The sequence below is a fragment of the Acinetobacter sp. WCHAc060042 genome (assembly GCF_003231195.1).
GTDB lineage: Bacteria > Pseudomonadota > Gammaproteobacteria > Pseudomonadales > Moraxellaceae > Acinetobacter.
Genome location: NZ_QKVN01000011.1, coordinates 57,672 through 100,014, shown reverse-complemented (window position 1 = coordinate 100,014; position 42,343 = coordinate 57,672). Strand labels below are relative to the sequence as shown.

44 protein-coding genes (1 of these 44 running past the window's edge) are annotated in these 42,343 nt (G+C 40.6%); 28 read left to right on the top strand and 16 right to left on the bottom strand.

The annotated features are described in order from the left end of the window. Positions 1-95 precede the first annotated feature (95 nt). Complete coding sequence (locus tag DPG01_RS06875; protein ID WP_110974589.1) at positions 96-1,298, top strand: outer membrane protein transport protein; 1,203 nt, start codon at positions 96-98, stop codon at positions 1,296-1,298. A gap of 61 nt (positions 1,299-1,359) precedes the next feature. Here the strand turns inward: DPG01_RS06875 and carO are convergent, their stop codons facing one another. After that, complete coding sequence (gene carO / locus DPG01_RS06870; RefSeq protein WP_110974593.1) at positions 1,360-2,106, bottom strand: ornithine uptake porin CarO; 747 nt, start codon at positions 2,104-2,106, stop codon at positions 1,360-1,362. A gap of 303 nt (positions 2,107-2,409) precedes the next feature. Here carO and dapD point away from each other — a divergent pair, with 303 nt between their 5' ends. From dapD to DPG01_RS06840, 6 genes are all read left to right on the top strand, one after another. Next, positions 2,410-3,231, top strand: coding sequence for a 2,3,4,5-tetrahydropyridine-2,6-dicarboxylate N-succinyltransferase (gene dapD / locus DPG01_RS06865; protein WP_110974588.1), 822 nt, complete (start codon positions 2,410-2,412; stop codon positions 3,229-3,231). Between the two features lie 99 nt (positions 3,232-3,330). Continuing rightward, positions 3,331-4,041, top strand: a complete 711-nt coding sequence (gene queE, locus DPG01_RS06860) for a 7-carboxy-7-deazaguanine synthase QueE (protein WP_086208265.1) — start codon at positions 3,331-3,333, stop codon at positions 4,039-4,041. Between the two features lie 43 nt (positions 4,042-4,084). Then, complete coding sequence (gene queC / locus DPG01_RS06855; protein ID WP_086208266.1) at positions 4,085-4,753, top strand: 7-cyano-7-deazaguanine synthase QueC; 669 nt, start codon at positions 4,085-4,087, stop codon at positions 4,751-4,753. A 16-nt stretch (positions 4,754-4,769) separates the two neighbouring features. Further along, positions 4,770-5,177: a hypothetical protein gene (locus DPG01_RS06850; RefSeq protein WP_086208267.1), complete on the top strand. Its 408-nt coding sequence runs from the start codon at positions 4,770-4,772 to the stop codon at positions 5,175-5,177. A 71-nt stretch (positions 5,178-5,248) separates the two neighbouring features. After that, positions 5,249-5,941, top strand: coding sequence for a diphthine--ammonia ligase (locus DPG01_RS06845; protein WP_110974592.1), 693 nt, complete (start codon positions 5,249-5,251; stop codon positions 5,939-5,941). A 9-nt stretch (positions 5,942-5,950) separates the two neighbouring features. Beyond that, on the top strand, positions 5,951-6,409 hold the full coding sequence (locus DPG01_RS06840; protein WP_086208268.1) for a peroxiredoxin: 459 nt from the start codon (positions 5,951-5,953) through the stop codon (positions 6,407-6,409). Between the two features lie 72 nt (positions 6,410-6,481). Here the strand turns inward: DPG01_RS06840 and DPG01_RS06835 are convergent, their stop codons facing one another. Next, positions 6,482-7,081, bottom strand: a complete 600-nt coding sequence (locus DPG01_RS06835) for a LysE/ArgO family amino acid transporter (protein ID WP_110974587.1) — start codon at positions 7,079-7,081, stop codon at positions 6,482-6,484. A gap of 119 nt (positions 7,082-7,200) precedes the next feature. Between DPG01_RS06835 and DPG01_RS06830 the strand changes: the two genes are divergently transcribed. Then, on the top strand, positions 7,201-8,115 hold the full coding sequence (locus DPG01_RS06830) for a LysR family transcriptional regulator ArgP (protein ID WP_110974586.1): 915 nt from the start codon (positions 7,201-7,203) through the stop codon (positions 8,113-8,115). A 10-nt stretch (positions 8,116-8,125) separates the two neighbouring features. On the opposite strand, the gene DPG01_RS06825 is transcribed toward DPG01_RS06830, so the two are convergent. Together DPG01_RS06825 and DPG01_RS06820 are read right to left on the bottom strand one after the other, a co-directional pair. Next, positions 8,126-8,713, bottom strand: coding sequence for a YceI family protein (locus DPG01_RS06825; protein ID WP_110974585.1), 588 nt, complete (start codon positions 8,711-8,713; stop codon positions 8,126-8,128). A gap of 43 nt (positions 8,714-8,756) precedes the next feature. Continuing rightward, positions 8,757-9,326 carry a nicotinate-nicotinamide nucleotide adenylyltransferase gene (locus DPG01_RS06820; protein ID WP_110974584.1) on the bottom strand — a complete coding sequence of 190 codons (570 nt, stop codon included), beginning with the start codon at positions 9,324-9,326 and terminating at the stop codon, positions 8,757-8,759. Between the two features lie 104 nt (positions 9,327-9,430). Here DPG01_RS06820 and DPG01_RS06815 point away from each other — a divergent pair, with 104 nt between their 5' ends. Beyond that, a complete protein-coding gene (locus DPG01_RS06815) occupies positions 9,431-10,231 on the top strand; it encodes an enoyl-CoA hydratase-related protein (RefSeq protein ID WP_086208273.1) in 801 nt (266 codons plus the stop codon). A gap of 104 nt (positions 10,232-10,335) precedes the next feature. Next, entirely contained in the window at positions 10,336-11,091 is a 756-nt protein-coding gene (locus tag DPG01_RS06810) for a nitroreductase family protein (RefSeq protein ID WP_086208274.1), read from the top strand. A 232-nt stretch (positions 11,092-11,323) separates the two neighbouring features. Here DPG01_RS06810 and DPG01_RS06800 read toward each other — a convergent pair whose 3' ends face one another. Next, positions 11,324-11,638 carry an NGG1p interacting factor NIF3 gene (locus DPG01_RS06800; RefSeq protein ID WP_110974583.1) on the bottom strand — a complete coding sequence of 105 codons (315 nt, stop codon included), beginning with the start codon at positions 11,636-11,638 and terminating at the stop codon, positions 11,324-11,326. Positions 11,639-11,695: 57 nt separating this feature from the next. Here DPG01_RS06800 and DPG01_RS06795 point away from each other — a divergent pair, with 57 nt between their 5' ends. After that, positions 11,696-12,334, top strand: coding sequence for a hypothetical protein (locus DPG01_RS06795; RefSeq protein ID WP_110974582.1), 639 nt, complete (start codon positions 11,696-11,698; stop codon positions 12,332-12,334). Between the two features lie 173 nt (positions 12,335-12,507). On the opposite strand, the gene DPG01_RS19015 is transcribed toward DPG01_RS06795, so the two are convergent. Beyond that, on the bottom strand, positions 12,508-12,636 hold the full coding sequence (locus DPG01_RS19015) for a KGW motif small protein (RefSeq protein WP_004693854.1): 129 nt from the start codon (positions 12,634-12,636) through the stop codon (positions 12,508-12,510). A gap of 218 nt (positions 12,637-12,854) precedes the next feature. Beyond that, entirely contained in the window at positions 12,855-16,691 is a 3,837-nt protein-coding gene (gene purL / locus DPG01_RS06790) for a phosphoribosylformylglycinamidine synthase (RefSeq protein ID WP_110974581.1), read from the bottom strand. Positions 16,692-17,127: 436 nt separating this feature from the next. Between purL and DPG01_RS06785 the strand changes: the two genes are divergently transcribed. The 3 genes from DPG01_RS06785 (at position 17,128) to ruvB (ending at position 20,452) form a co-directional block, all read left to right on the top strand. Then, complete coding sequence (locus tag DPG01_RS06785) at positions 17,128-18,468, top strand: deoxyguanosinetriphosphate triphosphohydrolase (protein ID WP_086208278.1); 1,341 nt, start codon at positions 17,128-17,130, stop codon at positions 18,466-18,468. Positions 18,469-18,594: 126 nt separating this feature from the next. Beyond that, positions 18,595-19,197, top strand: coding sequence for a Holliday junction branch migration protein RuvA (ruvA, locus tag DPG01_RS06780; protein ID WP_004693861.1), 603 nt, complete (start codon positions 18,595-18,597; stop codon positions 19,195-19,197). A gap of 247 nt (positions 19,198-19,444) precedes the next feature. Next, a complete protein-coding gene (ruvB, locus tag DPG01_RS06775) occupies positions 19,445-20,452 on the top strand; it encodes a Holliday junction branch migration DNA helicase RuvB (RefSeq protein ID WP_110974580.1) in 1,008 nt (335 codons plus the stop codon). Between the two features lie 172 nt (positions 20,453-20,624). Here the strand turns inward: ruvB and DPG01_RS06770 are convergent, their stop codons facing one another. Beyond that, a complete protein-coding gene (locus DPG01_RS06770; protein WP_086208281.1) occupies positions 20,625-21,629 on the bottom strand; it encodes a sensor domain-containing diguanylate cyclase in 1,005 nt (334 codons plus the stop codon). A gap of 531 nt (positions 21,630-22,160) precedes the next feature. Here DPG01_RS06770 and ybgC point away from each other — a divergent pair. The 6 genes from ybgC to pal all read left to right on the top strand — a co-directional run bounded on the left by ybgC (position 22,161) and on the right by pal (position 27,281). Further along, on the top strand, positions 22,161-22,568 hold the full coding sequence (gene ybgC / locus DPG01_RS06765) for a tol-pal system-associated acyl-CoA thioesterase (protein WP_086208282.1): 408 nt from the start codon (positions 22,161-22,163) through the stop codon (positions 22,566-22,568). Between the two features lie 26 nt (positions 22,569-22,594). Then, on the top strand, positions 22,595-23,293 hold the full coding sequence (gene tolQ, locus DPG01_RS06760) for a protein TolQ (protein ID WP_086208283.1): 699 nt from the start codon (positions 22,595-22,597) through the stop codon (positions 23,291-23,293). Then, entirely contained in the window at positions 23,293-23,745 is a 453-nt protein-coding gene (gene tolR, locus DPG01_RS06755; protein ID WP_086208284.1) for a protein TolR, read from the top strand. Before tolQ ends, tolR begins: the two co-directional genes overlap by 1 nt. Positions 23,746-23,748: 3 nt before the next feature. Next, complete coding sequence (gene tolA / locus DPG01_RS06750; RefSeq protein WP_110974579.1) at positions 23,749-25,053, top strand: cell envelope integrity protein TolA; 1,305 nt, start codon at positions 23,749-23,751, stop codon at positions 25,051-25,053. A 326-nt stretch (positions 25,054-25,379) separates the two neighbouring features. Next, positions 25,380-26,663 (top strand): Tol-Pal system beta propeller repeat protein TolB, encoded by a 1,284-nt coding sequence (gene tolB, locus DPG01_RS06745; protein ID WP_162622327.1) that lies wholly within the window; start codon positions 25,380-25,382, stop codon positions 26,661-26,663. A 48-nt stretch (positions 26,664-26,711) separates the two neighbouring features. Next, positions 26,712-27,281 (top strand): peptidoglycan-associated lipoprotein Pal, encoded by a 570-nt coding sequence (pal, locus tag DPG01_RS06740; protein WP_110974577.1) that lies wholly within the window; start codon positions 26,712-26,714, stop codon positions 27,279-27,281. Between the two features lie 57 nt (positions 27,282-27,338). Here the strand turns inward: pal and DPG01_RS06735 are convergent, their stop codons facing one another. Next, positions 27,339-27,539 (bottom strand): NF038105 family protein, encoded by a 201-nt coding sequence (locus DPG01_RS06735; RefSeq protein ID WP_086208288.1) that lies wholly within the window; start codon positions 27,537-27,539, stop codon positions 27,339-27,341. 181 nt (positions 27,540-27,720) lie between these two features. On the opposite strand from DPG01_RS06735, the gene DPG01_RS06730 reads away from it, so the two are divergent. The 5 genes from DPG01_RS06730 (at position 27,721) to DPG01_RS06710 (ending at position 31,008) form a co-directional block, all read left to right on the top strand. Next, the gene (locus DPG01_RS06730) at positions 27,721-28,695 is read left to right on the top strand and encodes a class 1 fructose-bisphosphatase (RefSeq protein ID WP_110974576.1); all 975 of its coding nucleotides are present in this window, start codon (positions 27,721-27,723) and stop codon (positions 28,693-28,695) included. 52 nt (positions 28,696-28,747) lie between these two features. Continuing rightward, complete coding sequence (locus DPG01_RS06725; RefSeq protein ID WP_110974575.1) at positions 28,748-29,524, top strand: TrmH family RNA methyltransferase; 777 nt, start codon at positions 28,748-28,750, stop codon at positions 29,522-29,524. A gap of 161 nt (positions 29,525-29,685) precedes the next feature. After that, positions 29,686-30,300 carry an RNA polymerase sigma factor gene (locus DPG01_RS06720; RefSeq protein ID WP_110974574.1) on the top strand — a complete coding sequence of 205 codons (615 nt, stop codon included), beginning with the start codon at positions 29,686-29,688 and terminating at the stop codon, positions 30,298-30,300. Beyond that, positions 30,297-30,614: a hypothetical protein gene (locus tag DPG01_RS06715; RefSeq protein ID WP_004693889.1), complete on the top strand. Its 318-nt coding sequence runs from the start codon at positions 30,297-30,299 to the stop codon at positions 30,612-30,614. The genes DPG01_RS06720 and DPG01_RS06715 overlap by 4 nt, the downstream gene beginning before the upstream one ends. Next, positions 30,604-31,008: a DUF3106 domain-containing protein gene (locus tag DPG01_RS06710; RefSeq protein ID WP_086208292.1), complete on the top strand. Its 405-nt coding sequence runs from the start codon at positions 30,604-30,606 to the stop codon at positions 31,006-31,008. Before DPG01_RS06715 ends, DPG01_RS06710 begins: the two co-directional genes overlap by 11 nt. A 76-nt stretch (positions 31,009-31,084) precedes the next feature. Here DPG01_RS06710 and DPG01_RS06705 read toward each other — a convergent pair whose 3' ends face one another. The 4 genes from DPG01_RS06705 to cxpE form a co-directional block, all read right to left on the bottom strand. Beyond that, positions 31,085-33,505, bottom strand: a complete 2,421-nt coding sequence (locus DPG01_RS06705; protein ID WP_110974573.1) for a CSLREA domain-containing protein — start codon at positions 33,503-33,505, stop codon at positions 31,085-31,087. Between the two features lie 16 nt (positions 33,506-33,521). Further along, complete coding sequence (rbtA, locus tag DPG01_RS06700) at positions 33,522-35,327, bottom strand: rhombotarget A (protein WP_110974572.1); 1,806 nt, start codon at positions 35,325-35,327, stop codon at positions 33,522-33,524. Between the two features lie 123 nt (positions 35,328-35,450). Beyond that, complete coding sequence (gene hda, locus DPG01_RS06695; protein ID WP_086208295.1) at positions 35,451-36,155, bottom strand: DnaA regulatory inactivator Hda; 705 nt, start codon at positions 36,153-36,155, stop codon at positions 35,451-35,453. 15 nt (positions 36,156-36,170) lie between these two features. Further along, positions 36,171-37,391 (bottom strand): chloramphenicol efflux transporter CxpE, encoded by a 1,221-nt coding sequence (gene cxpE, locus DPG01_RS06690; RefSeq protein WP_110974571.1) that lies wholly within the window; start codon positions 37,389-37,391, stop codon positions 36,171-36,173. A 132-nt stretch (positions 37,392-37,523) separates the two neighbouring features. Between cxpE and purM the strand changes: the two genes are divergently transcribed. Further along, entirely contained in the window at positions 37,524-38,594 is a 1,071-nt protein-coding gene (purM, locus tag DPG01_RS06685) for a phosphoribosylformylglycinamidine cyclo-ligase (protein WP_086208297.1), read from the top strand. A gap of 5 nt (positions 38,595-38,599) precedes the next feature. After that, a complete protein-coding gene (gene purN, locus DPG01_RS06680) occupies positions 38,600-39,232 on the top strand; it encodes a phosphoribosylglycinamide formyltransferase (RefSeq protein ID WP_110974570.1) in 633 nt (210 codons plus the stop codon). A 51-nt stretch (positions 39,233-39,283) separates the two neighbouring features. On the opposite strand, the gene DPG01_RS06675 is transcribed toward purN, so the two are convergent. The 3 genes from DPG01_RS06675 to sppA are packed head-to-tail and all read right to left on the bottom strand — an operon-like array spanning position 39,284 to position 41,544. Further along, positions 39,284-39,715 (bottom strand): Sbal_3080 family lipoprotein, encoded by a 432-nt coding sequence (locus DPG01_RS06675; protein ID WP_110974569.1) that lies wholly within the window; start codon positions 39,713-39,715, stop codon positions 39,284-39,286. Positions 39,716-39,730: 15 nt separating this feature from the next. Further along, entirely contained in the window at positions 39,731-40,528 is a 798-nt protein-coding gene (locus DPG01_RS06670) for an alpha/beta fold hydrolase (protein ID WP_086208300.1), read from the bottom strand. Next, on the bottom strand, positions 40,525-41,544 hold the full coding sequence (gene sppA, locus DPG01_RS06665; protein ID WP_110974568.1) for a signal peptide peptidase SppA: 1,020 nt from the start codon (positions 41,542-41,544) through the stop codon (positions 40,525-40,527). Before sppA ends, DPG01_RS06670 begins: the two co-directional genes overlap by 4 nt. Before the next feature lie 129 nt (positions 41,545-41,673). On the opposite strand from sppA, the gene DPG01_RS06660 reads away from it, so the two are divergent. Continuing rightward, on the top strand, positions 41,674-42,343 hold the 5' portion of the coding sequence (locus DPG01_RS06660; protein WP_110974567.1) for a lysophospholipid acyltransferase family protein. Its footprint extends 320 nt past the window's final position; the window shows 670 of its 990 coding nt (coding positions 1-670); the start codon lies at positions 41,674-41,676; its stop codon lies beyond the right edge, outside the window.

The following is a 42,343-nucleotide window of genomic DNA, read 5'->3' as shown; positions in this document are numbered from 1 at the left end:
CTAACAAGCCTCTTTTTTTCCGCTAAACGCGTACATTTCAAGTAAATATAGTATATGATTTAATCGCTTGATAAAAAAACTAATGAGCTCAAACAATGAAAAAGAAACTATTGAGCTTCCCTTTACTCTGTTTATATTCCTCAAAATTATGCTTTGCTGCTGCTTTTGAACTGTCAGGTCAAACCATACAACCTTTTTTTGAACCTAAAAATTATGCTGAGTTTTCTCTTGCCTACATCCAGCCACAAGTTTCTGGCCAAGTTCAGCATAGTGAGGCATTACAACAATTTGGTGTAACTGACTTTTCAACAGGAAATTTTAGTAATAAACAAGTAATGATGGGGGCTGCATTAAAATTAGAACTCAACCCTCAAGTCAAATTTGCAATCATTTATGACCAACCTTTTGCTGTAGATATCGACTATCGTTACCGTCCAATCATCTATGGAGAAAAACATGAAATCGAAGCAGCCAGTATAAATTTTAAGAGCCATAACCTAACTACACTTTTAGGCTATCAAATCATGCCCAATTGGGATGTTTATGGAGGACTAAGCTATCAAAGTCTTGAAGGTTCTTTAAACATGAAAGGCAAAACATATTCTGTGTTTGATGGTTATGATGCCGATTTTAAACAAGATGAGGGTCTGGGCTGGTTAGCAGGTATAAGTTATCAGATGCCAGAGTATCATTTTAGAACATCTTTGACTTATCGCTCCCCCATCAAACATCAACTCAGCACAACCGAGTCTATCAAAATTGGTGTTAGCACACCCGATACAACACATATAAAAACGCCCCAATCAGTCAATTTTGATTTTATGACAGGGCTACCCTATCAGAATCTTTTGTACGGGAGTGTGAGATGGGTCAATTGGGAAGAATTCGTCATTCATCCCCCCAAATTTGAAGCTGTCATTGATTATGCTGCAATATTCTACCCTGAAGTGAAAGATATCAAACTGATTAGCTATAAAGAAGATCAATGGTCTACAAAACTTGGGCTTGCACATTTATGGAATGAGAAATGGATCAGTGCATTAGAGTTACTGTGGGACTCTGGTACCAATAACCCTGCATCTACGCTTAATCCAAGTGATGGCTATAAAGGAATTGGGCTTGCCGGCATGTACAAATTGCGACCTGAATTGAATATTGCAATGGGTCTTTATTATTTTCATTTCGATACCCCAAAAGCACCCAATGATTCAAATCCATTTGAAAGTATAACAGGGCTTTCAGCACTCAATGATAATGATGCATGGGCCATTGGTATTCGTTTTGCCCATCATTTTTAAAATGAGACAAAATAACTAGACATAAAAAAACGAGCCTTGGCTCGTTTTTTTATGTCTTGGATTACCAGTGGTAACTGACACCCAATTTTGCAACTGGAAGCCATTTATATTTATCATCATTGGCAATCTTGCGTGCTTCATTATCTGCAGCTGTCTGACCTGAAGTCGAACCACCCACTTCAACCAAACCAGTCGAATTCAAATCCACAGATGGATTACCAGTGTAGTAAGCGCCAACTTCACCAAATACACCCCAGTTTTGATTAATCTTAGGAGCTAAACCAAAACCTAGATATGGAGCAATATCATTTTTATATGATAAAGAACCATCTACAGAACCACTACCTGATGGCGCATAAAAATTCTGACCATCAATCTTAATTGTATCGTTTGAGTTGTTCAGACGTTTGGTTAAGGCATAATCATTATCAATATAACCTACACCAGCAGCAACATATACGCCTTGAGCCCATCGGTTTGTACTTGCACCCCACGGACGAATTTCAGCATTTAAATATGCAAGGCTGTTATCCATATCCATGTCGTATTTTGTGCCGTCGATAGACAAATCATCAGACCATGAAATATCACCACCGTTATAACCTAAAGCTAAACCCACGTATGGGTTTGCTGTCCACAATAAAGCACCGCCGTAGCCTGTTGTACCCACTTCAGCACGGACGCCTGTAGGAATGAGTTTATTTTGGTCAAAAGCATAGCCATCTTTTACGACAGCATCATCAGCAAAAGCTGTACCTGCAACCGCTGACATTGCAGTTACGATTGCAATTAAACGTAATGATTTCATGTTTTTCTCCTCTAAAAAATAAAGATTTTTTACATCATTTACCATTTTTTGATGAGCCCATCTTAAAACAGCCCCAGACTGTTTTTTATTCGAGATTTGCTCAGTTTTTGTTATTTTTTGATACATTTTAAGCTTTATTGTTGTTGTAAATAACATTTATTTACTTAATCTTTCAAACCCAACCAGCTTAAATGCCTTATTTCCAATCATTCATTATTATTTCCGATCCTATGCTGTTTTTTCATCTATTCTCCGCACAATTTAGTGTAAAATCAGGAAAATTTTTTTTCTGGAAGGAAGATCATGTCTCAGCTTTCAACAATTATTGAACAAGCGTTTGAAGACCGTGCGAATTTTACAGCAGCGGACTGTTCTGCTGAAGTTCGTGCAGCAGTTGAAGAAGTCATTGCTGGTTTAGATAACGGGACATTACGTGTTGCTGAAAAAATTGATGGCGAGTGGGTTGTTCATCAATGGGTGAAAAAAGCCGTGCTTTTATCATTCAAACTAAATGACAACAAACCAATTGAGTCATGTGACCTTCAATTCTACGACAAAGTAGATACTAAATTTACAGGTTGGACTGAAGAACAATTTAAAGCAGCAGGCGTTCGTGTTGTTCCGCCAGCAGTTGCGCGTAAAGGTTCTTTCCAAGCGAAAAACGTAGTGTTAATGCCTTCTTATGTGAACATTGGTGCTTATGTAGATGAAGGTACAATGGTTGACACATGGGCAACTGTTGGTTCATGTGCTCAAATTGGTAAAAACGTTCACTTATCTGGTGGTGTAGGTATTGGTGGTGTTCTTGAGCCACTTCAAGCGAACCCAACAATTATTGAAGACAACTGCTTCATCGGCGCACGTTCTGAAATTGTAGAAGGCGTGATTGTAGAAGAAGGTTCTGTGATTTCTATGGGCGTATTCATTGGTCAATCGACTAAGATTTATGACCGTGCAACTGGCGAAATTCACTACGGCCGTGTACCAGCAGGTTCTGTTGTCGTTGCAGGTAGCTTACCTTCTAAGTGCGGTACTTACAGTCTATATGCTGCAATCATCGTGAAAAAAGTAGATGCGCAAACGCGTTCTAAAACGAGCTTGAACGATTTATTACGCGACGAATAAACTTTTATTCATCTTGTTGCGGAGCTAAAGTTCCTCATCTCTACGGTTAAGACTAGCCGTAGAGATTTTTGTTTTTCTAACCTGTGGTTTAATTTTGCTATGAATACGCTTCGATCTTCTGCTATCCCTGTTTCTGACCCTTCTGCGGGTCTACGTATCACGGAGATCTTTTATTCTTTGCAAGGCGAAGCCAATACCTCTGGACTTCCAACAGTTTTTATTCGTTTAACAGGTTGCCCGCTTCGTTGTACCTATTGTGATACGACTTATTCATTTGAAGGTGGTGAGCGCCAATCTTTAGATCAGATTATTCAAACCACGCTTGGTTTTAAAACACCTTATGTCTGCGTGACAGGTGGTGAACCCCTTGCACAGCCCAATGCCTTGCCTTTAATGCAACGTCTTGCAGATCTTGGCTGTGAAGTTTCTTTAGAGACCAGTGGTGCTTTAGATGTGTCTAAGGTTGACCCACGTGTTTCAAAAGTATTAGATTTAAAAACCCCAACTTCAGGTGAAGTTGCACGAAATTTGCTTTCGAATCTGGACCATCTAACCCAACACGACCAAATCAAGTTTGTGATTTGTAACCGTGAGGATTATGAATGGTCAAAACAGCAAGTTGAAGACTATAAACTCAATGAAAAAGTCAGCACAGTATGGTTCTCTCCTGCTTTTGCAGTTGAGAAAGGTGCTGCTCGTTTACCTCAACTTGCGCGTGACTTAGCGCAATGGATATTAGAAGACCATCTCCCTGTTTGCTTCCAACTCCAACTCCACAAGTTGCTTTGGAATGACGAAACTGGTCGTTAATGCATTGCCTATTCATCTTTAATTTATATTTGGAGAAATTTGTATGCGCCCTCGTGCCATAGTTTTGTTATCTGGCGGTTTAGACTCAACAACTTGTTTAGCATGGGCGCAAGCACAGTATGACTGTACAGCGCTCAGCTTTATGTATGGTCAACGCTCAACTACCGAGCTGGACGCTGCACGTGAACTGACGAAAAAAGCAGGTGTAGAACATCGTGTTATTAATATCGACTTAGGTAATTTAGGCGGTTCTGCGTTAACAGACCATAGCATTGATGTTCCAGATCATGAACAAGTCGGTATTCCTGTAACTTATGTTCCAGCACGTAACACAATTTTCTTGTCTTATGCATTAGCAGCAGCAGAAGTTTTAGATGCTGAAGCCATTGTGATTGGTATTAATGCTGTTGATTATTCAGGGTATCCAGACTGTCGCCCTGAATTTATTGAGGCATTTGCCAATATGGCTCGCCTTGCAACCAAGGTTGGCGTTGAAGGAAAACCTCTTAAATTTGAAACACCTCTGTTACATTTATCCAAAGCAAATATCATTCGCTTAGGTATAGAACATGGCGTAGACTATAGTCAAACGGTGTCTTGCTACCAAGCAGATGACCAAGGACGTGCATGTGGGAAATGCGACAGTTGCCGTCTTCGTAAAGAAGGTTTTGCAGATGCTGGCGTAGAAGATCCGACACGTTATATACCGTAATAACAAGGTACAGTTTATGAAAAATTTAAAATCAAACATTTTGCTTTCTACATTGGTGTCTGCAGCTGCATTGTTCGCAACAGCTTCACATGCTGCTGAATCGAACAAACTACAAGAAGCGTATAAAAGCACCAATGTAAAATCTGCATTGATCAATGTTTGTAAAGAAGAAACTGGGAAAAGCAAAAAGCTTAGCGCAGCGGAAGTAAGCAAATACTGTACTTGTGCAGTTGAAGCAGATGGTAAATTGACCAATGCACAAAAATGGGAAATCCAAAGTGCAATTAATCAAAAGAAAAGCCCATCTACTTTAGCTTTTGTACAAAAACAAAATAAAGACCTTCAAACATGTTTCGGTCCACAGTTAACAGGCAAATTAAAGTCTTTAACTGAAGAAGCAATGAAAGCTGCTCCGAAAAAATAATTCACAATATGTGAATGAAGCCTGCTCTATGCAGGCTTTTTTATATGCTCCAAAAGATAGAATATTTAAATATGCTTGTTGAATGGAATACAAACGTACAAGACCGCAAATTTGTTGCTTCTTACAGTGGTGGTAAAGACAGTAGTCTGGCTTTATACAAAGCCATACAAATGGGTGAAGCCATTGCATTGATTGTCATGTTAGAAGAGCAAGGCCAAAAGTCACGCTCACACGGGATGTCACTCGATATTATTCATGCGCAGGCAAAAGCAATTGGGCTTCCCATCTACAGTGCCTCTGCAACGTGGCAAGACTATGAGAACCAGTTCATTCAACTGCTACAAAAAGCTCAAAGTTTAGGTGCAGAAACATTAGTCACTGGTGATATTGATTTAATGGCACATGCCGAATGGAATCAATCCGTTTGCGATAAAACTGAGCTCAGTTTATGTATGCCACTGTGGCAACGCCCACGTTTAGACATTGTGCATGAGTTTATTCGACTCGGTTTTCAAAGTATCATCGTTACAGTCAACTTAAATTTAGGGATGAAAATTGAGGATTTAGGTCAAGCGCTTAGCCTTAAATATATTGATGCATTGGTTGCAAGAGGCATTGATCCATGCGGCGAAGCGGGTGAATTCCACACCACGGTGATTGATGGCCCAATTTTCAAACATCCACTTTCAGTCGTTAAAGGTGATATTCTGTATCACGAAAATTATGCCTTTTTACCAATTGAATTAGAACAGCGCGACATTTAAGGATAGAACATGACTGATACGATCCAACTTCCAAATCAGAACTTTCCAGCGACAACAGGCAACGTGAACTTAACTGAAGTACCGACTGAATGGCTGATTGTGTATTTTTACCCGAAAGATTCAACGCCTGGTTGCACAACTCAAGCCGTTGGTTTTTCATGTTTAAAAGATCAGTTTGATGCCCTGCAAACCACAATCATTGGGATTTCACGTGACTCGGTTAAAGCGCATCAGAATTTTACAGAAAAGCAGGCTTTAACCATTAATTTAATCAGCGATAAAGAAGAAGTGCTGTGTAAACACTTTGATGTGATTAAAGAAAAAAATATGTATGGTAAAAAAGTGATGGGCATTGAGCGCTCAACGTTTATTTTTCATAACGGCAAACTGGTGAAAGAATATCGTAAGGTGAAAGCCGCGGGGCATGCGGAACAAGTTTTAGAAGACTTAAAAGCATTACAAGCTTAATCCACATCAGCCCGCAGATGCGGGCTTTGTTTTGTGTGATTTTTTATTGATAGATTTTATTGTACACGCTTTTTATTTCACAAGCAGCGAAATAGCGATCCCCCACATCACCAGTGCAATGATCGCATCGAGGACATTCCACGCTTTCGGATTTGAAAAAATGGGAGTAAGCATACGAGCACCATAGCCCAAAGCAAAAAAGAATAACCAAGACGCACACACTGCCCCTAGGGCAAAGTACGCAGGTTGCTCAAACTGTGTTGAAATTGAACCCAGTAAAATAACTGTATCTAAGTACACATGCGGATTAAGCCAAGTCAGCGCTAAACACAGCAAAATAATATTTAACAGCTGATGCTTTTCAATGGCACTTGCTTCCAAGCCCTGCTGTGATTTGAAGGCCCGTAGTAAATGTTGAAATCCATAACAAAATAAAAAAAGCGCCCCTGCCCATTTGGCAAACTGAATAATTTCAGGATAGTGCTGAAGCACTTTTGAAAAGCCAGAGACACCCAATACAATTAAAATCGAATCTGATAATGCACAAACAAAACATACCCAAAAAACAAACTGCTTTTTGAGGCCTTGTTTCAGCACAAATGCATTTTGCGCACCAATAGCAATAATAAGACTCATCCCGACTGTAAGCCCTTGCATATATGTACTTAACATTTTGACTTTTCAACTTAATTGATAATGTCAGGATTATCTTTCATTTTTGATTAAATTAAGTATTATTTAGAAAATATCAATATAACTAAAATATTTTTAGTTTTAAGTGAGTCTCGATTATGCTCAATCATAAACAGTGTGATGCATTTTTAGCAGTAGCAGAAACAGGAAGTTTTGACCTTGCTGCCGAGCACTTATGCATTACCGCTTCTGCCGTAACTTTACGTGTACAAAACCTAGAAAAAAGTTTGGGACATTTATTGATTGTACGAGAAAGACCCTGCCGTCCCACCCAAGCTGGACAATCGCTGTTACATTACTTGCAGCATAGTCGTCTGCTAGAGCAAAGCTTCATTCAGAACCTTACTGGTCATATAAACACCTCTGCTTTTTATCAGATCAACATTGCAACCAATGCCGACTCCTTAGCCACGTGGCTTTTACCCGTGTTACAGTCAACATTGATTAATGAAAAGATTGTGGTACATTTTCAGGTCGATGACCAATCACAAACTCACCACTTACTTGAAGCTGGTTTAGTGAATGCCTGCGTGACGGATGAATCTCAAGCCATGAAAGGCTGCGTGGCCGAATATCTTGGGGATATGAACTACCGTTTTGTTGCAACACCTACTTTTACACAGCAATGGTTTGACCAAGGTGTCAACCGAGAATCATTACGTGCTGCTCCTGCCCTAATCTTTAATGGAAAAGATGTGCTCCATACGGCCTATATCCAACAAAAATTCGGACTTAATCCAACTCAATATCCACATCACTTTATTCCATCTTCCAGTGCATTTTTTGATGCGATTACCTTAGGACTCGGCTATGGCTGGTTACCTTACTATCAAGCCAAGTCTTGTTTGGAAGAAGGCTCATTGGTTGAAGTGGATCCTCAGCTCAATATTGATCAACCTTTGTATTGGCACCATTGGAAACAGCAGTCGGTGCAATTAAATGTGCTGACAGATATCTTGGTGAAAAAAGCACACGCAGAGATGAATGAGCAAAAAGTTAACTCAGAATTCTAAGCCACGCAAGCTATTGCACTTTCCACTGGCCTGACAGTTGAATATTCACTTTTTCACCTACACCACCAATCGCTTTTTTCATACCGAAATCACTGCGGTTAATCATGGCTGATGATTGAACGTCCAACAAATTAGCAGTATTTGCATTCGGTTTTAGCGTGGTACTAAATGTGACAGGTTTGGTGATGCCGCGAAGTGTTAAATTCCCAGCAATATTATATTTTCCCCCACCCAAATCTTTAAAACTGGTGCTTTTGAACGTGGCTGTTTTGTATTTGGATGCATAAAACAAATCTTCACCCAAAATCATATTTTTCAATGAAGGCTTGCTCAAGCTTAGGCTATTTACATCCATAACAAAATTTGTCGAAGCATGCTGTGGTGCTTTGGCATCAAACTGCATGCTGGATTGCACACGATTGAACTTGGCTTTTACTACAGTCACACCTAAAGATTTAATTTCAAAGCCTACATTGCTTTGTGGTGTCAACGTCCAAGCTTCAGCTTGCGCGTGTGTACTACAGGCAAATATAACACCTGCAATCATCAAGGTATTTTTAATGACAGTATTAGATATCGTCTGTTGTTTTCTATCCATTGCAGTTGGTCCTCGTCGAAATATTTTTATTCGACTGAGAACCTTAGTCTAAATTGGATGTGTCCTGAGTTAAAAATTTGTGTTGCAACTGTTTATAAATTTCACTTTGTTGGAATTTATGTAAAAAATCACTCGTCCCTAAAGGAAACGCTTGTTCTAAAATTTCCCCACGATAGTAAGCTTCACGAACAGGTGTAGCAGACATCGCATCTTGCAGGCTATCGAGTTCTACCATTTCCCACTCTGGAAAAAGCTGTAAATAATATGATGAATCGTCTTTAAAATGGCCAATGAGTCCAACTTTAGCATCAGGTGTGACTACATGATTCACTAATTTCTTTACCAGTTGCACCCATTTAACATCATTATAAACGTCAATTACATGTACAAAGTGAATCCGTTTTTGATGCGCTTCTGAAAAGTTAGATAAAATCATTTCTTCACGTTCAGCCGCTAAGAATGGATTTTTCGTATTTCGTTCATTCTGTGCAGAACCTAAAGCCAAAATGACATTTTCACTTTGCTCCAAAGCAATCTTGATGGTTTGCATATGTGCCAAGTGAAATGGCTGGAAACGACCAATGAATACGAGATAATCAAATGTATATGGCATAAATCTTTTACTTTTTTATGAACTGGTCAGTTATGTCGATCATAAAATTATGCGACATAATGAACCCATAAAATTAAATCAGACTTTCAAGCAAGGATAGTACGATGACACTGAGCTGTATTCAACAACCTCATCAACATTTGAATGCAAAATTAGATAATGGTGTACTGACATTAGCCATTAATCGTCCTGAAGCAAAAAATGCATTGTATAGCGAACTTTATTTGTGGATTGCAAAAGCTTTAGATGAAGCAGATCAGGACAATAGCGTTCGTACCGTGATTCTACGTGGTGAAGATGCAGACTTTACCGCAGGCAACGACATGCAAGACTTTATGAAATCTGCGGCGCAAAAAGGCCAAGCACCAGCATCTGAAGGCCCTCCATTTATTTTACTCAAATCTGCAGCGAAGTTTTCTAAACCGTTGATTGCTGCTGTACGTGGTGTGGCGATTGGTATTGGGGTAACGATCTTATTACATTGTGATTTGGTTTATAGCGACAACACTGCCCTATTCCAAATTCCATTTGTCAGCCTTGGCTTATCACCTGAAGGAGCTTCGAGCAAATTATTGGTTGAACAAGCGGGTTACCACAAAGCAGCAGAATTATTGCTGACTGCTCAGAAATTTGACAGTGCAACTGCAGTTGCTGCAAATATTGTGAACAGTATTGAAGATGATGTATATGCAGTAGCAGCTAAAAAAGCAGCACAATTGTCTGCTTTACCTTTAGCATCCTTGGTTAAGTCTAAAGGCCTGATGAAACATAATGTAAATGAAATTGTAGCTTGGATTGATCATGAAGCTGAAATTTTTATGGATCGCGTTGGTTCGCCTGAAATGATGGAAGCTGTAGCAGCATTTATGCAAAAACGTAAACCTGATTTTTCCCAGTTCAATTAAGGCTTTATAGCTTGACTGAAAAAACCACTACGTTTATTAAAACGCAGTGGTTTTTTTACTTTTAGTCCCAACATATTTTAAAACCCAATCTGGAAATACTTCTTATGTCAAACACTACAGAAAAAAAACGCTATTTTGAGCCCGCGCCACAAGACATTGATGTTGAGAATTTTAAAAAAGTCATTCAAAGTCGCCGTTCTGTTCGTAAATTTACGGATAAGACCATTCCAGCCGAAGTGCTTGATGACTGTTTAGATTTGGCACTACTTGCACCAAATTCATCTAACTTACAGCCTTGGACTTTTTATGTGGTGCAAAATCCAACGAAAAAGAAACTATTGGTTAAAGCTTGCCTAAATCAGCTTGCAGCAAAAACAGCGTCAGAACTGATCGTGTGTGTCGCACGTACTGACCGTAATGATGAAATGGCAAAACGTAACATTACAGAGTTCCCTTTCCCTGAAGCCCCTGCAAGTGTACTCAAATATTACAAGTTTATTCCTTATAACTATAAAACAGGTTACTTAAATGCGTTAGGTAACTTTAAGAAAGTTGCTTTCAAAATCGCACGTAGCTTAGATAAACAACTACCCGTAACCACATTTAACCAAGCAGATACAAAACTTTGGGCAAGTAAAACTACAGCTTTGGCTTGTGAAAATCTTGTCCTAGCTTTACGTGCCTATGGTTTTGATAGTTGTATGATGGAAGGTTTTGATGAGCCTTTGGTTCGTAAAATTTTGAATCTAAACGAGCAGCAATATCCTGTGATGGTGATTGGTGCAGGTGAGCGTGCGACCGACGGGGTGTTTTTCCCGCAGTATCGTTTTGATCGTGAGTTATTTATTCAGAAGGTTTAAGATTAGTTTTCTCAATGGAATCTTTTCATTAAAGTTTTAATTTCAGGATTAACCTTCGGTTCGACCTACTTTTCTTTCGGGAAAAGTAGACAAAACCATTGTCATTCGCAAAACTCGTTCTATTCCGTCGTTTATCAATTTAGTCGCAGAAACTTTATCTGATAAATTAAGTCCTGCCTCAAACAGTTGCGAATGCCGTTAACGTGTATCAAATATATTTTTAGGTTCATCATTAAAGTACATCGACCATCTGAATAAACTCAAAAGCGGGTTCTTCATAGGGATGACTAAATTTTAAAGCCTTTGCCACAGCAGATGCCTTTTCCTCTGGAACAATGGTTTCCACCCGCCACTCTGGAATTTTCTCCAAAGCATCCAACTCACCTATAAACGGATTTGCGCCTTTTACAGGTTTAAACTGGCCTGTACCTAGAACCTGCCAAGCACAGTGTTCATAGTTTCCTATGCCACCAGCCCCTGCTTCAAAAATGGCAAGTTTGGTGGATTCAAGGTGAGATTCGGGAACATAGTAGATGAGTTTGAGCATAGCGCTTTAATGTATATTTTATTAATATCGAATTAATCATATTGATCGACTGTAGCTATGTCTAATAAAAATATTGCCCGTGAACTTGCTTTAACAACAGCTGAGAACCTAGCAGATGAAATTATCTTTAAAACAGCCACTACTCTGCTAGAAGACACAATTAAATCTATCCCTTTTTCATCTTTAATTACAGGTTCAATTGAAAGCTATACTAAATTTCGAACTTTGAAAGAACAAAAACAATTATTCGCTTTTATTCAAGAAGCAGAAAATATAAATGTTGGATTTATCGAAAAGTTTTTTAAAGACAAGGACAATTTAGAATTAGGACTTGAAGTTTTAGGAATACTTGATCAAACCTACCTAGAAAAACAAGCAAGAATGATAGGGCGAGCGACATTTCTTTTTAAAGGACTCGAAATCTCAAAGCAAGAATTTGATAAATATATGTATATTATTACTAAGCTCAATAATTATTTAATCACATTAATCGAAAATTTATATACCGAGTTCAGCGTAAATTCTTCTGAAAAAATAATTAGCATGCCATTACCAAATATGGATCTCATCAGCTTTGGATTTGTTAAAAAATTATCTGATGGCTCATGGTTCGCAGAAGCTCAAAATTCATCTCATGATGATTATGAAGTTCATGATGATTTTATATATTTTTACGAAAACATTTTCAAAGACTAAATTCAATTACATAACTAGCGACATAGATGTCACGCGTCAGACTGTCAAACAAAACCGCTCCATCAGCCTGACCAAGTATTTCTATTCCCTTACAGAAATAGATTCTTTATGTTTCAAAAGTAATATCTTTCTATTAAAAAAACCGCCTCACGGCGGTTTCTTCATTCTCTAAATTACATCTGCAACGCATAACCCAAAATCAAAAAGATCAATTGCAAGCTCAAAATCACAGCAAACAACTTCCATCCTTTTTTACGCAAAGCAGACTTATCGACTGCTTCGTATGTAACTGTTTTAATCATGTCATCACCTCATACATGAGTGTTGATACTGAAATTGTTTAGTAATCCATCTTTCTTCTATTTTGCATGATATTTGTGCATTTATTACACAATATCACTTTCACACAAATATAAAAGCAAAATCTAAACCAACATCAGCGGGAGAAATAAAAATTTAAAAAAAAGACGTTTCAATAAAAAAGCCACCCGAAGGTAGCTTTTAAAACACTGACTTCAGATTAACCAATGAACTTACGTGCATTGCGGAACATACGTAACCATGCACCGTCTTCAGTCCACTCTTCAGGCTTCCATGAATGCTGTACAGCACGGAAGTTACGTTCAGGGTGCGGCATCATAATCGTTGCACGACCATCTTTCGATGTAACACCTGAAATCGCTTCTGGCGAACCATTCGGGTTCATTGGATAGTGTTGAGTTGGATTCCCTTGACTATCAACATAACGCAAGATCACTTGATGACCTGTATTTAATGCAGCCAAGTTATCCGCGCTTGTCACCACACGACCTTCACCATGTGCAACTGCAATCGGCAGGATTGAACCTTCCATACCTTCTAACAATACAGAGTTCGATTTTTCAACACGAACGTTAACTGCACGTGCTTCAAACATCTCAGAAGTGTTACGATGGAAACGCGGCCAAGCTTCAGCACCCGGAATCAGTGGAGCCAATTGCGACAACATTTGACAGCCGTTACAAATACCAAGAGAGAACGTTTCGTCACGGTTGAAGAATTTTTCAAATTGGTCACGAAGTTTTGGGTTGAACAAAACTGATTTCGCCCAGCCACCACCAGCACCCATAACGTCACCGTAAGAGAAACCACCACATGCCACAAGACCTTCAAAGTCATCTAGGCTGATACGACCTGCAAGTAAGTCGCTCATGTGCACATCTACAGTGTTAAAACCAACTTTGTCGAATGCCGCAGCCATTTCAACATGACCATTTACGCCTTGTTCACGTAAGATCACCATGTTTGGACGACGTTCGTTGATGTACGGTGCTTCAATTGGCTCATTCAAATCAAATGTAGGTTTTGCAATAATACCTGCATGTGATTTGTCCGTGATCAATGCAAATTCTTGATCCGCTGTTTCCACGTTATCACGTAGACGTTGAATCTGATGTGACACTTCAGTCCACGCCACTTGCAAATCTGCACGTTCAAGCACTAATCCATTTACAGTCAACTGATCAGTATTGTTTACCTTACCAATCACCGCAATTGCATCACGTAATGTAGATGCCAAAACTTCGTCTGCAAGTGTTGCCCAATCAGATGCGCTGATTTGAAGCACTGCACCAATTTCTTCTGCAAATAGACTTTCAGTTGATTGATCTTCTAAAGCCACACCGAGACGTGCTGCAAACATCATTTCCGCAACAGTTGCAAGTAAGCCACCATCACCGATGTCGTGGTAAGCCTTAATTAAGCCGCGGTTGTTCCAGTCCTGAACCAAGGCAAAGAAAGCTTTGAAGTCATCAAAACTATCCACATCAGGTGTCACTGAACCAATCGCTTTATAAACCTGAGCAAGGATCGAACCACCTAGACGGAACTGACCTTTAGAAAGATCAATACGAACCAGTACTGATTCTTCGTCTTTCAATTCAGGCGTTAAGGTTTTACGCACATCAGTCACAGGAGCAAAGGCTGTGATTACCCCTGACATCGGTGAAGTCACCGATTTGTCTTCGCCTTCATCATTCCAAGTAGTACGCATTGACAATGAATCTTTGCCCACTGGAATTGCAATACCGAGTGCAGGACACATTTCCATACCGATGGCTTTTACACCTTCGAATAAAGCTTGGTCTTCACCTTTTTGCCCAGCCGCCGCCATCCAGTTTGCAGACAATTTAATGTCACTGATCTGGTCGATTTTTGCAGACATAATATTTGAGATCGACTCTGCAACTGATAAACGCGCAGATGCCGCAGGATTTAACAACGCAACGGGGGGACGTTCGCCCATAGCCATTGCTTCACCTGTGTAACCTTGTAAGCTTGTTGTCGTCACTGCTGCATCTGCAACAGGAACCTGCCAACGGCCTACGAACTGATCACGTGCAACCATACCTGTAATTGAACGGTCACCAATGGTGATCAAAAATGATTTCGATGCAACCGTTGGGTTTTTAAGTACACGGTAAATCGCATCTTTCAAATCTGTAACTTTAGATGCATCAAAGTCATCGCCTTGACGTTCAATCGTTTCATACGAACGGCTCATACGAGGTGTGCCACCTAGCATGACTTGCATTGGCATATCCACGGCTTTATTGTCAAACAATGGATCGTTCACCGTCAATTGACGCGCTTCAGTTGCTTCACCTAAAACAGCAAACGGACAACGTTCACGCGCACATAATGATTCAAATAGTTCTAAAGAACTTGGACGAATCGCCAACACATAACGCTCTTGCGCTTCGTTTGACCAGATCTCCATTGGAGACATGCCCGGCTCAAGCGATGGAATCTTACGCAAATCAAGAATCGCGCCCAGTTCGTGGTCATTCACCAGTTCAGGCATTGCATTTGAAACACCACCTGCACCCACGTCATGCACAGACACGATTGGGTTGAAGTCTTCCATACGCCAGCATGCATCAATCACTTCTTGGCAACGACGTTCCATTTCAGGGTTTTCACGTTGTACAGAAGCGAAGTCTAGGTTTTCACCGAGTTTACCGCTGTCCACAGAAGATGCCGCACCGCCACCAAGGCCGATCAGCATTGCAGGGCCACCAAGAACAATCAGTAAATCGCCTGGTTGAATCGCATCTTTTTCCACGTGGTCTGGACGGATGTTACCGTAACCACCAGCAATCATAATTGGCTTATGGAAGCCTTTCACATCGCCATTCACGTTTTGCTCAAAAGTACGGAAGTAACCGTTTAACGCAGGACGACCAAACTCGTTGTTGAATGCAGCACCGCCCAAAGGCCCCTCAATCATGATTTGAAGTGGCGATGCCATACGAGATGGTTTACCGTAGTTTTCTTCCCAAGGCTGTTCAAAGCCCGGAATATTTAAGTTTGAAACCGTAAAGCCTGTTAAACCTGCTTTTGGTTTACCACCACGACCTGTTGCGCCTTCATCACGGATTTCACCGCCTGAACCGGTCGCAGCGCCCGCAAATGGCGCAATCGCTGTTGGGTGGTTATGCGTTTCCACTTTCATGAGGATGTGAGCGGCTTGGCTCTTATACTTATAAACGTGGTGACCAGTCGCTTCATCTTTCTTCGGATAGAAACGCTGAGTATCAAAACCAACAATCACTGAAGCATTGTCTTTATATGCTGACAATACATCTGTTGGTGATTCTTTATAGGTGTTTTTAATCATTTGGAACAATGACAATGGCTGTTTTTCACCATCAATTGTCCATTCAGAACCAAAGATTTTATGACGACAGTGCTCTGAGTTTGCCTGAGCAAACATCATTAGTTCAATATCGTGCGGATTACGGCCAAGCTTGTTAAAAGCAGCAACCAAATAATCAATTTCTTCATCAGATAGCGCAAAACCAAACTCAGAGTTTGCTTTCACTAAAGCGTCTTTACCCTGACCTAATATGTCAATTGCGTTTAAAGGCTTTGGTGCAGTTTCAGAGAATAATGCAGCAGCGTCTTCAATTTGATTGAACACACTTTCAGTCATACGGTCATGTAAAACTTGTTTTACTGCATCCGATACTTCAGAAATACCTTTTAAAGTAAACAAAACACCGCGTTCTAAGCGGTGTATCGGGGTATTACAGTTGGCAAAAATATCCGTTGCCTTTGATGACCACGGCGAAATTGTGCCTACACGTGGCGTCACAAGGACTTGAACTTCATCACTTGTCGCTTGGCGAACTTGGAAGGTTGCGCCATCATTTAATAGCTGCAAAGCAGATTGCTGTTGTTGCTCGTCGAGCGCTTGGTCGAAAAGGTAAACCCATTGGCTTTCTATTGATTGAACAGAACTAATAGACGATAGACGTGTTAAAAGTTGTGTTTGCTTAAAAGAAGAGTGTGCAGGTGCACCGGCAACGATAAACATGCTGTTTTTGGCTCCACGGGCAGGTCTAGACAACCTACCTCAATGTGACTTGAAGAGAGCGCATATTCTACTGTGTATTGCCAAAATCAGCTAGTCGTCTACGACTTAAAAAAGTGAGATTTCTTTGTTTTAAAAGATCAATTTACTTTGACTTTAAAAATCAAACATGATTAGTAACAAATGTTTTAAGGGATAAATTTCCAAGATGCCCGAGTTTTAGGCTTTGATTCGATTCTAAAAACCATTGTCAATTGATATTCGAGCTACAAATAACGAAGTCGACAGCCTCCTTGAGAACAAACAGGACTGCTTTAAGATGCTCTATTGATAAAAATTTAATACCGCATAAATTAAAAGACAACTTATGTCGCAGCCCTCTAGAGCTCGTCACACTTTTTTGGCATGATGAAGCCAATAACTCACTGAATAACGATAAATGATGCAAATGCGTTGGTTAGAACTGCTCTCAACAGTTCGTATTGGAAGTAAAAAACAAAACACAGAATTGGCACGCAGCCCATTTCACAAAGATTATGACCGAATTATTTTTTCCCAAAGTTTTCGCCAACTGAACCGAAAAACCCAAGTCCATCCACTAACTCAACACGATGGCATTCATACTCGTTTAACCCATTCACTCGAAGTCTCCTGCATTGGGCGCTCTCTCGGCATGCTCGCAGCGGAAAAAATCAAAGACGAACTACCAATGTGGATTTCCCCTGCCGATGTTGGAGCCATTATTCAAGCGGCTTGTTTAGCACATGATATTGGGAACCCACCGTTTGGTCATGCAGGTGAATATGCCATTCGTGAATGGTTTGATGATGCATCACACGGCAACTTTTTGGAGAAACTTTCCGCAGAGGAACAAGCTGATGTGCGTCAGTTTGAAGGCAATGCCCAAGGTCTGCGTCTACTGACTAAAATTGACTATCATCCTAATGATGGTGGCATGCGTCTAACCTATGCAACATTGGGAGCTTACTTAAAATATCCGTGGCTATCGAAAACCATCGAATCACAAGGCGATACCCCAGCCAGTAAACGTGCCAAATTTGGCTGCTATCAAGCAGAAAAAGAAATCCTGCAACAAATCGCAGAGCAACTCGGACTGATTCAACTGGGTGAATATCATTATTGTCGCCATCCACTGACTTATTTACTTGAAGCAGCAGATGATATTTGCTACGCCCTGATTGACCTTGAAGATGGCATCATTTTAAACATGTTGTCTTATGAAGAAGTTGAACCGATTTTTTTAAGCTTACTTGGTGAATATAGTGCGCCAGTAGAACTCTCTATGCCAGATACCACGTGGCAGCAAAAAATTGCAGCGTTACGCGGACGGGTGATGAAACGTCTGGTTGAAGAAGTCACATCCGCTTTTGCCAAGCATCATTTTGAAATTTTAAGTGGACAACTGGCTGGCAGTTTATTGCAATACTGTGCTGCTGATATTGAGTTAGGCATTAACCGTGCGAAGGATTTAGCCCGCGATAAAATATTTGAACACCCTCAAAAAGCTGGTTTGGAAATTATTGCTCATCAAAGTTTGCAAAATATTTTAGATGCCTTTATTCCACTCACTACACCACATAAAACCTTAAGTTTTAAAGAGCAGCGCTTAATGGCTATTTTATGTCGTTCTGGTGCACACTTTGGCAGTAACCATTATGAAAATATCATGCAGGTCTTAGATATTATTTCTAAGTTTTCAGACCACCAAGCCTATAACTTGTCTCAGGAATTACAAGGTAATAAAGCAGGATTGATTTAAACTTCTCATCAGCATCCAATTTGATGATAAAGCCATCAATCCGAACTCAATTTTCCGTGAGTCTTTTGCCTTTCTGCGCAATGCTCACTACTATGCAACCATTGATAAAAAAGTGAATCACACAACATGATCGGATGTCTTATTGGTGAAGTCTTCGCACTAGAAGCACCCACCGTACTTTTAAATGTAAATGGTGTCGGTTATGAAATTGATACACCACTGACGACCTTCTGCCAACTACAAAAAGGCCAGAAAATTACCTTATGGACACACCTTGCCGTGCGTGAGGACGCTCAACTACTTTATGGCTTCCTGCACCAACAAGAAAAAATCATTTTTCGCACGCTGTTAAAGGTCAACGGTGTCGGCCCTAAAATGGCTTTAGGTATTCTGTCCACACTCAGTGTCGATATGCTCATTCATACTGTCGAACATGAAGATATCAATACTCTGGTTAAAGTACCGGGCGTGGGTAAAAAAACCGCTGAACGTTTGATGATTGAGCTACGTGATCGCTTTAAAGCGATGTCTTCAGGCACAGCGCCAAGCAACTCAACCGTTGAACAAATCCAGTTCACAGGCAACTCTGCCGTTGCAGAAGCCGAAGCTGCATTGCAGTCTTTAGGGTACAAACCTCTAGAAGCACAGAAATTGGTCAATGCTGCAAAAGGTGATTTTACTGAGGCGAGCGACATCATCCGCGCCGCACTCAAATCCATGAATAAATAATTCAAATAGACACACCAATACACCTAAATTGGATACACGAAGGCGACATGGATGTCGCCATGTTGGATTGGGATATAAGGACATATCCTCAATCCAACACAAGATTTACTTGCGGACTTTTAAATATATTTAAAAGCCCTCATTTTGATCTTTCAAAAGTAAGGCAATGCCTACACAATGGTACCTAAACACAAATCATAATTTGAGGCTGTGCCTCGAAAGTTCAGCCAGAGATTGATTTAACTATATGCAAGACCGTCTCATCGGTGGTTCCGAAAAACCCGAAGATCATATCGACCGCGCAATCCGCCCGACCTCACTCGATGACTACATCGGTCAACCCGTGGTTCGTGAACAAATGGAAATCTTTATTGGTGCAGCCCGTGGTCGTGGTGAAGCCCTTGATCACACCTTAATTTTTGGTCCACCGGGACTGGGTAAAACTACACTGGCCAATATTATTGCCCGTGAAATGGGTGGAAACCTCAAGTCGACTTCGGGCCCTGTACTAGAACGTGCTGGGGATTTGGCAGCCATGCTGACCAACCTTGAAGAAGGTGATGTGCTATTTATTGATGAAATTCATCGTCTTTCCCCCGTGATTGAAGAAATTCTGTACCCTGCGATGGAAGACTACCAACTCGATATTATGATTGGTGAAGGTCCCGCGGCTCGTTCCATTAAACTCGACCTACCTCCTTTCACTTTAGTTGCAGCAACCACACGTGCAGGTTTACTTACTTCTCCTCTTCGTGATCGCTTTGGTATTGTGCAACGCCTTGAGTTCTATTCGGTCACGGACTTAACGCATATTGTGACTCGTTCAGCCAATTTGATGGATGTACCGATTACGCGAGAAGGTTCAGCAGAAATTGCACGTCGTTCTCGTGGTACACCGCGTATCGCCAACCGTTTACTACGTCGAGTCCGTGACTATGCGCAAGTCAAAGGTACAGGTGAAGTGACACAAGATATGGCGCAACGTGCACTCGATATGCTCAATGTCGACAAAGACGGTTTAGATACTTTAGACCGTCGTTATTTGAGTATGTTACTTGAGCGTTTTGATGGTGGGCCTGCGGGCGTAGAAGCTTTAGCAGCAGCAATGGCTGAAGACTCAGGTACGCTTGAAGATGTGATTGAACCGTATTTGATCCAGCAAGGTTATGTGATGCGCACCGCTCGGGGGCGTATCGCCACCAATATGGCATATTTACAGTTTGGACTGACCCCACCTGAACCCAAAGACAAATAAAAACATGATGTCATCTTAAAAAGAACAGCGAACTGAGCTACTAGCTAAATGGGGCCACTACATTCGCTGTTCTGTGTTTGACAGTAAGAGCTATACATCAAAGCCAAAAATTAGCATATTATCAAATACTTAACTAAGTATAAGCGCTTTTTAATTTACGATGAGAAGCAACTTATTGCATGTTTTTACGTTGCTTTTTTTGCAGGTACATTTGTTGATCCGCGAACTCAATTAAAGGATCAATTTCCAAAGCATCCTCGGGGTAGATTGCAAGTCCGACACTCGCCCCTATTTTTAAATCTAATTGTTCAAAGCGAAAAGGCAGCCCACACGCTTCAGCAATTCTATTCATCGCTGATGTAGCTAAATCTCTATTCGCAACACTGCTGAGTATTACTGCAAACTCGTCACCGCCAAGGCGTGCAACTAAATCCTCTTGTCTTATATTGTTTTTGATGCGATGTGCAATTTCTTTTAACGCGACATCTCCCATACGGTGACCAAATTGATCATTGATCGTTTTTAATCCATCCATATCAATCATCAAAACACCAATATGCTTTCCGTGTTTCTTGGCCTGTAGCACGCCTTGTCTTAAATAATCTAAAAATAATGCACGATTGGATAAACCCGTCAGGTGGTCTTGAGTCGCAAGTTTATATAACTCCTGTGCACCAAACTTAGTGGCGTGGTACATTGCTGCGGCAATTAACTCTGACATCAAGCTCAAGAGTTGCAAATCACTTTCTTGAAATGCTTCTACATCTTCAGAGTAAATTTTTAGCACGCCCACCGCTTCACCACAATGAGTTAACGGTACTACAGCCATTGACCTCAGCCCAACTCGTCGGCATGCTTCACGATCCACACGCGAATCATTTTCACTATCGGTACAATACAAAGTCGTGTTTTGTTCTACACATAAGCCAGACAAACTATTGAGCTTATGAAGCCGTAGCCCAAGTAAGTGGGCTGCTCCACCAGATACAGCGCGATACACCATATCGCCATTTTCATCAAGCTCGACTACAGCACCTTTTGCATTGGTGATTTGCTGTGCTTGTTCAGCAACCAATGTCATGACTGCGTTGAGATCCAAACCAAGTTTTGCGATAGACGTTTGCGTCTGAATCACGGACATAAGTTGCGATGGTGTAGGTTGGTTGGCGTTGCTCATAACATCTATAAACACTTACATTTTTGGATTATTTAAAAAAATTATACAATTTGCATCGCATAAACTGAATATTTTCAAGCGATACGCGATCAAATACAGATGACACTACCACGTGATAATCACTGTCTTCATGTGATAATCATGATAAATCTTCAGCAATAGACCCCATACCCTTGGTATGTTGCACCAATATAAGCAGCCAAGACAACTGCTTCTTTATACACAGCGGTAAAGACATATATGTGCATACAGCCGAGTTAAAGAATTCAAATACGTCCCCATCACCAAAAATAAAAGCTACTTTCTCAACTAGAATGTGCTTAATGCCACCTATAGTTACACAGTGAAATAGTTGTATGATCAGGAACCCTAATATTTGACACCTTGTGCCATTGGAGTGAAATCTCAAACTGCTAAACTTCGAGCCGTTACTCCACTTGACGTATCTAAATTTTAAGGCTGTATACTTGAATATAAAAGCGTCAAGGAACTTAAAATCAATTCATAAACTGAATAAAACGGAATACCCTCATGGCGAATAAATTCGAATTCAACATTCGTGTCTATATTGAAGATACCGATGCAGGTGGCATTGTTTACCACGCCAATCATATTCGCTTTATGGAACGTACTCGTACCGAATGGCTACGTGCTGCGGGTGTAGACCATTACTGGCACCAAAAAGACTATAATTTTGTAGTACACAAAATTAATGTGAAATATTCACGTCCAATTTTAATGGATGATTTAATTACTGTTACAGCAAGTGTTGTTTCGTGTAAGGCGACGTCATTTGTGTTGCAACAAAATATTTATCGTGGTGAAATCATGCTTGCATCTGGCGAAGTCGAATTGGCATGTATCAGTTCAGAAATGAAACCACGTCGCCTGCCAGATGAAATTCGTAACCTGATTCTGAAGGAATTAGGACAAGACTAAAAAAATTATTGGCACATGTAGTAACTATGGCAACTCAACTCGAATCATCTCTTCAAGTTTCAGATCTAATTTTACAAGCAAGCCCTGTCGTACAACTGATAATGCTGGCTTTACTTTTGGCCTCGCTGTTTAGCTGGTATCTGATTGCCAAGTTACACATGAGTTATAAAAAAGCACAGGCAGACGATGAGCATTTCCAAAAAATTTTTTGGTCGGGTGCTGAGCTGAATACGCTATATAACAATGCGCAACTTAACTCCAAACGTGTCGGCCTTGAGGACATTTTCTATCAAGGTTTGGGGGAGTTTTTAAAACTAAAAAAACGCAATGCTGCACCAGCACAAACCATTGAAGGTACAGAACGTATTTTACGTGTAGGGCTAAGTCGTGACCAAAGCCAACTTGAACAAGGCTTAGGTGCTTTGGCCAGCATTGGTTCTGTTGCCCCTTATGTCGGTTTATTTGGTACCGTGTGGGGCATCATGAATGCGTTCATTGGTTTAGCTGACGTAGATCAAGTCACCCTTGCAACAGTTGCACCAGGTATTGCTGAAGCACTCATTGCTACAGCGATTGGTTTATTTGCTGCTATTCCCGCAGTATTGGCATTTAACCATTACACAGGAAAAGGCGAAACGGTTTACTCCGATCGTGCTTTATTTGCAGAGGAAATGGTTGCGTTATTACAACGTCAGTCTTTGGGTGAAACTAAGGAACATGACTAATGGCAATTCAACGTTCAGGACGCTTCGAGCGCATTAAAAAACCACTAAAAAGTGAGATGAACGTCGTCCCATATATTGACGTCATGCTCGTATTATTAGTCATCTTCATGGTGACTGCACCCATGATTACCAGTGGCATCAATGTCGATCTGCCACAAGCCAATGGCAATCCTATTGAATCAAAAGATGCACCTGCAATGGTCAGCTTAGATAAAGAAGGTCGCTATTTTCTTAAATATAAAACGCATAGTTCAACTGAACCTTTGGCTTTATCTGAATTGACGTCTATTTTAAGTGAAGCACAACAACAAGCTCAGGCTGAAAACAAAACTTTAACTGTTGTTGTAGAAGGTGAACAGTCTCGCTCTTATGGCGAAGTCATGTCACTTATGAACAGTCTACAAGAAGCGGGCCTCACCCAAGTTGGATTACTCACAGAGCCATTAAAGTAATTTATGAAAGATTTTAAAAAGCCACCTTTTAAACAAAAAGCCATCGCGCTTGGATTTACCTTTGGTATCCATGTGATTGCTGTTGTTGGCTTACTTTATCTTGGTATGAGTAAACCACCTGAGCCACCGAAGCAAATCAAGACTGTTCTGATTAAACCCGAGGACTTAAAGCCTGTTACGCTTGAAGAAACAAAGTTTACTGAAACAGCACATGAAAATGTAGCCAAAGAAATCACACAAACGGCTCCCCCCACTGTAGAGCCTGCACCTGTTATTCCAACCCCACCTATAACACCAGTTGTGCCAAAGGTCGATACTCAAAAAGCAGCTGCGGATGCCAAAGCCGCTGAAGCGGCAGCGCGTAAAGCAGAAATGCAAAAGCAGTTAGAAGCACGTGCGAAGGCTGAAGCTGAAAAACTTAAAGCACAGCAAGAGCGTGCCGAAGCTCGAGCTGCCGAACAAGCGAAAGCTGCTGAAAGAGCCAAACTGGATGCTGCCGCAAAAGCTGAAGCAGATGCAAAACACCGAGCAAACTTAGAAGCATTGAAAAAAGCGGAAGCTGTACAAAAAGCGAAGCTTGAAGCACAGAAGAAAGCTGATCTCGCTAAAAAGCAGCAACAAATTATTGATACCAATAAAGCTAAAGCTACGGCGGATGCAAAGGCCAAAGCGGATGCAGATAAAGCCAAGGCTGCCGCTGATGCAAAACGTAAAGCCGATGCGGACAAAGCAAAAGCCGCCGCTGATGCGAAGGCTAAAGCAGATGCCGATAAAGCCAAGGCAAATGCCGATGCTAAAGCTAAAGCAGATGCAGCGAAAACCAAAGCCGACGCTGATGCGAAACGTAAGGCCGATGCGGATAAAGCTAAAGCTACGGCGGATGCAAAAGCCAAAGCAGATGCAGAAAAAGCCAAGGCTGCCGCTGATGCAAAACGTAAAGCCGATGCCGAAGCAAAAGAGCGTGCGGCTGAAGAAGCACGTGCTTCATCTGCAAAACAGGCTGCCGAAGAAGCTGCACAAAAGAAAGCTGAGGCCAAACAAATTGCGTCCACGGCAAAACGAGACTTTGAAAATAAAATTAAGCGTGCATGGGATACCCCTGCCGGCTCAAGTGGGAAAACAGCGACAGCACGTGTGACGCTATCAGATAATGGTACTGTGCGGTCCGTCATTGTGAGTTCTAGCGACCCAGACATGAAAGCCAGTGTTGAAGCCGCGGTTCGTTCTGCTGCACCCTACCCTATGCCATCAGACCCAGAGGCGCGCAGACAAGCTCAAAGTTTTACTTCATCATTTACTGCAAAATAAAAATATCCCCTGAACAAAATCAGGGGATATTTATTTTGAGCACAATATGAAGTTTTTGTAGCGTTCTATGACCTAAAAGTACGTCAACTTTACACATCAAAATTATTTGATGTTTCAGCTATTCCATAACCGTTTCCGTACATCTATGACCTTGATCGGGTGATTCCTTTTCCTATTTACGCTTAAACCACTTAATTCGTACTCACTTTTCACAGTGTTATAACAGATCAATCATAATTTCATGCTTTCAATATTAGAAAATCATGCCATTATGTAGAACAATTAAATCCACAATAAAAGACGTTTGTTTGAGTAAATAACGAATGATGGAAATGACGCGTAAACACCTTCTTAGCCTAGCTATTTTAACTGCTTTTAGCCCAGTCTTAGTGACTCAAGCACATGCCCAGCTTCATTTAGAAATTGCAAAAGCACCTGAAGAAGCACCGAAAATTGCAATCGTGCCATTTAGCAATGACAGCAGTCTTTATCCTATTATTGAAACGGATTTAAATCGCTCAGGAAAATTCACCAGTTCCTCAAAAAATCTACCCGCAACAGCCAGTATGAACACACCTAATGCAGCTAACTGGCAGGCAGCTGGTGTACCGTATGTGGTGACTGGTACAGTTAAGTCTGCTGCAAATGGCGGTTTCGAAGTCCAGTACCAACTTTATGATGTGCAGAAACAACAATACCTTTTAAATGAATTATTAACCGTTCCAGCATCCCGTGTGCGCTCTGCCGCACACATGATTAGTGATGCTATCTATCAAGCACTTACAGGTATTCCTGGTGACTTTAGCGGACGGATTGCTTATGTACTACGTAATCCAGCTACGCCAGAACAACGCTATACACTTCAAATTGCCGATACCGATGGTGAGCAACCTCGGACGATCTTAACGTCACGTGATCCAATTTTATCACCAGCTTGGACTCCAGATGCCAAGAAAATTGCCTATGTGTCATTTGAAACTAAACGCCCCGCAATTTACGTTCAAGACCTTTCTACAGGTACACGAGAAAAACTTGCCAGCTTCCGTGGTCTTAATGGTGCGCCAAGTTTCTCACCAGATGGTAAGAGCATGTTGTTTACGGCATCTATGCATGGCAACCCTGAAATCTACCAAATGAACTTGGAAACCCGTCAGTTACAACGTATGACCAATGACAGTGCGATTGATACTGAAGCGCGTTATGCTCCTGATGGCAAATCATTTATTTTCACGTCTGACCGTGGTGGCTCTGCGCAGATTTATCGTTACGACTTCGACAGCAGTAACTATAAACGCCTAACTTTCCGTGGCGCATTCAATGCACGTGGCACACTCAGTGCCGATGGCAAAAAACTGGCACTAGTACACCGTCCAAGTGGCAGTAACTATAAAGTCGCGATTCAAGACCTAAACTCAAGTGTCACCAATATTTTAACGCCAACCAGTTTGGATGAATCACCAAGTTTTTCACCAAACGGACAAATGGTGGTCTATGCCACACGTGAAGGCTCACGTGGTTTGCTCTCGATTATGTCATTGGATGGACGCTTCCGTATGAACCTTCCAAGCGAACAAGGTGAAGTGCGCGAACCCGCTTGGGCGCCTAAATAATTTTTAACTGTCTTTTTTAGTAATCATCAGTTTTCATGGAGATGAAGAATGAAATCAATCAAACTTTTAGCCCTTCCTATTTTAGCAACTGCTCTAGTTATGACTGGTTGTGCAAGTCGTAAACCAGCAGCAACAATTGAGGCGGGTCAAAATCCAAATGGTGCCACCACAGTCAACACACAAGGTCTAAGTGAAGATGCTGCATTAAATGCACAAAATCTTGCAGGTGCATCAGCAAAAGGTGTGACTGAAGCAAACAAAGCATTTTTAGCAAAACGTGTTGTTCACTTTGACTACGATAGTAGCGAACTCAGTAATGAAGACTATCAAACTTTGCAAGCACATGCTCAGTTCCTCATGGCTAATGCAAACTCTCGCGTAGCGTTAACAGGTCATACCGATGAACGCGGTACACGTGAGTACAACATGGCATTAGGCGAACGTCGTGCTAAAGCTGTTGAGAGTTTCTTAATCACTACAGGTGTAAGTCCAAACCAACTTGAAGCCGTTAGCTATGGTAAAGAAATGCCTATCAATGCCGGTCATGATGAAAATGCATGGAAAGAAAACCGTCGCGTAGAAATTAACTACGAAGCTGTACCGCCACTATTAAAATAGTAGTCGTTTCTTCAGCTATAAAAAAAGCGCTCAATTTCGTGGGCGCTTTTTTTATGACTAAACTTGTTCAGGCTTGGGATCTTGGTCAGACTCTTCAGCGTGTTGCATAGACTCAATCATGTCATGCTTATTGAACTTTTTGTACTCAGCTTTGGCTTCATAATCTTGCCATGCTTTTTTTACACTATCCGCTGAAATGTCATCTAGAGTAATCCCTTCGCTCGGCGTTGGAGTCGCATCAAATTTTTGCGTAGTCATTGTTGTGCTCCTATTTTTACCTGATGTTCCTTTCATCAACATAGCACTTTCCACGAGACTTGCAAGGGTAAAATCACAGCAAATAGTCGAGTTTAATTGTTCTTTTGCCTCGTTCTCGACTAAAATATAGCGCAAAGTTGATTTTATTATGTATTCAAGTTTTAGTGGAGCCTTCCCCCTTATGTCATATCTCAATCTGTCCCAATTCTTAGAACAACAAACGGGAAATCTTACGCCTGAATTGGCTCAAGTGATTAGCACAATTGCTAACACTTGCCAGACCATTGATCAAGCTTTGCAAAAAGGTGCCTTAGCAGGAGTTTTGGGCAGTGCACAAAATGAAAATGTGCAAGGTGAAGAACAAAAAAAATTAGATGTGATTTCAAATGACTATTTAATTGATGCTTTAAAAGTACACCCACAGGTTGGTGGTTTAGCTTCTGAAGAATTAGATGAATTCACCCCAGCACAAGAAAATGGCAAATATTTAGTGTTATTTGACCCTCTTGATGGTTCAAGCAACATCGACATTAATATGTGCGTGGGTACTATTTTCTCAATCTTGCCTGCAAAAAATGCAGTAACTCAAGCTGAAGATTTTATGCAAGCAGGCAACCAGCAAGTTGCTGCGGGTTATGTGCTCTATGGTCCATCCACCATGTTAGCGTTAACAGTCGGTGCAGGTACTGTGTTTTTCACTTTCGACCCTGAAACTCAACAATTCTTGCTCACTTCTGAAAATATTCAAGTAGCAGCAGATACCAAAGAATATGCAATTAACTCATCCAATCAACGTCACTGGGAGAATCCAGTAAAACGTTATATTGAAGAACTTCTTGCAGGCAAAATAGGTCCACGTGAGAAAGACTTCAACATGCGTTGGGTTGCGTGTATGGTTGGCGATATTCACCGTATTCTTTGCCGTAGTGGTATTTTCATGTATCCATACGACCTCAAAGATCCGAAAAAAGCAGGTCGCCTGCGTTTAATGTATGAAGCAAACCCAATGAGTATGTTAATTGAACAGGCTGGCGGTGCATCTACAACGGGTCGCGTTCGTATTTTAGACATTCAACCGACTGACCTACATCAACGTGTCCCTGTGATTATTGGTTCTAAAAACGAAGTCGATTTAGTGACTGGCTACCACAACTAATTTTTTAAAATGCGCATAACCATCTAACGCGTTATGCGCACGAGTCTCCCTCATGTCAATCGTTTTTCTTGAATCAAAAGACAACCCAAAGATTAAACATCTGCGTGGTTTAATCGAACAAAGTAGTTACCGTAAAAAGCAAGGTCAAACCGTGCTTGAAGGGACACACTTAGGCTTAGCTTGCGTTGAAAAAAAGAAGAAACTCAATTCTATTTTCACCACTGAAAATGCACTCGAACACCCTGATATTTGCGATATTTTAGATGAATATGAAGGTGCTGTTTTTGTCATTGCTGAAAGCCTGTATCGAGACTTAAGCACATTGGGGACCACTTTGCCCTTCTTGGCAGTTGTAGACTTACCAAGTTCAAGCCAAAGCGTAGACTTTAGCTTAGACACCCTGATTTTGGAAAATATTCAAGATCCAGGTAATGTCGGTACACTCCTCCGCTCCGCAGCTGCTGCAGGGATTAAACAAGTGATCTGCACCAAAGGCTCAGCATCACTTTGGTCGCCACGTGTATTACGCGCTGGTATGGGAGCGCATTTCTCGCTCAACACCTATGAAAACGTTGCCATCGAAGATATACTCGAGCGCTTTGAAATTCCAGTGTATGTCACCAGCTCACATCAAGCTGAAAGCCTGTATCAAAAAGATTTAACCCAAGCTTGTGTCTGGATCTTAGGTAACGAAGGTCAAGGTGTTTCTGATTTTGCTTTGGCCCATGCCCAAGCAGTTAGCATTCCACAACCAGGTGGTCAAGAGTCTCTTAATGTGGCAATTGCAGGTTCAATTTGTTTCTTTGAAATGGTACGACAGCGACTTTAAAATCGTTAAGTTATATTAATTAAAGTCGGTTCAGCTGAAAAAATAGATTACACTAGAAAAAATAATTAGTTGTGTTGTCAACCAAACCATTATTTCCAACGTTATAGGCACATGATCGAGGAAATAATGGTGGGTATCCAATGACAGGATTTTCCATCTCTATGGATTTAGCACCCAAACAGTCTAAAGCGCAAGATTCGAGTATTCTTAAGAGTACCGCTGAGTCTCGCCTGAAAAGCTTTATGCAAGAAGTGACTGGTCGTGCATTAGTGATGATGGAAAGTGCAACACAAAACCAACATGGCATTGCCATGGATTTGGTGCAAGAAGCCTTTATTTCTCTGCATAAGTCTTATGCAGATCGTTCTACGGAAGAATGGTATCCCCTGTTCTATACCATTTTAACCAACAAATTACAGGATTGGCGTCGTAAAGAAGCACGTCGAGCACAACCCTTTTCTTTCTTCAAAAAAGTCAGTCTTGATGATGACGATCTTGAAGTCAATGATGTAGTTGATGAAAGAGCGCTAAATCCATCAGACTTTTTAAGTCAAGCTGTTACTGCTGATGAAATTCAAGAAGCCATTGCGAGCCTTCCAGTTCGTCAACAGCAAGCATTTATGTTACGTGCATGGGAAGGTTTTGATACTACAACTACTGCACAAATCATGAATTGCTCTGAAGGCAGTGTTAAAACGCATTACCATCGTGCGATTCAAGGCTTACGCCAAGCTCTCGCACATTTGAATCCACATCTAGGAGGATCATCCGAATGAAAGATGATTTCTTAAAGCAAGTAACCTCCAAACTTGATGGACTCGCGCAGCACCACAAAAATAAACCCGTGGTGATGCAACATGTTCTTGATGATATTCAAGATCAAAAGTCCTCACGTTATGGCCTTTGGAAAATGTCTGGTTTTGCTTTAGCTGCGGCTATTGCAGGTTTCGTGGTTCTTCCAAACTCTGTAACTCTCGATGAAAAACCACACAACCAAGTAGTTTCGACTCCTAAACTTTCACCACAGATGGTTGAAGATTTAGAAATGTTATTGGTTTTAGGTGAGGACACCGTTCCACATGGCAGCTAAACGTGTCGCTTTTGCGCTTTGTACACTGGGTTTTTTACAAACCAGTTTTGCAGGTTTTGAACGTTTTTGGATTTTTTCCAAAGATGCGGATACGCAAGTATCTGAAACGTGGGAATCGCTATCTGAAGAAGAACAGCGTGCGTTAATTCAACGCTACCAGTCCCTCAAAGAACTCCCAGATGCGCAAAGTGCCGCACTTCAACAACGTATGGATTGGTTCACTCAGCTACCTGAGCAAGAAAAGCAGAAAATGCGTGATACATGGCAACAGATGAGCACCCAAGAGCGACGTGATTTAGGCATTCGCATGCAAAAAGCTGATGCAAATGAACGTGTAAACATTCGTAATGAATATATTAATAAATACATCAATAACCATAACAGCACACATTAAGTTCAGTCAAAACTTATGACCTACTGCTCTCAAGTTCATAAAAAATGCCTCAATTGAGGCATTTTTTATTTTAATTCTAAATTTTACGGCGTTGTCTTAACCACACCAATGACAATAACCCTATCACCCCTAAACCACCGATCGAACCGCCTCCACCGCCACTTGATTCTTTATTGGTATTTTTAGCAGTATTTTTAAAGTAGATCATCGCAGATTTAGACTCTTCAGCCTCAGCATCATAAATTACATATTCAATCTCATAGGGGAATGGGCTGAAATTATTGCGCACTTCAACTTCAATATTACCGCCATAACATACATATTTCTCATACTCTCCAGGACACGGTCCTGTACGCTCTGGTTTAATATTGATACCTGCATCTTGACGAACAATACGAATTGCAAGATTTTCACCATTAGCATCTTGGTAAAATGCTGGTCGCTGATATTCTGAAGCCACAGTGCTAACAGGGCCATCACCATCATCACTATCATTGGAAAGTGGGTTTATATTTAATTTTAATGTTCCACCGTAATTCAATGTGTATTCGTCTGTTTTGGCAATTGGTTGAATATTGCTAAATTCAGCCTTTAAAATTCCTGACGATGTTGTCTGTGTTGACTTACTCTGAACAGTATATTGACAATAGACATATTCAGAACTATTGGTAGGTTGACCATCTGTTCGATAAATCAGGATTTGTTTTAAATCATCTTTCCATTCACAACGCAGTGTTGGATCAGCCCTGAGTTTAGAAGTATCAAGGACACCACCTGTAGCACTGAGTGTTCCAACACCCAAAACCTTAGTTTCAATAATTGCATAATTATCTGTGTTTGGTTCTTTTAAAGCTGATGTTCCATCAGCAGAATTAATCACAGCTTCATCTTGAAGTATAAAAAGGAATGGATCGACATAAATCGCACGGTATTTTTGATCAGTTTTTGTCGCAGATAAAAGTGCTTTATAGCGTTGTAACTCCTCATTAAATTCAACTAGAAAGTCAGGGTTAGTATTTTTATTGGCAATTAAATCTTCTAATTCCTTAATATTATCTTCATAAGCTTGTAGACGCTCTACATGTGAGGTGTTTTTCAAATCGGTAATGTCTGCCGCCGCCAAGCGACGAAGTTCAACAGAACCAATATCGCAACTATTGGCATCTTCTGGAGCCAACATCAAGGTTCCATCAACAATACGATCTAAGCCACGCTGATCACTACTATTACAGTCTAATTTGCTGTTGGTATCTAACAAATCAATACCTCCCCCATTGACTTTCGGGAAGTACATTTGTCGAAATAAATTATACTTTGATGGTTCAGTTAATGAACTCAGTAAGCTAGACATAGCAACATTTTTAACATCAATATTGGTATCAACCGAATTACTTACAACCCTTGCACCTTCAGCGAACTCACACTGGCTTGTACTTGTATCAAAAGCGTTATAAGCAACTGTCACACCAGCATCATACTTATCCGACAAAGTCTGTGATCCTAAATAACGGCACGACTTGTATTGGTTATATGCAAGCACATTGTAATATAAAGATTTATCACCAGAATCATCATAATCCAGAACACCTGCTGCACTATTTTCCACAATGGTATTGTTTGAAAGGATAAAACTACTTTCTAGACTTAAATTATGTTCACGAGTATTGATGGCATAAATAATACTTCCGTTTGTAGGACTCGCAATGTTTTTTGCCACAGTATTATTACTCATGGCAACTTTAGGATTCCCGCAGAAGTCAAATGCACTGAGACTCGATGTCAATCCATTCGCAATAAAACTACTCGCCCTAAATTCTAGATTAGCCTTCACATCCAAAAGACCTGCATTGCACTGCATTGCAAGAATACTACCAACATTCGCCTGATTACCCTGCAATACACTGTTATTAACAGACAGTTGATGTTCCCCCGATCCAACTAAATATAATGCCCCACCTTTCTTAGCAGATTTTGAGTTTAAAATCTGACTATTGTTGAGGGTTAATGCTCCGCCAATAAGCAGAGCCCCACCTTCATCCGATGAGTAACCATTTTCTAAAACTACATTTTCAAGTGTTAGACTACTCTGTGTGATGGTGTTAAATAAACGTGATTTCCCAGCCGCATCAATTCGTGAGGTCAACTCACCTAGTGCTGGATACTTAAAACTAATTGGGCTTTTCTCACGATCTAAATATGGACTTTTTCCTAAAATCACAACCTTAGATTCAGGTGTGATTTCTTTATTCAACTTATATGTACCAGCCTTTAATTGAATATAATCTGTCTGACCAGAACCTGTATTTCCAGCTGTGCAGCCCCCATAAGCCTTGTTGAGACTCGCTGTTTTAATTGCCTCACGGAGTGAGCATTGATCCATGTTCACATTATCTTCATCTTCAAATGTATTGACATGAATGGTCTTATCTTCCGCTGCAATTAGAGCCATGCTCGCGACCACCACGGCTCCTAACAGTCCTTTCTTAAAATATTTCATGTTTGGCCTTTTCTTTTTATTTTCGACGCAGCAAAATTAATGCAAACAACCCGAGTAAGCTAAGAATTCCAGTGCTTCCTCCAGAGGTTTTAATTTTGTCACTTTCCATATGATTTTGTGGTTCTTGCACAATTTGAACATTCACTTCAATGAACGGAACATGCTCATCAAAGCGTGTTGTTGTGGTCACAAGTTGCAATCTAAAAATATCTGCACCATGCCATGATCCATTTGGCGTATAGGTGATATTCCCTTGCTCATCAATAACAACTTTGCCCTTGGAAACAGTTTGAGTCTGCTGTACACGCATACAACCCGGTTGCCATTCTTCACCATTAGGCGCTTTGACTGAGTTGAACAAGGTCGCACATTCAGTTTTAGACAATAAATCACTATCCCCTAGCAAATCTGCAACTGAAAGCTTAGCAACTTGGCCAGAGATTAAATCCTGACCAATCAGACTAATGCTGGTAGGGACTTCAATTTCAATTGCGCCTCGGTCACAGAAAGTATTATTACTATTCCTGTTTACGCCTCGTTGATCAGAGCTTTCACAACCAATCAGAGTATCGGTTGAGTTCACAACTACTTTACCTTTATTCACAATTGGTGAATCTAGCCAATGCATTTGACTCATTAAGATACGTGGGCGTATATAACCTAAAAATTTTTGATTAGGTACCTTATACGGACACAGTAAGCTATCCCCATCTTCAGACATCGTCTTACAATCGCCAACAACATCATTGCCTGCAATCAGAGGACCCGACCAAAACTCATTGGGATAGTAATTTACACCACTTCCACAATCCTCTTGTGTAACAAGATTATTCTGAAGCACGGCTTTAGCAACATTTCCAGCACAGTTTTCTGCAATTGTATTTTCAATGTTGCCAAGTACAATACTATTCGCCAAATAAGCCATGTTTGCAGTGGCATCAAAGTAAATACCTTTACTATTGCCAACGACAGTTAAATTGTTCAAAGCCATACCATCACGAACATTGACGACATAGCCTGTATTTTTGACAAAGGTACTACTGACAAGACGTGATGTTAATGTCAATAAGGTAGAATCTTCGTTAACAGTCGCATTATTTAAAGAATAAATATTGGCACTTGTACTGTTTGTTGTTTTATTTTCTTTGAAAACAGAATTAGATATGCGAAAAGAAGGTGCACCACCATATAATATTGCCCCTTGTAGCGCTTGGTTCTTCTCGACCAGACTCGAGCGAATCTCTACTATGCTTCGACTTATCCCATCAGCCAGCAAGGTTGCAACATTATAAATAGCACCGCCTTGCTCAGCAAAACCACCTGTTAATTTGACATATTCTAAACTTAAATATTCATTATTATAAATTAGCCCGCCCTGCCCAATACCACACTCCTGTTCACAGCCTTGCAAACTTACTTCTTTTAAATTCACACGAATTAAAGCGCTTTGATCATTATCAACTCGTAGAATATTATCTTGCCCATTCATTTTTAAAATGGCATTACTTACACCCTGAACAATCTCATCCCCAACAGAACTATCGTATGTAGTTCTCAGCGTCATATCTTTTTTTATGCTTAAGTGATTGTTTAGTAAATATGTTTTATTTTTTTCAAGCAAAATTGTTGAAATAGCATCTTTACCACCACAACCATAATATCCAGCTTCTGGCATGTCTTGATTAATATATTCGATAGCTTCGCGAAGTGAACATTCCGTGTCATTTTTGACAATATCTGCAGTGGTCGTGACCTTAATATTGTCTGAGTAGGCATGACTCGCCATCAATAGCGTAGCTACACCTATGCTCTTCTTGAGCATAACGATCTCCTTGCTTTTTATTTTATCTTTTCTTTTTATTCTTAGGTTGCATAATCCCTGCAACACCTAACAATTTTCCGTACTCTGTCACAGCTCGAACAATTTCTCAAGTAATATTATGATTTACCGATATTCGTCAATCAACGCATAAATCTGTCTTAAGTTTGCATTACTTAATTTGGTTTTCTCTCCCTTCAATAACTGAATCAACTGTTCCAAGCTTTGTAATAATATCGAGGTTTGATGCGGACCATGTGCAAGTAAATAATCAATAATTTGTTGATCCATATGAATCCCACGACGTGAAAGAACTGACATCACCAGTGTCGATCGGTCAGCATACAAACTACCATTTGGGACTTTCACACTCACCGCTTGGGTTAAACGTGACTGCAAATCAGGTAACTCAAGTTTTAACTCAATGGGAGCAACCCGAGAAGAGAACACCAACTGTCCACCTTCTTCATTGTTATAGTTGATTAGATGGAAAACTGCTTTTTGCCAATGTGGTACTCCACTAATGGCTTCAATATCATCTAAAGCGACCAGATCAAAACGTTCTAAAGAGGTAATTGCTTCAGTCGGAGCATCAAGCAACTCAAGCAATGAAACTTGAATTGCTGTTTTTCCAATTTCCAGATAGGAATCGCAAATTGCTGAGAGCAAATGACTTTTCCCTGAACCTGCACCACCATAGACATAGAAACGATTCATTAAACCCGCATGTAACTGACGAATTGCATCTATAACATGCCCCCACCCTGGCCCAGAAAAATCACTGATCCGAGCATCGAGTTGAGGTTCAATATCTAATTGCAATTGACGCATAGGGGGGTATTTGTCCTAAAGTTCTTTATGGTCGACTTGATCAATCTTACTTGAATTTTCAGATGCTTGCTGATCTTTTACCATCCGATTTTTTAATTCAATATCAACTTCAACCTGATCAGTTTCAATGCTAATTGAACCTGTTGTCGAATCTTGTGAAATAAGTGCTGGTGCTCCATACATAGGGCTATTTTCGTAAAACTCACGTGCATGTCTCAATAAAACCACAATCACAGCAGCTACAGGCAATGCAATCAACATCCCCAAAATTCCGCCCAACTGAGCACCTGCTAGAACCGCAAATACAACTGCCACTGGAGACAGTCCAATTTTATCGCCTAGCAAGAACGGTTGCAGGATATAGCCTTCTACAGCTTGACCAATCATAAAGACCACACCAACTAGCAGTAGCTGCATCCAGTCAATACCAAATTGGAATAAGCTTGCAATAACAGCCGCAATAATGCCAACAGCAAAACCTAGATAAGGAATAATACTACATAGGCCTGCGACCATACCGATAATTAAACCGACCTCAAGCCCAATAAGCTGTAAACCAACAGCATAGACCACACCCAAAAGCACCATCACCAAGAACTGACCTTTAACAAAAGCACCCAGTACGCTATGGCACTCTCTAACGATGACAAGTGTCCTTTGCTCGTAGGCTCTTGGAATCAGGCGACGGAAACTATCCAGCATGCGATCCCAATCTAATAGAAAATAGAATGCAATAATCGGAATCAGAACCACCGTACCGCCAATTTGAATAAAGTTCAAACCAGATTGCGCCAATTTAGCAATCATCGCTTGAATGCTGTCTGCACTATAATTGGTTTGTACGTATTCCATAATAGCCGCTGAAATTTGATCAACATCCAATTCCATAGGAACTAAATTAAAGCTGTCTGAAAGCCAAGGGAGGAATTTATAATTTGCCCAATGTATACCTGAAGGAATACTATTTTTGGCATACATTAACTGTTCCCAAATCAACGGAACCAAATACCAAAATGCTAATGTAATGACAACGCCAATACCGATAAAAACAGCACTGATAGATAGCCAACGCGGTAAACCAATTTTATGCAGTTTATCGACTAATGGGCTAAACAGATAAGCGACTAAAAATGCACCAATAAAAGGTAAAACGACAGGTTTGAGTAAATACAACACCCAGAGAATAAGTGCTATACCTGCCAAAATAAAGAAACGCTTCAGTGTACGATCTTGCATGCAATCTCGCCTTTTTCAGATTTAATCGTTATTGAGAAAAATATTTTAGTAAAGATAACATTTTAGCGCAGAAATAACATATGTGTTTCGTATATTCAGGTATAATCGCCCCGCGAATGCGGAGACTTCATTATGAGCAACTCAACTTCTACCCCAAACACTGGTTTAAGCTACAAAGATGCAGGTGTCGACATTGAAGCGGGCGACGCGTTAGTCGATCGTATTAAATCTGTCGCGAAGCGTACTACTCGTCCTGAAGTAATGGGCGGACTAGGTGGCTTCGGTGCACTTTGTAAAATCCCTAAAGGTTATGAAGAACCTGTTCTCGTATCAGGCACAGACGGTGTTGGTACAAAATTACGTTTAGCATTGAATTTGAACCGTCATGACACAATTGGTCAAGACTTGGTTGCAATGTGTGTAAACGATCTTCTTGTCTGTGGCGCTGAGCCATTATTCTTCCTTGACTACTACGCAACAGGTCACCTAAATGTTGATGTTGCAGCAAACGTAGTCACTGGTATTGGTGCAGGCTGTGAACTTGCTGGTTGTGCATTGGTTGGCGGTGAAACTGCTGAAATGCCTGGCATGTATGAAGGCGAAGATTATGACTTAGCCGGTTTCTGCGTAGGCGTGGTTGAGCAAAGCAAAATTATTGATGGCTCTAAAGTTAAAGCAGGTAATGTTTTAGTTGGTGTTGCATCTTCAGGTGCACACTCAAACGGTTACTCTCTACTTCGTAAAATCTTAGATGTTAAGAATATTGATTTAACTCAAATTGTTGATGGCCGCCCACTTGCCGATGCGGCAATGGAACCAACTCGTATTTATGTGAAGCCTATTCTTCAACTTTTAAAAGAAGTCGATGTTCATGCAATGGCACATATTACAGGTGGCGGTTTACCTGGTAACTTACCACGCGTATTACCAAATGGTGCTCAAGCTGTTGTCAATGAAGCATCTTGGGAATGGCCAGAATTGTTTAAACTTCTTCAACGTGAAGGTGGTGTTGAACAGTTTGAAATGTATCGCACATTTAACTGTGGCGTAGGTATGGTTTTAGTTGTCGATGCTGCTGACGCTGACAAAACAGTTAAATTACTGAATGAGCTTGGCGAAAAAGCATTCACCATGGGTCATATTGTAGACAATGCTGAGTCAGTTGAAGGCGCAGACGAAAAAATCCGTGTAGTTTTCGCTTAATTCGTATGATTAAAATTGCTGTTTTGGTTTCAGGAAATGGATCAAACCTTCAGGCTTTGATTGATGCCAACCTTTCAGGAAAAATTGTAGGCGTTATTTCCAACAAACCTGAAGCCTATGCGCTACAGCGTGCTGGAAATGCAGGTATTGCAACAGCAGTGATTGAACACAAGCAATATCCAAATCGTGAAGCTTTTGATGATGTTATGCATCAACAATTGCTCGATTGGGATGTTGATCTCGTGGTTCTTGCTGGCTTTATGCGTATTTTAAGTGAGAAATTTGTTAGTGCTTGGGAAGGGAAAATGATTAACATTCACCCTTCTCTTTTGCCGTATTACAAAGGGATGCATACTCATCAGCGCGTACTGAATACTGGTGATCAACTACATGGCTGTACCGTGCACTATGTGACGGCTGAACTTGATGCAGGTCAGGCTTTAGCACAAGGCGTTCTGAAAGTGAGTGTACATGATAATGCCGATTCACTAGCAAGCCGAGTACATGTGCTTGAACATGTCATTTACCCGCAAGTGGTGGAATGGATTTGTACAGGTACAATTCAGCATACCGAAAAGGCTGTGTTATATCGTGGTCAAATCATGCATGAACCTGTGCAATTTGCCAAGTTTCCATAAATTTTAAGATTAAAAAAACGCATCCTCGGATGCGTTTTTTTATGATGATTTCTAATGCTTTTCTAACAACTGATTAATTAATGGATTGATTTTCGATTCATTACTTTTATATTTCGTTGGATTTAACAACCCACCTGCATGTAATTTATATTCAGCAAAACCGAGCAATTGATCACCTTTATAAAGCCTTAATTCGGCTCTAGTTAATACCATTGAAAAGTCCCACTTTTGATAAGCCACATATTTCAAGACATAAACACATTCTAAAGGTTTAGTCCGATCATAAATTTGAGTTGAGATATGACGCGCTTCCAGACCATTTATAAGAATATTTTCAAAGTTAACCACAATAACTTGAGGATTATGTTCAATACAAATATGCGTTAAATCACGTTTATCAATATTATTCAAATGAGAGACTTGAGTGCTTGCGCATCCCAGTAACGGAAGTATGAAAAATAAAAAATAAATGGCTTTCTGCATTTATAATCCAAAAAATTACGCTGTTGAAATGAGCCTTTTAATGAGTGTCACCGTTTCTTGTGGTTTTTCCAATGGAAACATATGGCTTCCCTCAACCACTTGATAAGGTATTCCGAATTTCTTTTTCACCATTTGTGGAAAACCTGGACCAATAAATGGCCCTTTCTCAGCGATCAATAAATGCATGGGAACTTTTGGCTGAGCCTGTGGTAACCACCACAATGATGGATTTGTTCTAAAGATATGAACTTCATCCATCTTTGAAATGCTAAGCTCCACACCTCCACGCACACGATCTTCAGTTAACCCATGGTCGATATATGCTTGAAAGCAATCAGGATCAAAGTCTTTATAAAAACCTTTAGCGCCTAACAATTCTGCAGCCTGTTCACGGCTTTCCCAGTGATCCCTGCGTCGCAGTGATAACGCGGCTGGAGACATATTATCCACCACTTTGAGCCCCAGCATCTTCGCAAAGTGTAATGCAAACGAAGCTTTGCCCATAATTAATGGTGGATCAATCATAATGACTTGTTCAAACAATTCAGGACGCTGTAATGCGGCCTGAAAAGTAAGCACTGAACCTAAAGAGTGACCTAAACCAATCACCTTGCGCCCTTGTGCCTGCCGAACAATACTATCAATCACTTGTTGAGTTAAGCTTTTCCAATGGTTATCAATCGGATAGCTTTTATCTGGTCCCAATAGAGGCACATAAATCACATCGTACTGATCCGAGAGTAAGTCAAATAATTTCTGATAGACTTTTCCAGGCACGCCATTGGCGTGCGCAAAATGAATTAAAGGTTTCATTGTAACTTTGTCGTCTGTTCAGTTTGCATTTGGTTTGACAGTGATGACGCAAAACCTGCCCCCATAGACGCACCTAAACGCCCTAAAACAGAATCAAGTGGACTATGTACCACAGTATAATCCATTGCTTTATCTGTATTTAACTCACGTTTTAAAGTATGTAAGTTACCAATACGATCAGCAATGCCGAGTTTTACTGCCTGATCACCAGTCCAGAAAAGACCTGAAAAGAGCGCTGGATCATTCGATTTTAACTTTTTACCACGACCTTGTTTAACAGCATTAATAAAATGCTCATGTACATTATCAAGTACAGCTTGGACATGTGCGCGCTGCGCAGGATTAACAGGTTGGGTCATAGATAGCAAGGCTTTGTTTTGACCAGATGTCATAGTGCGGTCTTCAACACCCAGTTTTTGCATCAAGCCGGTTACACCATAGTTCGGCATAATCACACCAATTGAACCGACCAAACTTGATGGATTCACCAGAATCTCATCCGCAGCTGACGCAATATAATATGCACCTGACGCACCAGTATCACCAATCACTGCATACAACTTTTTGTCGCCATGTGTTTTCTTTAGGTATTGGATTTCTTGCCAAATTTCATCAGACTGAACAGGTGAACCACCCGGTGAATTAATATTTAAAACCACTGCTTGGCTTTGCTTATTTTCAAATGCTTTCTTTAATGATTTAATCGTGTCATTACTGTTCACGCTTTGCTCGTCTGCGGCAATTGTGCCCACAATATCAACCACAGCAATATGCTTAGATGCTGTTGCATCCGTACCACTGGTCGAACAACTCTTGGTCATCGCAATTAAAATAAACAAAAGATAGGCAAAAGTCAGAAACTTGAAAAAGATCCCCCAACGACGTGCACGACGTTGTTCTTCAACGGAAGCTAAAACCGCTTTTTCTAAAAGCTTCCATTCATTCCCTGTTGGCTGTTCGTGTGCAGGTTGTTGTTTCGGCATTTCATTTTCTGGTTTTGGTGGCCAATCGGACATATAACAATCCAAACTTGAATAAAATTGCCCTCATTATATACACTGATTTATACAAAACTGTCGAAACCATTCATTTTATCTTATAATATTTTTTGTTTTTATCCACGTACACTATATCGACTCTAAAGAATGACTAAACCACAAGAACAGAACTCGACTTATCGTCTACTCCGTTTTGCAAGTAAACAACCCATTAAATTTTCACGTTTTTTTGCTAGAGGTTTAGCGGGTTTAGTCAATCTTTTAAAAATTAGTAAAAATAATGATGCTCTCAGACTAAATCTGCAAATTGCTTTACCTGAACTCAGTCCAGAACAGCGCGAAATGATTGCGAAACAAGCAGTACGTAATGAACTCACCACTTATTTTGAGTTTTTTAGTATTTGGGGTTCCAGTAACCAAAAAAATATTGAACGCGTTCAAAAAGTACATGGCGAACATCTACTACACGAAGCCCTTGCTGCTAAAAAAGGTGTCGTCTTGATCGTTCCACATTTTGGGACATGGGAAATTATGAACACCTATGTTGCCCAATTTACCGAAATGACCATTATGTATAAACCAGTCAAAGATCCTGGGGCTGACTTATTTGTTCGTGAAGCACGTGGTCGGGAGGGTGCTCATCTTGTTCCTACAGATGAGTCTGGAGTTCGACAAATTTTTAAGGCGCTCAAACAAGGGGGAACAACCGTGATTCTGCCCGATCATACCCCCAAACAAGGCGGGGAAATGATTCCTTATTTTGGTTTTCCCCTAGCCTCAAGTAACCTGAGCGCCAAGCTGATTCAAAAAACCAAAG

What these genes read in the sequence shown, in the direction of transcription:
- DPG01_RS06875 (WP_110974589.1), top strand. Translation starts at nt 96, where the DNA reads ATGAAAAAGAAACTATTGAGCTTCCCTTTACTCTGTTTATATTCCTCA.
- carO (WP_110974593.1), bottom strand. Translation starts at nt 2,106, where the DNA reads ATGAAATCATTACGTTTAATTGCAATCGTAACTGCAATGTCAGCGGTT.
- dapD (WP_110974588.1), top strand. Translation starts at nt 2,410, where the DNA reads ATGTCTCAGCTTTCAACAATTATTGAACAAGCGTTTGAAGACCGTGCG.
- queE (WP_086208265.1), top strand. Translation starts at nt 3,331, where the DNA reads ATGAATACGCTTCGATCTTCTGCTATCCCTGTTTCTGACCCTTCTGCG.
- queC (WP_086208266.1), top strand. Translation starts at nt 4,085, where the DNA reads ATGCGCCCTCGTGCCATAGTTTTGTTATCTGGCGGTTTAGACTCAACA.
- DPG01_RS06850 (WP_086208267.1), top strand. Translation starts at nt 4,770, where the DNA reads ATGAAAAATTTAAAATCAAACATTTTGCTTTCTACATTGGTGTCTGCA.
- DPG01_RS06845 (WP_110974592.1), top strand. Translation starts at nt 5,249, where the DNA reads ATGCTTGTTGAATGGAATACAAACGTACAAGACCGCAAATTTGTTGCT.
- DPG01_RS06840 (WP_086208268.1), top strand. Translation starts at nt 5,951, where the DNA reads ATGACTGATACGATCCAACTTCCAAATCAGAACTTTCCAGCGACAACA.
- DPG01_RS06835 (WP_110974587.1), bottom strand. Translation starts at nt 7,081, where the DNA reads ATGTTAAGTACATATATGCAAGGGCTTACAGTCGGGATGAGTCTTATT.
- DPG01_RS06830 (WP_110974586.1), top strand. Translation starts at nt 7,201, where the DNA reads ATGCTCAATCATAAACAGTGTGATGCATTTTTAGCAGTAGCAGAAACA.
- DPG01_RS06825 (WP_110974585.1), bottom strand. Translation starts at nt 8,713, where the DNA reads ATGGATAGAAAACAACAGACGATATCTAATACTGTCATTAAAAATACC.
- DPG01_RS06820 (WP_110974584.1), bottom strand. Translation starts at nt 9,326, where the DNA reads ATGCCATATACATTTGATTATCTCGTATTCATTGGTCGTTTCCAGCCA.
- DPG01_RS06815 (WP_086208273.1), top strand. Translation starts at nt 9,431, where the DNA reads ATGACACTGAGCTGTATTCAACAACCTCATCAACATTTGAATGCAAAA.
- DPG01_RS06810 (WP_086208274.1), top strand. Translation starts at nt 10,336, where the DNA reads ATGTCAAACACTACAGAAAAAAAACGCTATTTTGAGCCCGCGCCACAA.
- DPG01_RS06800 (WP_110974583.1), bottom strand. Translation starts at nt 11,638, where the DNA reads ATGCTCAAACTCATCTACTATGTTCCCGAATCTCACCTTGAATCCACC.
- DPG01_RS06795 (WP_110974582.1), top strand. Translation starts at nt 11,696, where the DNA reads ATGTCTAATAAAAATATTGCCCGTGAACTTGCTTTAACAACAGCTGAG.
- DPG01_RS19015 (WP_004693854.1), bottom strand. Translation starts at nt 12,636, where the DNA reads ATGATTAAAACAGTTACATACGAAGCAGTCGATAAGTCTGCTTTGCGT.
- purL (WP_110974581.1), bottom strand. Translation starts at nt 16,691, where the DNA reads ATGTTTATCGTTGCCGGTGCACCTGCACACTCTTCTTTTAAGCAAACA.
- DPG01_RS06785 (WP_086208278.1), top strand. Translation starts at nt 17,128, where the DNA reads ATGATGCAAATGCGTTGGTTAGAACTGCTCTCAACAGTTCGTATTGGA.
- ruvA (WP_004693861.1), top strand. Translation starts at nt 18,595, where the DNA reads ATGATCGGATGTCTTATTGGTGAAGTCTTCGCACTAGAAGCACCCACC.
- ruvB (WP_110974580.1), top strand. Translation starts at nt 19,445, where the DNA reads ATGCAAGACCGTCTCATCGGTGGTTCCGAAAAACCCGAAGATCATATC.
- DPG01_RS06770 (WP_086208281.1), bottom strand. Translation starts at nt 21,629, where the DNA reads ATGAGCAACGCCAACCAACCTACACCATCGCAACTTATGTCCGTGATT.
- ybgC (WP_086208282.1), top strand. Translation starts at nt 22,161, where the DNA reads ATGGCGAATAAATTCGAATTCAACATTCGTGTCTATATTGAAGATACC.
- tolQ (WP_086208283.1), top strand. Translation starts at nt 22,595, where the DNA reads ATGGCAACTCAACTCGAATCATCTCTTCAAGTTTCAGATCTAATTTTA.
- tolR (WP_086208284.1), top strand. Translation starts at nt 23,293, where the DNA reads ATGGCAATTCAACGTTCAGGACGCTTCGAGCGCATTAAAAAACCACTA.
- tolA (WP_110974579.1), top strand. Translation starts at nt 23,749, where the DNA reads ATGAAAGATTTTAAAAAGCCACCTTTTAAACAAAAAGCCATCGCGCTT.
- tolB (WP_162622327.1), top strand. Translation starts at nt 25,380, where the DNA reads ATGGAAATGACGCGTAAACACCTTCTTAGCCTAGCTATTTTAACTGCT.
- pal (WP_110974577.1), top strand. Translation starts at nt 26,712, where the DNA reads ATGAAATCAATCAAACTTTTAGCCCTTCCTATTTTAGCAACTGCTCTA.
- DPG01_RS06735 (WP_086208288.1), bottom strand. Translation starts at nt 27,539, where the DNA reads ATGACTACGCAAAAATTTGATGCGACTCCAACGCCGAGCGAAGGGATT.
- DPG01_RS06730 (WP_110974576.1), top strand. Translation starts at nt 27,721, where the DNA reads ATGTCATATCTCAATCTGTCCCAATTCTTAGAACAACAAACGGGAAAT.
- DPG01_RS06725 (WP_110974575.1), top strand. Translation starts at nt 28,748, where the DNA reads ATGTCAATCGTTTTTCTTGAATCAAAAGACAACCCAAAGATTAAACAT.
- DPG01_RS06720 (WP_110974574.1), top strand. Translation starts at nt 29,686, where the DNA reads ATGGATTTAGCACCCAAACAGTCTAAAGCGCAAGATTCGAGTATTCTT.
- DPG01_RS06715 (WP_004693889.1), top strand. Translation starts at nt 30,297, where the DNA reads ATGAAAGATGATTTCTTAAAGCAAGTAACCTCCAAACTTGATGGACTC.
- DPG01_RS06710 (WP_086208292.1), top strand. Translation starts at nt 30,604, where the DNA reads ATGGCAGCTAAACGTGTCGCTTTTGCGCTTTGTACACTGGGTTTTTTA.
- DPG01_RS06705 (WP_110974573.1), bottom strand. Translation starts at nt 33,505, where the DNA reads ATGAAATATTTTAAGAAAGGACTGTTAGGAGCCGTGGTGGTCGCGAGC.
- rbtA (WP_110974572.1), bottom strand. Translation starts at nt 35,327, where the DNA reads ATGCTCAAGAAGAGCATAGGTGTAGCTACGCTATTGATGGCGAGTCAT.
- hda (WP_086208295.1), bottom strand. Translation starts at nt 36,155, where the DNA reads ATGCGTCAATTGCAATTAGATATTGAACCTCAACTCGATGCTCGGATC.
- cxpE (WP_110974571.1), bottom strand. Translation starts at nt 37,391, where the DNA reads ATGCAAGATCGTACACTGAAGCGTTTCTTTATTTTGGCAGGTATAGCA.
- purM (WP_086208297.1), top strand. Translation starts at nt 37,524, where the DNA reads ATGAGCAACTCAACTTCTACCCCAAACACTGGTTTAAGCTACAAAGAT.
- purN (WP_110974570.1), top strand. Translation starts at nt 38,600, where the DNA reads ATGATTAAAATTGCTGTTTTGGTTTCAGGAAATGGATCAAACCTTCAG.
- DPG01_RS06675 (WP_110974569.1), bottom strand. Translation starts at nt 39,715, where the DNA reads ATGCAGAAAGCCATTTATTTTTTATTTTTCATACTTCCGTTACTGGGA.
- DPG01_RS06670 (WP_086208300.1), bottom strand. Translation starts at nt 40,528, where the DNA reads ATGAAACCTTTAATTCATTTTGCGCACGCCAATGGCGTGCCTGGAAAA.
- sppA (WP_110974568.1), bottom strand. Translation starts at nt 41,544, where the DNA reads ATGTCCGATTGGCCACCAAAACCAGAAAATGAAATGCCGAAACAACAA.